The sequence below is a fragment of the Klebsiella sp. EMBS2024 genome (genome assembly GCF_036233805.1).
GTDB lineage: Bacteria > Pseudomonadota > Gammaproteobacteria > Enterobacterales > Enterobacteriaceae > Klebsiella > Klebsiella pneumoniae.
Window position 1 is genome coordinate 4,095,691 of record NZ_JAZARW010000001.1, and the last position, 57,671, is coordinate 4,153,361.

General features: G+C 58.4%; 48 protein-coding genes (2 of these 48 only partly in view). 19 read left to right on the top strand and 29 right to left on the bottom strand.

Going from position 1 to position 57,671, the window contains the following annotated elements; all coding sequences use genetic code 11:
- From nirB to cysG, 3 genes are all read left to right on the top strand, one after another.
- A protein-coding gene (gene nirB / locus VZP09_RS18790) for a nitrite reductase large subunit NirB (protein WP_002920243.1) crosses the window boundary here: on the top strand, positions 1-1,926 show its 3' portion. 618 nt of this gene lie to the left of the window's left edge; the window shows 1,926 of its 2,544 coding nt (coding positions 619-2,544); the start codon falls outside the window, past its left edge; its stop codon occupies positions 1,924-1,926.
- A complete protein-coding gene (nirD, locus tag VZP09_RS18795) occupies positions 1,923-2,249 on the top strand; it encodes a nitrite reductase small subunit NirD (protein WP_002920249.1) in 327 nt (108 codons plus the stop codon). Before nirB ends, nirD begins: the two co-directional genes overlap by 4 nt.
- Positions 2,250-2,402: 153 nt before the next feature.
- Positions 2,403-3,776: a siroheme synthase CysG gene (cysG, locus tag VZP09_RS18800; RefSeq protein ID WP_002920252.1), complete on the top strand. Its 1,374-nt coding sequence runs from the start codon at positions 2,403-2,405 to the stop codon at positions 3,774-3,776.
- Positions 3,777-3,848: 72 nt separating this feature from the next.
- Here the strand turns inward: cysG and trpS are convergent, their stop codons facing one another.
- The 12 genes from trpS to VZP09_RS18860 all read right to left on the bottom strand — a co-directional run bounded on the left by trpS (position 3,849) and on the right by VZP09_RS18860 (position 13,812).
- Positions 3,849-4,853: a tryptophan--tRNA ligase gene (trpS, locus tag VZP09_RS18805; protein WP_102004893.1), complete on the bottom strand. Its 1,005-nt coding sequence runs from the start codon at positions 4,851-4,853 to the stop codon at positions 3,849-3,851.
- The gene (gene gph / locus VZP09_RS18810; protein WP_004188345.1) at positions 4,846-5,607 is read right to left on the bottom strand and encodes a phosphoglycolate phosphatase; all 762 of its coding nucleotides are present in this window, start codon (positions 5,605-5,607) and stop codon (positions 4,846-4,848) included. Before gph ends, trpS begins: the two co-directional genes overlap by 8 nt.
- Positions 5,600-6,277: a ribulose-phosphate 3-epimerase gene (gene rpe / locus VZP09_RS18815; RefSeq protein WP_002920259.1), complete on the bottom strand. Its 678-nt coding sequence runs from the start codon at positions 6,275-6,277 to the stop codon at positions 5,600-5,602. Before rpe ends, gph begins: the two co-directional genes overlap by 8 nt.
- A 17-nt stretch (positions 6,278-6,294) precedes the next feature.
- A complete protein-coding gene (dam, locus tag VZP09_RS18820) occupies positions 6,295-7,122 on the bottom strand; it encodes an adenine-specific DNA-methyltransferase (RefSeq protein WP_002920260.1) in 828 nt (275 codons plus the stop codon).
- Between the two features lie 78 nt (positions 7,123-7,200).
- Entirely contained in the window at positions 7,201-8,487 is a 1,287-nt protein-coding gene (gene damX, locus VZP09_RS18825) for a cell division protein DamX (protein ID WP_015959089.1), read from the bottom strand.
- Between the two features lie 84 nt (positions 8,488-8,571).
- On the bottom strand, positions 8,572-9,666 hold the full coding sequence (gene aroB, locus VZP09_RS18830; RefSeq protein WP_002920264.1) for a 3-dehydroquinate synthase: 1,095 nt from the start codon (positions 9,664-9,666) through the stop codon (positions 8,572-8,574).
- Between the two features lie 55 nt (positions 9,667-9,721).
- Positions 9,722-10,243 carry a shikimate kinase AroK gene (gene aroK, locus VZP09_RS18835; RefSeq protein WP_002920267.1) on the bottom strand — a complete coding sequence of 174 codons (522 nt, stop codon included), beginning with the start codon at positions 10,241-10,243 and terminating at the stop codon, positions 9,722-9,724.
- A gap of 283 nt (positions 10,244-10,526) precedes the next feature.
- Positions 10,527-11,771: a DNA uptake porin HofQ gene (gene hofQ, locus VZP09_RS18840; protein WP_004174030.1), complete on the bottom strand. Its 1,245-nt coding sequence runs from the start codon at positions 11,769-11,771 to the stop codon at positions 10,527-10,529.
- Positions 11,704-12,087: a HofP DNA utilization family protein gene (locus tag VZP09_RS18845; RefSeq protein ID WP_004889465.1), complete on the bottom strand. Its 384-nt coding sequence runs from the start codon at positions 12,085-12,087 to the stop codon at positions 11,704-11,706. Before VZP09_RS18845 ends, hofQ begins: the two co-directional genes overlap by 68 nt.
- Positions 12,077-12,505, bottom strand: coding sequence for a HofO family protein (locus tag VZP09_RS18850; RefSeq protein ID WP_004151403.1), 429 nt, complete (start codon positions 12,503-12,505; stop codon positions 12,077-12,079). Before VZP09_RS18850 ends, VZP09_RS18845 begins: the two co-directional genes overlap by 11 nt.
- Positions 12,495-13,028, bottom strand: a complete 534-nt coding sequence (locus tag VZP09_RS18855) for a PilN domain-containing protein (RefSeq protein WP_032415759.1) — start codon at positions 13,026-13,028, stop codon at positions 12,495-12,497. The genes VZP09_RS18850 and VZP09_RS18855 overlap by 11 nt, the downstream gene beginning before the upstream one ends.
- A complete protein-coding gene (locus tag VZP09_RS18860; RefSeq protein ID WP_032415760.1) occupies positions 13,012-13,812 on the bottom strand; it encodes a hypothetical protein in 801 nt (266 codons plus the stop codon). The genes VZP09_RS18855 and VZP09_RS18860 overlap by 17 nt, the downstream gene beginning before the upstream one ends.
- Positions 13,813-13,930: 118 nt before the next feature.
- Between VZP09_RS18860 and mrcA the strand changes: the two genes are divergently transcribed.
- Positions 13,931-16,489, top strand: a complete 2,559-nt coding sequence (mrcA, locus tag VZP09_RS18865) for a peptidoglycan glycosyltransferase/peptidoglycan DD-transpeptidase MrcA (RefSeq protein ID WP_004185951.1) — start codon at positions 13,931-13,933, stop codon at positions 16,487-16,489.
- Between the two features lie 53 nt (positions 16,490-16,542).
- Here mrcA and nudE read toward each other — a convergent pair whose 3' ends face one another.
- Positions 16,543-17,103: an ADP compounds hydrolase NudE gene (nudE, locus tag VZP09_RS18870; protein WP_002920321.1), complete on the bottom strand. Its 561-nt coding sequence runs from the start codon at positions 17,101-17,103 to the stop codon at positions 16,543-16,545.
- Between the two features lie 320 nt (positions 17,104-17,423).
- Here nudE and VZP09_RS18875 point away from each other — a divergent pair, with 320 nt between their 5' ends.
- From VZP09_RS18875 to pckA, 5 genes are all read left to right on the top strand, one after another.
- Complete coding sequence (locus VZP09_RS18875) at positions 17,424-19,553, top strand: intracellular growth attenuator family protein (protein ID WP_004174025.1); 2,130 nt, start codon at positions 17,424-17,426, stop codon at positions 19,551-19,553.
- A 60-nt stretch (positions 19,554-19,613) separates the two neighbouring features.
- Positions 19,614-20,297, top strand: coding sequence for a GMP/IMP nucleotidase (yrfG, locus tag VZP09_RS18880; RefSeq protein ID WP_032105032.1), 684 nt, complete (start codon positions 19,614-19,616; stop codon positions 20,295-20,297).
- The gene (gene hslR, locus VZP09_RS18885) at positions 20,294-20,695 is read left to right on the top strand and encodes a ribosome-associated heat shock protein Hsp15 (protein WP_002920326.1); all 402 of its coding nucleotides are present in this window, start codon (positions 20,294-20,296) and stop codon (positions 20,693-20,695) included. Before yrfG ends, hslR begins: the two co-directional genes overlap by 4 nt.
- Before the next feature lie 18 nt (positions 20,696-20,713).
- Complete coding sequence (gene hslO / locus VZP09_RS18890) at positions 20,714-21,598, top strand: Hsp33 family molecular chaperone HslO (protein ID WP_004188324.1); 885 nt, start codon at positions 20,714-20,716, stop codon at positions 21,596-21,598.
- A 360-nt stretch (positions 21,599-21,958) separates the two neighbouring features.
- Positions 21,959-23,581, top strand: a complete 1,623-nt coding sequence (gene pckA, locus VZP09_RS18895) for a phosphoenolpyruvate carboxykinase (ATP) (protein WP_004210368.1) — start codon at positions 21,959-21,961, stop codon at positions 23,579-23,581.
- 77 nt (positions 23,582-23,658) lie between these two features.
- On the opposite strand, the gene envZ is transcribed toward pckA, so the two are convergent.
- Together envZ and ompR are read right to left on the bottom strand one after the other, a co-directional pair.
- A complete protein-coding gene (envZ, locus tag VZP09_RS18900; protein ID WP_002920333.1) occupies positions 23,659-25,014 on the bottom strand; it encodes a two-component system sensor histidine kinase EnvZ in 1,356 nt (451 codons plus the stop codon).
- The gene (gene ompR, locus VZP09_RS18905; protein WP_001157751.1) at positions 25,011-25,730 is read right to left on the bottom strand and encodes an osmolarity response regulator transcription factor OmpR; all 720 of its coding nucleotides are present in this window, start codon (positions 25,728-25,730) and stop codon (positions 25,011-25,013) included. Before ompR ends, envZ begins: the two co-directional genes overlap by 4 nt.
- 227 nt (positions 25,731-25,957) lie before the next feature.
- On the opposite strand from ompR, the gene greB reads away from it, so the two are divergent.
- The 5 genes from greB (at position 25,958) to feoC (ending at position 32,098) form a co-directional block, all read left to right on the top strand.
- Complete coding sequence (gene greB / locus VZP09_RS18910; RefSeq protein ID WP_002920503.1) at positions 25,958-26,431, top strand: transcription elongation factor GreB; 474 nt, start codon at positions 25,958-25,960, stop codon at positions 26,429-26,431.
- Positions 26,432-26,531: 100 nt separating this feature from the next.
- Positions 26,532-28,862: a Tex family protein gene (locus VZP09_RS18915; protein ID WP_004150056.1), complete on the top strand. Its 2,331-nt coding sequence runs from the start codon at positions 26,532-26,534 to the stop codon at positions 28,860-28,862.
- Between the two features lie 412 nt (positions 28,863-29,274).
- Positions 29,275-29,502 (top strand): ferrous iron transporter A, encoded by a 228-nt coding sequence (feoA, locus tag VZP09_RS18920; protein WP_002920506.1) that lies wholly within the window; start codon positions 29,275-29,277, stop codon positions 29,500-29,502.
- Positions 29,503-29,530: 28 nt separating this feature from the next.
- Complete coding sequence (gene feoB, locus VZP09_RS18925) at positions 29,531-31,849, top strand: Fe(2+) transporter permease subunit FeoB (RefSeq protein WP_014906839.1); 2,319 nt, start codon at positions 29,531-29,533, stop codon at positions 31,847-31,849.
- Between the two features lie 9 nt (positions 31,850-31,858).
- On the top strand, positions 31,859-32,098 hold the full coding sequence (feoC, locus tag VZP09_RS18930) for a [Fe-S]-dependent transcriptional repressor FeoC (protein ID WP_002920509.1): 240 nt from the start codon (positions 31,859-31,861) through the stop codon (positions 32,096-32,098).
- Between the two features lie 88 nt (positions 32,099-32,186).
- Here feoC and VZP09_RS18935 read toward each other — a convergent pair whose 3' ends face one another.
- Positions 32,187-32,456 (bottom strand): YdgH/BhsA/McbA-like domain containing protein, encoded by a 270-nt coding sequence (locus tag VZP09_RS18935; protein ID WP_002920510.1) that lies wholly within the window; start codon positions 32,454-32,456, stop codon positions 32,187-32,189.
- 120 nt (positions 32,457-32,576) lie between these two features.
- Positions 32,577-33,350 (bottom strand): pimeloyl-ACP methyl ester esterase BioH, encoded by a 774-nt coding sequence (gene bioH, locus VZP09_RS18940; protein ID WP_328795335.1) that lies wholly within the window; start codon positions 33,348-33,350, stop codon positions 32,577-32,579.
- Between the two features lie 38 nt (positions 33,351-33,388).
- Between bioH and gntX the strand changes: the two genes are divergently transcribed.
- The 3 genes from gntX to gntT all read left to right on the top strand — a co-directional run bounded on the left by gntX (position 33,389) and on the right by gntT (position 36,350).
- Positions 33,389-34,063, top strand: coding sequence for a DNA utilization protein GntX (gene gntX, locus VZP09_RS18945; protein WP_048266020.1), 675 nt, complete (start codon positions 33,389-33,391; stop codon positions 34,061-34,063).
- A 58-nt stretch (positions 34,064-34,121) separates the two neighbouring features.
- Positions 34,122-34,697 (top strand): Fe-S biogenesis protein NfuA, encoded by a 576-nt coding sequence (gene nfuA, locus VZP09_RS18950; protein ID WP_002920540.1) that lies wholly within the window; start codon positions 34,122-34,124, stop codon positions 34,695-34,697.
- A 336-nt stretch (positions 34,698-35,033) separates the two neighbouring features.
- A complete protein-coding gene (gene gntT, locus VZP09_RS18955) occupies positions 35,034-36,350 on the top strand; it encodes a gluconate transporter (RefSeq protein ID WP_002920542.1) in 1,317 nt (438 codons plus the stop codon).
- A 102-nt stretch (positions 36,351-36,452) separates the two neighbouring features.
- Here the strand turns inward: gntT and malQ are convergent, their stop codons facing one another.
- Complete coding sequence (malQ, locus tag VZP09_RS18960; protein WP_328795336.1) at positions 36,453-38,546, bottom strand: 4-alpha-glucanotransferase; 2,094 nt, start codon at positions 38,544-38,546, stop codon at positions 36,453-36,455.
- A 10-nt stretch (positions 38,547-38,556) separates the two neighbouring features.
- The gene (gene malP / locus VZP09_RS18965) at positions 38,557-40,947 is read right to left on the bottom strand and encodes a maltodextrin phosphorylase (RefSeq protein WP_004151407.1); all 2,391 of its coding nucleotides are present in this window, start codon (positions 40,945-40,947) and stop codon (positions 38,557-38,559) included.
- A 624-nt stretch (positions 40,948-41,571) separates the two neighbouring features.
- Here malP and malT point away from each other — a divergent pair.
- The gene (gene malT, locus VZP09_RS18970) at positions 41,572-44,277 is read left to right on the top strand and encodes an HTH-type transcriptional regulator MalT (protein WP_002920545.1); all 2,706 of its coding nucleotides are present in this window, start codon (positions 41,572-41,574) and stop codon (positions 44,275-44,277) included.
- A 15-nt stretch (positions 44,278-44,292) separates the two neighbouring features.
- On the opposite strand, the gene VZP09_RS18975 is transcribed toward malT, so the two are convergent.
- Genes VZP09_RS18975 through glpE form a run of 3 tightly spaced genes read right to left on the bottom strand, consistent with a single transcriptional unit; the run spans position 44,293 to position 46,311 of the window.
- On the bottom strand, positions 44,293-45,051 hold the full coding sequence (locus tag VZP09_RS18975) for a DeoR/GlpR family transcriptional regulator (RefSeq protein ID WP_002920548.1): 759 nt from the start codon (positions 45,049-45,051) through the stop codon (positions 44,293-44,295).
- A gap of 49 nt (positions 45,052-45,100) precedes the next feature.
- A complete protein-coding gene (glpG, locus tag VZP09_RS18980; protein ID WP_109139581.1) occupies positions 45,101-45,931 on the bottom strand; it encodes a rhomboid family intramembrane serine protease GlpG in 831 nt (276 codons plus the stop codon).
- A gap of 50 nt (positions 45,932-45,981) precedes the next feature.
- Positions 45,982-46,311 (bottom strand): thiosulfate sulfurtransferase GlpE, encoded by a 330-nt coding sequence (gene glpE, locus VZP09_RS18985; RefSeq protein ID WP_002920552.1) that lies wholly within the window; start codon positions 46,309-46,311, stop codon positions 45,982-45,984.
- Positions 46,312-46,515: 204 nt separating this feature from the next.
- Here glpE and glpD point away from each other — a divergent pair, with 204 nt between their 5' ends.
- Positions 46,516-48,024, top strand: coding sequence for a glycerol-3-phosphate dehydrogenase (gene glpD / locus VZP09_RS18990; protein ID WP_002920554.1), 1,509 nt, complete (start codon positions 46,516-46,518; stop codon positions 48,022-48,024).
- A gap of 62 nt (positions 48,025-48,086) precedes the next feature.
- Here glpD and VZP09_RS18995 read toward each other — a convergent pair whose 3' ends face one another.
- From VZP09_RS18995 to glgB, 7 genes are all read right to left on the bottom strand, one after another.
- Positions 48,087-48,386: a helix-turn-helix domain-containing protein gene (locus VZP09_RS18995; protein ID WP_002920557.1), complete on the bottom strand. Its 300-nt coding sequence runs from the start codon at positions 48,384-48,386 to the stop codon at positions 48,087-48,089.
- Positions 48,386-48,733, bottom strand: coding sequence for a type II toxin-antitoxin system RelE/ParE family toxin (locus tag VZP09_RS19000; protein WP_016529833.1), 348 nt, complete (start codon positions 48,731-48,733; stop codon positions 48,386-48,388). The genes VZP09_RS18995 and VZP09_RS19000 overlap by 1 nt, the downstream gene beginning before the upstream one ends.
- Positions 48,734-48,908: 175 nt before the next feature.
- The gene (gene glgP / locus VZP09_RS19005; protein ID WP_303685098.1) at positions 48,909-51,356 is read right to left on the bottom strand and encodes a glycogen phosphorylase; all 2,448 of its coding nucleotides are present in this window, start codon (positions 51,354-51,356) and stop codon (positions 48,909-48,911) included.
- A gap of 17 nt (positions 51,357-51,373) precedes the next feature.
- Positions 51,374-52,807 carry a glycogen synthase GlgA gene (gene glgA / locus VZP09_RS19010; protein ID WP_002920564.1) on the bottom strand — a complete coding sequence of 478 codons (1,434 nt, stop codon included), beginning with the start codon at positions 52,805-52,807 and terminating at the stop codon, positions 51,374-51,376.
- Positions 52,807-54,102, bottom strand: coding sequence for a glucose-1-phosphate adenylyltransferase (gene glgC / locus VZP09_RS19015; protein ID WP_002920566.1), 1,296 nt, complete (start codon positions 54,100-54,102; stop codon positions 52,807-52,809). The genes glgA and glgC overlap by 1 nt, the downstream gene beginning before the upstream one ends.
- A gap of 80 nt (positions 54,103-54,182) precedes the next feature.
- On the bottom strand, positions 54,183-56,159 hold the full coding sequence (glgX, locus tag VZP09_RS19020; protein ID WP_004181465.1) for a glycogen debranching protein GlgX: 1,977 nt from the start codon (positions 56,157-56,159) through the stop codon (positions 54,183-54,185).
- On the bottom strand, positions 56,156-57,671 hold the 3' portion of the coding sequence (gene glgB / locus VZP09_RS19025) for a 1,4-alpha-glucan branching enzyme (RefSeq protein ID WP_004150069.1). 671 nt of this gene lie beyond the right edge of the window; only the last 1,516 of its 2,187 coding nucleotides appear in the window; its start codon lies off the right edge, out of view; its stop codon occupies positions 56,156-56,158. Before glgB ends, glgX begins: the two co-directional genes overlap by 4 nt.

The window sequence follows — 57,671 nt, forward strand, 5'->3', positions numbered from 1 at the left end:
AGCAAAAACACCAAAGAGATTGTTCAGCAGGGCACCGAGGCGCGCAAAACCATGCACTTCGCCGACGGTAGCGAGCTGCAGGTCGATTTCATCGTCTTCTCAACCGGGATCCGCCCGCGCGATAAGCTGGCCACCCAGTGCGGGCTGGCGGTCGCCCAGCGCGGCGGCATCATGGTCAACGATAGCTGCCAGACCTCCGATCCGGATATCTATGCCATCGGGGAATGCGCCAGCTGGAACAACCGTGTCTACGGTCTGGTCGCCCCCGGCTATAAAATGGCCCAGGTGGCCGTCGACCATCTCCTCGGCAGTGAAAATAGCTTCACCGGCGCCGACCTCAGCGCCAAGCTGAAGCTGTTGGGTGTGGACGTGGGCGGGATCGGCGATGCCCACGGCCGCACGCCGGGCGCCCGTAGCTACGTCTATCTCGACGAAAGCAAAGAAGTTTATAAGCGCCTGATCGTCAGCGCCGACAACAAAACGCTGCTCGGCGCGGTGCTGGTCGGCGATACCAGCGACTACGGCAATCTGCTGCAGCTGGTGCTCAACGCCATCGAGCTGCCGGAAAACCCGGATTCGCTGATCCTCCCGGCCCACGCCGGCAGCGGCAAGCCGTCCATCGGCGTGGATAAACTGCCGGACAGCGCGCAGATCTGTTCCTGCTTCGACGTCAGCAAAGGCGACCTGATCGCCGCTATCAACAAAGGCTGCCACACCGTGGCGGCGCTGAAAGCGGAAACCAAAGCCGGGACCGGCTGCGGGGGCTGTATTCCGCTGGTCACTCAGGTGCTCAACGCCGAGCTGGCGAAACAGGGCATTGAGGTCAACAACAATCTGTGCGAACACTTCGCTTACTCCCGTCAGGAGCTGTTCCACCTGATCCGCGTGGAAGGCATTAAAACCTTCGACGAACTGCTGGAAAAACACGGTCAGGGCTACGGCTGTGAAGTCTGTAAGCCGACCGTCGGTTCCCTGCTGGCCTCCTGCTGGAATGAGTACATCCTCAAGCCGCAGCACACGCCGCTGCAGGACAGCAACGACAATTTCCTCGCCAACATTCAGAAAGATGGTACCTATTCGGTGATCCCGCGCTCAGCTGGCGGCGAAATCACGCCGGAAGGGCTGGTCGCCGTGGGCCGTATCGCGCGTGAATTCAATCTGTACACCAAAATCACCGGCTCTCAGCGCATCGGCCTGTTTGGCGCGCAGAAAGACGACCTGCCGGAGATCTGGCGGCAGCTGATTGAAGCGGGATTCGAAACCGGCCACGCCTACGCCAAAGCGCTGCGAATGGCGAAAACCTGCGTCGGCAGCACCTGGTGCCGCTACGGCGTTGGCGACAGCGTCGGCTTCGGCGTGGAACTGGAAAACCGCTACAAAGGCATCCGCACCCCGCACAAAATGAAGTTCGGCGTCTCCGGCTGCACCCGCGAATGTGCCGAGGCTCAGGGCAAAGACGTCGGGATCATCGCCACCGAGAAAGGCTGGAACCTGTACGTGTGCGGTAACGGCGGGATGAAACCGCGTCACGCCGATCTACTGGCCGCGGACCTCGATCGCGATACGCTCATCAAATATCTCGACCGCTTTATGATGTTCTACATCCGCACCGCCGATAAGCTGACCCGCACTGCCCCGTGGCTGGACAATATGGAAGGCGGTATCGACTATCTGCGCAGCGTCATCATCGATGACAAGCTCGGTCTGAACGACCATCTGGAAGAAGAACTGGCTCGCCTGCGCGCCGCCTTCGCCTGCGAGTGGACCGAGACCGTCAACAACCCGGCGGCGCAGACCCGCTTCAAACACTTTATCAACAGCGACCAGCGCGACCCGAACGTTCAGGTGGTGCCGGAACGTGACCAGCACCGCCCGGCCACGCCGTATGAGCGTATCCCGGTTACTCTGGTGGAGGAAAAAGCATGAGCCAGTGGGTAAATATCTGCAGCATCGACGACATCCTGCCGGCCACCGGCGTCTGCGCCCTGCTCGGTCAGCAGCAGGTGGCGATCTTCCGTCCCTACCATGACGACAGAGTATTCGCCATCAGCAACATTGATCCGTTCTTCAACGCCAGCGTACTGTCTCGCGGGATTATCGCCGAGCATGACGGCGCGCTATGGGTCGCCAGCCCGCTGAAAAAACAGCGCTTCCGTCTAAGCGACGGCCTGTGCATGGAAGATGCCAGCCACTCTATCGCCCGCTTCGACGCTCGCGTGAAAGACGGACACGTTCAGCTTAAAGCGTAAGTCCTTCTCCCTCCCCCCGGCCACGGGGGGAGATATAAGTAACAGTTCTGACCGACAGCGCATGAGTGCGGGATATGTCGCATGTTTTGTATTACCTTTGCTGCTATTCTACGACCACTCGTTTTCTACCCCTTATTTTTATGAGGTTATTCTGTGGATCACTTACCCATATTCTGCCAGTTGCGCCAGCGCGATTGTTTACTGGTTGGCGGCGGGGATGTCGCCGAACGCAAAGCCCGTCTGCTGCTGGATGCTGGCGCTAACGTCACGGTCAATGCGCTCGACTTCACGCCCCAGTTTCAGGTGTGGGCTGATTCACAGATGCTAACTCTGGTGCAGGGGGAGTTTATCCCCTCGCTGCTGGATAACTGCTGGCTGGCCATCGCCGCTACTGATGATGAGACGGTCAACCAGCAGGTTAGCGAGGCGGCCGAAGCGCGGCGTATCTTCTGTAACGTGGTGGATGCCCCGCGCCAGGCCAGCTTTATCATGCCGTCGATCATCGATCGCTCGCCGCTGATGGTCGCCGTCTCCTCGGGCGGGACATCACCGGTTCTGGCGCGCCTGCTGCGCGAGAAACTGGAGTCAATTCTGCCCCTGCATCTCGGCCAGCTGGCCCGCTATGCCGGCCATCTGCGCGCGCGGGTTAAGCAGCAGTTTGCCACCGTAGGCGAGCGTCGCCGCTTCTGGGAGAAGCTGTTTGTTAACGACCGTCTGGCGCAGTCGCTGGCTAATGACGATCGGCAGGCAGTCGCGGATACCACTGAGCAGTTGCTGACGGAGCCGTTGGAGCATCGCGGCGAGGTGGTGCTGGTTGGCGCCGGCCCCGGTGACGCCGGGCTGCTCACGCTCAAAGGCCTGCAGCAGATCCAGCAGGCTGACGTGGTGGTCTATGATCGGCTGGTCTCCGATGACATCATGAATCTGGTGCGCCGCGATGCCGATCGGGTGTTCGTCGGCAAGCGCTCAGGCTACCACTGCGTCCCGCAGGAGGAGATCAACCAGATCCTGCTGCGCGAAGCGCAAAAAGGAAGACGCGTGGTCCGGCTGAAAGGCGGCGATCCCTTTATCTTTGGCCGCGGAGGGGAAGAGCTGGAGACGCTTTGCGAGGCGGGCATCCCCTTCTCCGTTGTGCCTGGCATTACCGCCGCCTCCGGCTGCTCCGCTTATTCGGGGATCCCCCTGACCCACCGCGATTTCGCGCAGGGCGTCCGCCTGGTCACTGGCCACCTGAAAACCGGCGGCGAGCTGGACTGGGCGAACCTGGCGGTGGAGAAGCAAACCCTGGTGTTCTACATGGGTCTGAACCAGGCGCCGGCGATCCGCGAGAAGCTTATCGCTCACGGCATGGCTGAAGATATGCCCGCCGCCATCGTCGAGAACGGCACCGCTGTGACGCAAAAAGTGGTCAGCGGCACCTTAGGACAACTGGATATTCTGGCGCAGCAGATGGCCAGCCCGGCGCTGATCATCGTCGGCCGCGTGGTCGGTCTGCGGGATAAACTGAACTGGTTTTCGAACCATTAACCTTGCCTCCCATAAAGTGACAGGCATAAAAAAGGGCGGGATAGCATCCCGCCCTTTTAGCTGTTGCGTCGCTTACGGCTTGGCGACAAAGCCAATCGCTTCGTATACCGCTTTCAGGGTTTGAGAAGCCCGCGCGCTGGCCTTTTCCGCACCGTCTTTCATCACCTGATTGAGAAACGCTTCGTCGTTACGGAAACGGTGATAGCGCTCCTGCAGGTCAATCAGCATGCCCGATACCGCTTCGGCGACTTCGCCTTTCAGGTGGCCATACATTTTGCCTTCAAAATGCTGTTCCAGCTCAGGAATAGTTTTCCCGGTAACCGCGGAGAGGATATCCAGCAGGTTGGAGACGCCCGCTTTCTCTTTCAGATCGTAACGCACTACCGGCGGCTCGTCGGAGTCGGTGACCGCACGTTTAATCTTCTTGACCACCGATTTCGGATCTTCCAGCAGGCCGATGACGTTGTTGCGGTTGTCGTCGGACTTGGACATCTTTTTCGTCGGCTCCAGCAGCGACATCACGCGCGCGCCGGATTTAGGGATAAACGGCTCAGGCACTTTAAAAATATCGCCGTAGATGGCGTTAAAACGCTGGGCGATATCGCGGCTTAGCTCAAGGTGCTGTTTCTGATCTTCGCCCACCGGAACCAGGTTGGTCTGGTACAGCAGAATGTCAGCGGCCATCAGTACCGGATAATCAAACAGACCGGCGTTGATGTTCTCCGCGTAGCGCGCTGACTTGTCTTTAAACTGAGTCATGCGGCTCAGTTCGCCGAAATAGGTGTAGCAGTTCAGCGCCCAGCCTAGCTGGGCATGTTCCGGCACGTGCGACTGCACGAAGATAGTGCTTTTCTGCGGGTCGATGCCGCAGGCCAGATACAGCGCCAGGGTGTCCAGCGTCGCCTTGCGCAGCTGCTGCGGATCCTGGCGCACGGTGATGGCGTGCTGGTCCACGATGCAATAGATGCAGTGGTAATCGTCCTGCATGTTTACCCACTGACGCAGCGCACCCATATAGTTGCCAATGGTCAGTTCACCTGAGGGCTGTGCGCCACTAAAAACGATGGGCTTAGTCATGTTTCAATTCCTGAGTTTCACTGTGCGGTAACCCGAGAGCGGGTAAGAGTTCGTTAAACTGGTCGAAGAGATAGTCCGGCTCGCTCAGCGCAAGCGGTTCACCATAGTTATAACCGTAGGTCAGACCAACAGAGCAGCAGCCTGCCGCTTTGGCCGCCTGAATATCATTGCGCGAATCGCCGACAAACAGCAGCTCGGCTGGAGCCAGAGAGAGCTTTTCCGCCACCAGCAGCAGCGGTTCCGGATGCGGCTTTTTATTCTGCACGTCATCGCCGCCAATCACCACGGTAAAATATTTCGCAATATCGAGCGCGTCCAACAGCGGGGCGACAAACGGCGTCGGCTTATTGGTAACCAGCGCCAGCGGCAGGCCTTTGGCATGCAGCGCGCCGAGCGTATCGGCCACCGCCGGGAACAGGAAACTGCCCTCTTCCGCCGCTTCGGCGTAATAGCGGTCAAACAGTTTACGCAAAATGCGTAGCTGCTCGTCTTGCGGAATATCATGATCGTCGACGGAAGGCTTGCCCATCGCCGCACGTAACGTTGCTCGCTCCTGACGAGCCCAGGTCAGCGCCCGCTCCATCAGGACATCGGCGCCGTTTCCGATCCAGGTGATAACGCGTTCTTCTCCCGCCACCGGCAGCTCCAGGGCGTAAAGGGCGTTATCAACCGCCGAGGTTAGACCCGGCGCGCTGTCCACCAGCGTGCCGTCGAGATCAAATGCGATGCCGCGGATCGCCTGTAATTTATCCATGACTCACCTTCGCTAATTCACTACGCATTTGATCAATGACTTGCTTGTAGTCCGGCTGACCGAAGATCGCCGAACCGGCAACAAACATATCCGCACCCGCCGCGGCGATTTCGCCGATATTGCTGGCTTTCACGCCGCCATCCACTTCGAGGCGGATGTCGTAGCCGGACGCATCGATGCGCTGGCGCACTTCACGCAGTTTATCCAGCGTCTGGGGAATAAAGGACTGGCCGCCAAAGCCCGGGTTAACCGACATCAGCAGGATCACGTCCAGCTTATCCATCACGTAATCGAGGTAGCTCAGCGGCGTCGCCGGGTTAAACACCAGGCCCGCTTTACAGCCGTGCTCTTTGATAAGCTGCAGGCTGCGATCGACGTGTTCGGAGGCTTCCGGATGGAAGGTGATAATGCTGGCGCCGGCTTCGGCAAAATCAGGAATGATGCGGTCGACCGGCTTCACCATCAGGTGAACGTCGATTGGCGCGGTAATACCGTAATTACGCAGTGACTTCAGCACCATCGGGCCAATCGTCAGGTTTGGCACGTAGTGGTTGTCCATAACGTCGAAGTGCACGACATCCGCACCCGCCGCCAGCGCCTTCGCGGTATCCTCACCCAGACGGGCAAAATCAGCCGACAGAATCGAAGGGGCAATCAAATACTGCTTCATCCGCATCTCCTTGAAATTTATTTGGTCTTAGGCGGACGGTAGAGCGCTAATAGCTCGTCCACCTTTTTACGCGTACCACCGTTGCTGCTGATGCTGCGCCGCACCTTCACAATATGCGTTTCTGCCGCGTTTTTATACCATTCCTGCGTCAGCGGCGTGCGGTGGTTGGAAATCAGCACCGGGATGCGCTTTTTCATCAGCGATTCCGCCTTTTGCGCCAGCAGTACCTGTTGTTCCAGGTTGAAACTGTTGGTGTGGTAGGCGGTAAAGTTCGCCGTCGCCGTTAGCGGCGCATAGGGCGGATCGCAATACACCACTGTGCGGCTATCCGCACGTTGCATGCACTCTTCGTAAGATTCGCAGTAAAACTCGGCGTTTTGCGCCTTCTCGGCGAAATGATAGAGCTCAGCTTCGGGGAAATAGGGCTTTTTATAACGGCCAAACGGCACATTGAACTCGCCGCGCAGATTGTAGCGGCACAGGCCGTTGTAGCCGTGACGGTTCAAATACAGGAACAGCACCGCGCGACGCAGCGGATCCTGGCTTTGGTTAAATTCATCACGATACAGGTAGTAGCGCTCAGCGACGTTATTTTCCGGGGTAAACATCTCACGGGCGGCGGCGACGTATTCGTCGGTGCGCAGTTTGACGATGTTGTACAGGCCGATTAAGTCACTGTTGATATCCGCGAGGATATAACGAGAAAAGTCGGTATTAAGAAATACCGACCCGGCGCCCACAAAGGGCTCGATCAAGCACTCGCCTTCCGGCAAATGCTTTTTAATATCGTCAAGCAGGGGGAACTTTCCCCCTGCCCACTTCAGAAAAGCGCGATTCTTTTTCATGCTGCCTAACTAATTACACGTTCTCCGGCTGTGGAGAAAGCTCCGACAGCATCCTGCGCTTAAGACTACCCCACGGCATTATTTCAGGTCAGCCTGAACCTGATGCAGCGGTTTTGCCCATGGATTTTTCGCCTGCACGTCCGCCGGCAGCGAGGTGACAGCACGTTTCGCTTCATCTTTCGATGCATAGATACCGCTCACCAGCACGTACCATGGTTGGCCGTTACGCGACGTTTCATAGACAACATATTTATCCAGCTTCTCTTTCTTCGCCCAGTTGTTGAGGTTGTCGTAGTTAGAGGAGCTGCTGAGCTGCAAAGTATAGTGACCCGACGGCGCAGTTTTCATTGAGCTGACGTCACCTGCCGTCTTCCCGCTCTTCGCTGCCGGCGCTGCCGCAGCTGCCGTTGCCGCTGGCGCTGCGGTCGTCGTGGTCGGTTTGCTCTGAGCGGTGGCCACCGGTTTGCTTTCGCTGACGGACGTTTTCGCCGGAGCGGTGGTCGCCGTGCTTTCAACATGCTTCGGCTGGACCGGCTTCGATTCTACCGGCGTTTTCGCCACGGCCTGTGGCTTCGACTGCGGCTTCGCTTCGATAACGGTATGCTTACGTTCAGCCGGACGCGGGGTCGCTGCTGTCTGACGCTCGGTCGCCTGGCGCGGCGCCGCGGTGCCATTGGCACCATTCCGGATTGGCGCGACGGTAGCCGGTTCAGTCGGCAGCGTCGAGTTAGCCACGGCGCCGTCCAGTTGGCCCTGCTGCTGGGTCAACGCATTGTTCAGATCGCCCTGAACTTCGATACGCTGCTGGCCCTGCGGCGCAACCGCTGCCTGGCCCTGCGTCGGGTTCGCGGCAATAGGCGGTACCGTTACGTCCTGCTGTGAGGTGCTGTTAGCGGCGGCAGTCTGGTCCTGGCCCGCAGCAGGCATGCTGGCGGACTGGTCGTCAGACAGATTAATGCTCTTCTCGCCGGAAGCGGTCTGCTGGCTGGAAGAGGATGGCGATTTCAGTGCGGAACCGATACCCACGATCAACAGCAGCAGCACCAGAATCCCCACACCCATCATGATGTACTGGCGGGAGGCCGGTTTGGCCGGCGCTTTTTTACGCTTGCGCGGACGACGCTCTACAGGCTGCTCTTCGAGCATCTCCTCGTCTTGCGCATCCAGTTCTTCTTCGAACTCTTCCTCTTCACGCTCGCGACGGGCCTTACCAGCGCGCGTCGGACGGCCTTCATCGGCATCAAGATCAACATCGTCAAAATTGATCTGCGGATCGGCATCACGCTCGGAAGACTGACGGGAACGACCAGCACGACGATCGTTGCGATCGGCTTTCATATCGTCTTCTGGTTTGAAATCATCCATTTAACACCCCACTAAAAGGCTTATGCTCACGATTATTGCACATCACCCGAAATGATAACGCCGCGCGAACGCGGCCAGACCTTCTTATTGTTGCGCCTGCTGAGTATCAGCAATCGCGCCAAGAACCACATCGTGCGGCACTCCGCCGCGCAGCTCGCTGCTTCCTATTGCGAGCGGGAGCACCAGCCGCATTTCGCCAGCCAGTACCTTTTTATCGCGCATCATATGGGGCAAATACGCCTGCGCACTCATTTCCTGCGGGCCGCGTACCGGTAAGCCTGCACGCTTGAGCAGATCGATAATGCGCTGAGTATCCTGCGCGCGGAACTGCCCCAGCCGTTCGGACGTGCGTGCCGCCATCACCATACCTGCCGCCACCGCTTCGCCATGCAGCCAGTTACCGTAGCCCATTTCCGCTTCGATAGCATGGCCGAAGGTATGTCCAAGATTGAGTAAAGCACGTAACCCGGTTTCACGCTCGTCGGCTGCCACAACCTCCGCTTTCAGTTCACAGCAGCGGCGAATGCAGTACGCCATGGCGGTATCGTCCAGCGCCAGCAGCGCATCAATGTTGTTTTCCAGCCAGCTGAAGAATTCACCATCCAGGATCACCCCGTACTTGATGACCTCAGCCAGTCCGGAAGCGAGCTCGCGCTTCGGCAGAGTTTTCAGACAGTTAAGATCAACTACCACGGAAACCGGCTGCCAGAAGGCGCCAATCATGTTTTTGCCGAGAGGGTGGTTCACTGCGGTTTTGCCGCCGACCGACGAGTCGACCTGCGACAACAGGGTGGTAGGGACCTGGATGAAACGCACGCCGCGCTGATAGCTTGCCGCGGCGAAACCGGTTAAATCACCGATCACCCCCCCGCCAAGCGCCACCAGAGTGGTGTCGCGGCCATGTGGTTTTTGCAACAGCGCAGTAAACACGGTATCCATCACCGCCAGGCTTTTGTATTGCTCGCCGTCTGGCAGAATGACGCTGTCAACGTTGACCCCTGACTGCTCCAGCGCAGAGCGGACGGTATCCAGATAAAGCGGCGCCAGCGTTTCGTTGGTGACCAGCATAGCCTGGTCGCCCGACTTGAGTGGCAGGAAGGAAGCTGGATCGTTAAACAAACCAGCCGCGATGGTAATCGGGTAACTACGTTCCCCGAGGGTAACAGTAAGCCTCTCCATAACGCGACATCCACCTCAATGACTATTACTCTGACGCACTTTTATTAAGCCAGAATCAGTTGCTTTCCAGCATATGAATAATCTGGTTCGCGACGACTTTCGCACTCTGATCGTCTGTGCGGATAGTCACATCGGCGATCTCTTCATACAGCGGGTTACGCTCGTCAGCCAGCGCTTCCAGCACTTCACGAGGCGGCGCATCGACTTGTAGCAAAGGACGCTTTTTATCGCGCTGCGTACGGGCCAACTGCTTCTCGATCGTAGTTTCCAGGTAGACCACCACGCCGCGGGCGGAGAGACGGTTACGCGTTTCACGGGATTTTACAGAGCCGCCGCCAGTCGCCAGCACAATCCCCTGTTTTTCCGTCAACTCATTGATAATTTTCTCTTCACGGTCACGGAAGCCTTCTTCGCCTTCAACATCGAAGACCCAGCCCACATCAGCGCCAGTGCGTTTCTCAATCTCTTGATCAGAATCGTAAAATTCCATGTTGAGCTGTTGGGCTAACTGGCGCCCAATAGTGCTTTTGCCGGCACCCATAGGCCCAACCAGAAAGATATTGCGTTTCTCTGCCATTTTTTCGGTACTACTAAGACTATTCGTTAATGATAAACCCGCTTCGCAGACACCCAGCGCCGCAGGGCATGAACTGAAACCTCATATGCAATAGAGCGAGAGTCAGACTAAAAATTATCTCAATACTCCGGCTGGTTTGGCAACTGAATAAAATCGCCGGACAATAAAGNNGGACAATAAAGGGAGGATTGATGTCGTACCCGACTCTCAAATCGGTACCCCTTGTATGCTAAATCCGTCCTCACGTCAAACACCTGAAACGTGTTTAGCATGAAAAACCTGCTTAACGTACTGCCAGAATCCGTGGCGTAATAAAGACAACCAGTTCGCGACGTTCATTATCTTTCCCGTCACGACGAAACAGACGTCCCAGTACCGGGATATCGCCAAGCAGCGGGACGCTGTCGCGGGCGGTTTTGTTTTTCTGCGAAAAGATGCCGCCCAACGCTAAAGTCTCGCCGCTGCGAACTTCCACCAGGGTCTCTATCTCCTGCTTATCGATGGCCAGCGCTTCGCCGTTTTCCTGCTTCAGCACCTGGCCTGGCGTATTCTCGCTTATTCGCAGCTTAAGCCGCACTCTTCCCTGCTGCAGCACCGTCGGCGTGACCTCCATGCCCAGCACCGCCTCTTTGAACTCCACCGAAGTGGCGCCGCTTTCGCCACTGGAAACCTGATAGGGGATCTCGCTTCCCTGCTTGATGCTGGCAGGCTGCATGTGGGAGGCCAATAAACGCGGGCTGGCAATAATTTCGACCTGCTGCTTGCGCTCCAGCGCGGATAGCTCCAGCTCAAGCAAGCGACCGTTGATCTTGCCGATGTTAAACCCTGCGCGGGTGCTGGCATCGTTTACCGATACATCGCTGCTTAGGGTGGTGATTTGCCCGGAGCCTGGCGGGCTTCCGGCTTCCGCAAGCCGCCACTTCACCCCCAGCTCACGAAGGCTGGTTTCGCTCATCGACACGATATGGGCGGCCAGCTCCACCTGGCCGACCGGCAGATCCATCTCCTGCGCCCAGGCCTTCAACGCCGGCAGGTGCCGGGCATCATCGCGGATCAGCAGCCGATTAGTCCGCTTGTCCGCCATCAGGTGTCCCCTGGCGCTGAGCAGCTTTCCGCCGCTTTTAGCCAGCTCCTCAGCGTCGGCAAAGTGCAGGGTCACGCTCTCCGCCTGCAGGGGCAGGTTCTGCAGGCGTTTCTCCTGTTCGGCTTCACGCTGCGCCTGATTTGCCTTTTGCCAGGCCTGAGTGTGCGCGTAGATGACCGTCCCCTGCTGTTGCAAAGAGAGACCCGCGCTATCCGCTACCGCCCGCAGCGCCTGGCTCCAGGGAACCTTCTGCAGACGCAGGGAGAGCGTGCCGCTGACGTCCGGCGCGACGACGAGGTTCTTATGGTTCATTTCGGCCAGAGCTTGCAGCACCTGGGCCACTGGCGCATCGTCAATCACCAGCGAAACCGGTTTATCATTGCGGGCGGCGGGGGCCACCGCCAGCGGCAGCAGCAGAAGCAGCAGGCTTATCCATCGCATCATGTTGTTTCCCTTCACGTTGCCAGCGCCACGCTGGCGGTTCACATCCCGAAGACGTGACGATGTCCAGCTCACCGGCCGTCAGCCGGCTCACCCGCCAGCCCGTGGGCAATTGCTCATCCATGCGTACCCGTCGCCACTTTCCGTTCCCATCCTGCAGAAACCCCGTCCAGCCAGCATCATCCCCAACCGCCCCGCCATAGCGCCATTGCGAAAGCTGCGCCGTGCGGCAGGGATCCTCAACCGGCTGGAAAGGGTCACGCTCGGCCGCCAGCAGCGACAGCGGTAGCCACAGGAAGATCCAGCGTTTACCGCTCATCTTCCGCCTCCAGCAGCAGTCGCAGGCGGAGCGTCTGCGCCTCACGGCCCAGCGAAAACGAACGCGGATTCATCCCGCAGCGCGCCAGCCAGGAAAAAAGCGCGGGTACCGTTGACCAGGACAGGGTCAGCTCCATCTCGCCGCCGCTTCCCTGCGGACGCCAGGCGATAAGCTTCGCTCCGGAGAGCGGAATGGCTATGGGCGAAAATGACTGCGTGTCGATGCGCGCCCCGGGATTTTCCTCGCCGGGGATGCGCAGCGCCATGATCCGCCGCCACTGCGTTTGCAACGCCGCATCACGGGTTACCGCCGCCTGCGGCGGGCGCAGATCGCGCCAGAGCGCCACGCCGCCTCCCGACAGCCCCATTGCGAGCAGGATCGGCAGCCCCGTCCAGGCGCCCCGAAGGTTAATCCGCATCAGCGCGCGCTCCCGTCAGGGTAAAACTGAACTGCCAACGCCCTTCGGCGTCGCGCTGGGTCCCGCCGGCTTTTGCCGGCGCGAATCCCGCGACGCGAGTCAGCGCAGACTCCACGCTGGTTAACGCCTGCAGGTTAAGGGCCAGGCCGTCCAGCGTGAGGAGTACGCCCTGGTACTCCAGCCGCGTCAGCCACGCCTGCGCGGGCAGATCTGCCGCCAGCGCCTGCAGCCTGGGTTGCCAGGCGGCGATCGCCGATCTGCGCTGGTACTGCTGGCGCTGCCGTTGATGCTGCTGCCACGCCTCACGCATCGCCTGCTCGCGCTGCTTAAGCGAAGCGAGCAGCTGCGCGTCGGCCGTCGTGTGAAGCGTCGCCAGGAAGTCGCGCTGCAGACGCGCCGTTCGGCTCACCAGCAGGCCCATCCCGCCCAGCAGCACAATGCCGATGGTTAACAACAGGACGTAGCGCAGGCGCTGGCGGCGACGCAGGTCGCGCCAGGGAAGAAGATTAACGACATGCGTCATGCCGCCCGCCTCCCAGCGCCAGCCCAAGGGCAATGGCGTAACGATCGCCATCGGCTGGCAGCGGGGGCTGCCGACGGTGAATCACTTGCCAGACATCAAAGCGACTGGCCTCATCGCCCGCGTCAATACACAGGCGCAGCGGAACCTGAAGCTGCCCCGCCAGCTGGCTTAAGGACCCGACATCAGCGCAGGCGTCACTGCCCCAGGCCTCACGGGTCGCCCACAGCCAGCGCTTTTCATCCCGCCACGCCAGGCCCTGGTCTGCCGCAGTCATCCAGGGGAAAAAGGCGCCGAGCGCACTGGCATCCGGTACGATGGCCGCCACCCGCAGCCGCAGCCGCCCTGCCAGCTCCCGCAGAACATTGATATCCAGCCGCTGCGCCGCCGTAACCTGCCAGCCGTCATCCCGCGAGGTGGGCGCATAATCAATACATAGCGCGGAGGCAGGCATTGCCAGCTGCTGGCTCATGGCGCTGGCTACCCACATCGCCTGTTCCCGCTCCCGCAGGACGAACTGGGGATACGGAAGACGCTTTTGCAGTGTGCGCACCGCGGGAAAGGCGATACTAACCTGATGCTGCGCCGGTAGCTCCCGCCGCCAGGCGGCCAGCCGCGAACCGAGTGCGCTGACGTCCGCCACCATTCCCTGACGTACCAGCCCCGGCGGCAATGGGATACGCCACCAGCGGCGCAGCGCCCAGTGTGAACGTTCATGCAATAGCGCGACAATGGCAATGCTATCCTGTTGGATATGCATTCCAAGCCGCCAGTTTCTGAAAGCCATGCTTACGATCTCCTTATCCGGCAAAACTGCCCGGCTATATCAATGCACCTGGCTTGCCTTTATACTACCGCGCGTTTGTTTATAAACTGCCCAAATAAAACTAAATGGGAAAACACCGGTGAAGTTCGTAAAGTATCTATTGATCCTTGCAGTCTGTTGCGTACTGCTGGGAGCAGGCTCGATTTTTGGCCTCTACAAATACATAGAGCCGCAACTCCCCGACGTCGCAACCCTGAAGGATGTGCGTTTGCAGATCCCGATGCAGGTCTATAGCGCCGACGGTGAGCTTATTGCGCAGTACGGCGAAAAGCGCCGTATCCCTGTGACGTTGCAGCAAATTCCCCCCGAGCTGGTGAAAGCGTTTATCGCCACCGAAGACAGCCGCTTCTATGAGCACCACGGCGTCGATCCGGTAGGTATTTTCCGCGCCGCCAGCGTGGCGATGTTTTCAGGCCACGCCTCCCAGGGCGCCAGCACCATCACCCAGCAGTTAGCGCGTAACTTCTTTCTCAGCCCCGAGAAGACGTTGATGCGTAAGATTAAAGAGGCCTTTCTGGCCATCCGCATCGAGCAGTTGCTGAATAAAGATGAAATCCTTGAGCTGTATCTGAACAAGATCTACCTCGGCTACCGCGCCTATGGCGTCGGCGCCGCGGCGCAGGTCTATTTTGGCAAACCTATCGACCAGCTGACCCTGAGTGAGATGGCGGTGATTGCCGGTCTGCCGAAAGCGCCTTCCACTTTTAACCCGCTCTATTCGATGGATCGCGCGACCGCCCGTCGCAACGTGGTGCTGTCGCGTATGCTGAGCGAAGGGTACATCACCCAGGCGCAATACGATGAGGCGCGCAGCGAACCCATCGACGCCAGCTATCACGCGCCGAAAATCGCCTTCTCCGCCCCTTACCTGAGTGAAATGGTGCGCCAGGAGATGGTGAATCGCTACGGTGAGCAGGCCTACGAAGATGGTTATCGGGTCTACACCACCATTACCCGTAAAAACCAGCAGGCGGCCCAGCAGGCGGTACGCAATAACGTGCTGGATTACGATATGCGTCACGGCTACCGCGGCCCGGCCAGCGTACTGTGGAAAGTCGGCGAAACGCCGTGGGAGACGAAGAAGATCGTCGATTCGCTGAAGCGTCAGTCTGGCTACGGTCCGCTTTTCCCGGCGGTGGTCACCTCCGCGAATGCCCAGGAGGCTGTCGCGTTGTTGGCTAACGGCGACTCCGTTTCGCTGACGATGGAGGGCGTGCGCTGGGCCCGTCGCTTTATCTCAGATACGCAGCAAGGGGCGACCCCGCGTAAAGTCAACGACGTTGTGCAGGCCGGGCAGCAGATCTGGGTACGCAAGGTGGGTGACAGCTGGTGGCTGTCCCAGCTCCCGGACGTCAACTCAGCGCTGGTCTCCATTAACCCGCAAAACGGCGCGATTATTGCCCTTGTCGGCGGGTTTGACTTTAACCAGAGCAAATTCAACCGCGCCACCCAGGCGCTGCGCCAGGTCGGCTCCAACATTAAACCGTTCCTCTATACCGCCGCGATGGATAAAGGCTTAACGCTGGCAAGTATGCTCAACGATGTGCCGATCTCGCGCTGGGATGCGGGCGCAGGTTCCGACTGGCGGCCGAAGAACTCGCCGCCGCAGTATGCCGGTCCGATTCGTTTACGCCAGGGCCTGGGGCAGTCGAAAAACGTGGTGATGGTGCGCGCTATGCGCGCCATGGGCGTAGACTACGCCGCCGAGTATCTGCAGCGCTTTGGCTTCCCGGCGCAGAACATTGTCCACACGGAATCGTTGGCGCTGGGCTCAGCCTCCTTTACGCCCCTGCAGGTCGCTCGCGGTTATTCGGTGATGGCCAACGGCGGCTTCCTGGTCAATCCTTTCTTTATCAGTAAGATTGAGAACGATCAGGGCGGGGTCCTCTTCGAGGAGCGTCCGAAAATTGCCTGTCCGCAGTGTGATTTACCGGTAATTTACGGCGATACGCCAAAATCCAACGTGCTGGAAAACAAGGATGTGGAAGATGTCGCCACCTCCGCGGAACCGCAGAATGGCAACGTGCCGCCGCAGCCGCAGCTGGAGCAGGCCAACCAGTCGCTGGTCGCGCAGAGCGGCGCACAGGAATACGCGCCGCATGTGATTAACACACCGCTGGCCTTCCTGATCAAGAGCGCGCTGAACAGCAACATCTTTGGCGAGCCGGGCTGGATGGGCACCGGCTGGCGCGCCGGACGCGATCTGCAGCGGCATGACATCGGTGGGAAAACCGGGACCACCAACAGCTCGAAGGACGCCTGGTTCTCAGGCTACGGACCGGGCGTGGTGACCTCGGTTTGGATCGGCTTTGACGATCATCGTCGCGATCTTGGCCGGACCACCGCCTCCGGAGCGATTAAAGATCAGATCTCTGGCTATGAAGGCGGTGCCAAAAGCGCCCAGCCGGCCTGGGACAGCTTTATGAAGAGCGTGCTGGAAGGCGTTCCGGAAGAACCGTTAACTCCGCCGCCGGGTATCGTCACGGTGAATATCGACCGCAGCACTGGTCAGTTGGCGAACGGGGGCAATAGCCGGGCGGAGTACTTTATTGAAGGAACCCAGCCCACCCAGCAGGCAGTCCGTGAGGTGGGCACCACCCTGACTGACGGCGGCGGTGAAACCCACGAATTGTTCTGACAAAAAAAGCGCCTGCGGGCGCTTTTTTATTGCTGCTTAGCGTGGACGCTCGTTCAGAGTCGGCCCTGGGCCTGCAGCCATTCCCGCACTAAAAACAGCGCGCTGACGTTACGGGCCTCGTTAAAATCTTCTTCATCCAGCAGCGACATCAGCTGCGCCAGCGGCCAGCGCACCTGCGGTAGCGGCTCAGGTTCATCGCCCGGCAGTGACTCCGGATAGAGATCTTCCGCCACCATGATATTCATTTTGCTGGAGAAGTAGGAGGGGGCCATACTGAGCTTCTTCAAAAACGTCAGCTTATTGGCGCCATAGCCAACCTCTTCTTTCAGCTCGCGATTGGCCGCTTCATCCACGGTTTCACCTGGATCAATCAGCCCTTTGGAGAAGCCCAGCTCGTAGGACTCCGTCCCCACGGCATACTCACGAATCAAAATAATGTGATCATCCACAATCGGCACAATCATCACCGCTTCACGGGTGGAAGGCCGCATACGTTCATAAACGCGACGCACACCGTTGCTGAACTCCAGATCGACGCTTTCGACATTAAAGAGGCGCGAACGGGCGACAGTTTCAACATTGAGAATGGTGGGTTTTTGTAATGATTTGCTCATTGTCATCGGTCTATGCTGTGATTAAGCAGTCATTGTGCGATACGCAACACGCTTTCGGCAATCCAAATTGCTACTTATTTACAGAGTTGTAACCTTTTCCCTGCAGGGGGAAAAGTAATAAAGATAAAAAAGTCAATAGCTTGAATTCGCTTTGAGAATTTACCGATTTCTGCGCTTTAACGTTTTTGGTAAGCTTGTGCGCTGCTGCATGACATATTCACTACCCTGTAAGCAGGTGCGCCGCTAACACTGCAGCTTGACGTTAGTCTTCACGTTCACCGACGATTTCGTAAGAAAAAAATAACTTTGATGGGATGGGCATGGGCACCTTTCTGATATTCCTTACAGCTCTGCTAATCTGCGTATTGCTCATCGGATGGTGGTATCGCGCTCACGCCAGACGCCGCCGACTCCCCCTACTGCACGCCTTTAGCGACGCTACCACGCGGCAGCTTCCTGCGGATGAGCGCCAGGCTATTGAGAAGTATGTTGCCGAGTTGAGCCACGCCCAGCAGGTGCCGGCGTCCGGTGCGACCAGCGCGCCTGTCGCTCTGGCGCTGAACGAACAGAGTGATACCGTCTATGCGGTGACACGCGCCATCACCCGCTACGGGATCACCACCGACGCGCCGAATAAATGGCGCTATTTCCTCGATTCGGTTGAAGTTCATCTGCCGCCGTTCTGGGAACAGCATATCAACGATGAAAACAGCGTCGAGCTGATCCCCACCGACAGCCTGCCGCTGGTTATCACCCTTAACGGTCATAGCCTGAGCGACTATCGCCAGGAAGCGCAAAGCTACGCCCTGGAACGCGCTTCGGCCACCCAGGCCTCCATTCGCGGCGAAGAGAGCGAGCAGGTAGAGTTGCGGCAGATCCGTCGGGAAACGCCTGAAGAACACGCTCTGAATCGCCCGGACGGGCTGCGCGAAGCGATCCTGATCGTCGCCTCCTTTCTGTTCTTTTATTTCAGCCTGATTGGGCCAGCTGTCTTTACCCCCTGGCTGGTCGCCGCAGGTTTGTTGCTGCTCGCCGCCGGACTGTGGGGGATTTATGCCCCGCCGCGTCGCGCCGCGCTGCGCGAAATCCATTGCCTGCGGGGCGTCCCTAAGCGCTGGGGATTGTTTGGCGAAAACGATCAGGAGCAAATCAATAACATCTCGCTGGGCATTATCGATCTCATCTATCCGCGCCACTGGCAACCCTGGATTGCCCAGGACCTGGGGCAGCAGACCGATATTGATATCTATCTCAACCGCCACGTGGCCCGTCAGGGACGCTACCTGTCGCTTCATGATGAAGTGAAAAACTTCCCGCTGCAGTACTGGCTACGCAGCGCGATTATCGCCGCCGGCGCCCTGGTGGTGGTGATTATGCTGTGGGCCAGCGTACCGTTGAATATGCCGTTTAAGTTCACCCTGTCGTGGCTGAAGGGCGCGCAAACGATTGAAGCCACTACCGTCAGCCAGCTGGAAAAAGCCCATGTGCGCATTGGCGATACGCTGCGCCTGACCGGTACCGGGATGTGTAATATCCGCACGCCGGGCAGTTGGTCCGCCAAAGAGGATTCGCCGTTCCTGCCTTTCGATTGTTCACAGATTGTGTGGAACGACGCCCCTCCTCTGCCGCTGCCGGAGTCTGACATTGTCAGCAAAGCGACCGCCCTGATGCAGTCCGTCCAGCGCCAGCTGCACCCGGAAACCGACGATGATTCCCGCGTCAGCCCTGCCCTACGCTCCGCCATTCAGAAATCAGGCATGGTGCTACTGGATGATTTCGGCGATATCGTGCAGAAAACTAACGATCTCTGCTCGGCAAAGGATGATTGCCTGCGGCTGAAGAATGCGTTGGTCAATCTTGGCAATACCCGTAACTGGGAAACGTTAACCAAGCGCGCCACCGCCGGCAAGCTGGATGGCGTGAACGTGCTGCTGCGGCCGGTCAGCGCCGAGTCGCTGGAGAATCTGGTGACCACCTCAACCGCGCCCTTTGTGATACGCGAAACCTCACGGGCCGCGCAGGCGCTGAACAGCCCGGCTCCCGGCGGTTTTCTTATCGCCAGCGATGAGGGCAGCGTACTGGTCAATCAGCCGTGGCCGGCGGTGAGTCTGTATGATTATCCGGCCCATGAGCAGTGGGGCGAACTGCGGCGGCTGGCCGGTATGCTCATGCATACCCCCTTCCATGCCGAAGGTATCGTTACCAACCTGTTTACTGACGCCAACGGCACGCAGCATATCAACCTGCATCGCATCCCCGACCGCAGCGGCCTGTGGCGTTATCTGGGCATCACCCTGCTGCTGCTGTCAATGGTGGGGTGCATGGCTTACCACGCCGTGCAGGCCCTGCGTCGTTATCAACGCCATCGTCAGCGTATGGAAGAGATTCAGAAATATTACGAAAGCTGCCTTAATCCGGTTTTGCTCCCCTCATCTGACTCGCAAGATTAATTTTCCCGGCGACAGGGTGTGATACCCTGTCGCCCATTTTCCGCTCGCTGGAGAGTCATCATGCACTTTGATATCGCCTGGCAGGAGGTCGATACCGTTCTGCTGGATATGGACGGCACGCTCCTGGACCTCGCCTTCGACAACTACTTCTGGCAAACGCTGGTGCCTGAAACCTGGGGGGCCGCCCGCGGCCTCAATTTGCAGGAGGCGAAAGACGCCATGCGCCAGGAGTATCACGCCGTGCAGCATACGCTAAACTGGTACTGTCTGGATTACTGGAGCGAGCGCCTGGGTTTGGATATTTGTGCGATGACCAGCGAACAAGGTCCGCGCGCCACGCTGCGCGAGGATACCGTGCCGTTCCTTGATGCGCTCAAGGCCTGCGGTAAGCGACGCATTCTGTTGACCAATGCCCATCCCCACAATCTGGCGGTGAAGCTCAAACACACCGGCCTGGACGCGCACCTTGATTTATTACTTTCCACCCACACATTTGGTTATCCGAAAGAGGATCAGCGTCTGTGGCGCGCCGTGGCGGAGGAAACTGGCCTTGAGGCGCACAAAACGCTGTTTGTCGACGACAGCGAGGCGATACTGGATGCCGCGAGGGAGTTTGGCATTCGTTACTGCCTGGGTATTACCAATCCTGACTCCGGACTGGCGGAAAAGCAGTATCTGCGCCATCCGGGGCTGAATGATTACCGACGACTGATCCTTTCGCTTACCCCGAAGGAGAGGCGATGAAAGAGAAGCCCACCGAAACCGTCAGACTGGACAAATGGCTTTGGGCCGCCCGCTTTTACAAAACCCGCGCGCTGGCGCGGGAAATGATTGAAGGCGGCAAGGTGCATTACAACGGACAACGTAGCAAACCCGGAAAAATCGTCGAACTCGACGCCATGCTGACGCTGCGCCAGGGCAACGACGAGCGGACGGTGCGCATTATCGGCATTACCGAACAGCGCCGCCCGGCAAGCGAAGCCGTCAACCTGTATGAAGAGACGGCGGAGAGTATCGAGAAGCGTGAAAAAATGGCCCTGGCGCGCAAAATGAACGCCCTGACCATGCCGCACCCTGACAGACGTCCGGACAAGAAAGAGCGCCGCGACCTGATGAGATTTAAACACGGCGAGAGTGAATAACTCGCGCCAGAAAGAGAGATGATTATGACTCAACACGATCAATTACATCGTTATCTGTTTGAAAACTATGCCGTGCGCGGCGAGCTGGTGACGGTGTCGGAAACCCTGGAACAGATTCTGGCGAATCACACCTATCCCCAACCGGTCAAAACGGTGCTGGCGGAGCTGTTGGTCGCCACCAGTCTGCTGACCGCGACGCTGAAGTTTGCCGGCGACATTACCGTACAGCTGCAGGGGGATGGCCCTTTACAGCTGGCGGTGATCAACGGCAATAACCAGCAGCAGCTGCGCGGCGTCGCGCGCGTGCAGGGCGAGATTGCGGACGATGCGGATCTGAAAACGATGGTCGGCAACGGCTACCTGGTCATTACCATCTCTCCGGAAGAAGGTGAGCGCTATCAGGGCGTGGTCGGTCTGGAAGGCGATACGCTGGCCGCCTGCCTGGAAGATTATTTCCAGCGTTCAGAGCAGCTGCCGACGCGCCTTATCATCCGCACCGGCGATCATGAAGGCCAGCCGATGGCGGGCGGGATGCTGCTGCAGGTGATGCCGGCGCAGGATGCCCAGACTGCCGACTTCGAGCACCTGGCGACGCTTACCGAGACCATTAAGGCGGAAGAGCTGTTCACCCTGCCGGCAAATGATGTGCTGTGGCGCCTGTATCATGAAGAAGAAGTCACGGTCTACGACCCGCAGAGCGTGGAGTTCAAGTGCACCTGCTCCCGCGAACGCTGTGCCGGCGCGCTGAAGACGCTGCCGGATGAAGAGATTGATAGCATCCTCGCCGACGAAGGCGAAATTGACATGCACTGCGACTACTGCGGTAACCACTATATCTTCAATGCCATGGACATCGCCGAGATCCGTAATAACGCCTCTCCGGCCGACCCGCAGGTTCATTAATCCCCGCATCTTTCTCAGGCACAGGGCGGCAATGTTGTTTGTCGCGTTGTGCCTGACTTTTAATTTATTCGCGAGTTGAATCGATTTTCCCTGAAAGAGTTACGTAATTTAATTTCAGGAAAGCGATTACATTCACATTTCGGCAGTTTTTTTAATTACTTTTTAACCATTGAGAAACATCCAACCCCACCATCCACCCATTTCCTGAGATAATCCACTCCACTTCGTGACAGGAGTCACCGTTTTTATCGTCATTCTGAGGAATGTCGAGATACGTAAATCTATGAGCCTGGTCGCGGTCAATACCCGGCAATTAACCCTACAATTTACAGCAGTACATCTTGGCTAAGGAGCAGTGACATGCGCGTTAATCATGGTTTAACCCCGCAGGATCTCAAGGCTTATGGTATCAATGACGTCCAGGATATCGTCCACAACCCCAGCTACGACATGTTGTTTCAGGAAGAGCTCGACCCGAACCTGGAAGGCTACGAACGTGGCGTATTAACCACTCTGGGTGCTATCGCCGTCGACACGGGCATTTTTACCGGTCGTTCTCCGAAAGATAAGTATCTCGTGCGCGACGACACCACCCGCGACACCGTCTGGTGGTCCGATAAAGGCAAAGGTAAAAACGACAACAAGCCGCTTTCGCAGGAAACCTGGCAGCATCTGAAAGGGCTGGTGACCCAGCAACTGTCCGGTAAACGCCTGTTTATCGTCGACGCTTTCTGCGGCGCCAACGCCGATACCCGTCTCAGCGTACGTTTCATTACCGAAGTGGCCTGGCAGGCGCACTTCGTTAAAAACATGTTCATCCGTCCGAGCGATGAAGAGCTGGCTGAATTCGTGCCCGACTTCATCGTGATGAACGGCGCGAAATGCACCAATCCGCAGTGGAAAGAGCAGGGCCTCAATTCGGAAAACTTCGTCGCCTTCAACCTCACCGAGCGCATTCAGCTGATCGGCGGCACCTGGTACGGCGGCGAGATGAAGAAAGGGATGTTCTCGATCATGAACTACCTGCTGCCGCTGAAGGGCATCGCCTCCATGCACTGCTCAGCCAACGTCGGCGAGAAAGGCGATGTCGCCATTTTCTTCGGCCTCTCAGGCACCGGCAAAACCACCCTCTCCACCGACCCGAAACGCCGCCTGATTGGCGATGACGAACATGGCTGGGATGACGACGGCGTGTTTAACTTCGAAGGGGGCTGCTACGCCAAGACCATCAAGCTCTCTGAAGCGGCCGAGCCAGATATCTATCACGCCATCCGCCGCAACGCCCTGCTGGAAAACGTGGTGGTACGCGCCGACGGCACGGTCGATTTCGATGACGGTTCAAAGACCGAAAATACCCGCGTCTCCTACCCCATCGACCACATCGACAACATTGTTAAGCCGGTGTCTAAAGCGGGTCACGCTACCAAAGTGATCTTCCTGACGGCCGATGCGTTCGGCGTCCTGCCGCCGGTCTCCCGCCTGACCGCCGACCAGACGCAGTACCATTTCCTGTCCGGGTTTACCGCCAAACTGGCCGGCACCGAGCGCGGCGTAACCGAACCCACGCCAACCTTCTCCGCCTGCTTCGGCGCCGCCTTCCTGTCGCTGCACCCGACGCAGTACGCCGAAGTGCTGGTCAAACGCATGCAGGCGGCTGGCGCGCAGGCTTATCTGGTCAATACCGGCTGGAACGGCACCGGCAAGCGCATCTCGATTAAAGATACCCGCGCGATCATCGACGCCATCCTCAATGGCTCGCTGGACAACGCGGAGACCTTTACCCTGCCGATGTTTAACCTGCAGATCCCGACGGCGCTCCCGGGCGTGGATACCCACATCCTCGATCCGCGCAGCACCTATGGTTCCCCGGAGCAGTGGCAGGAAAAAGCCGACCAGCTGGCGAAGCTGTTTATTGAGAATTTTGAGAAGTATACCGATACGCCAGCGGGCGCCGCGCTGGTGGCGGCAGGACCGCAGCGCTAACGGGCGCAAAGGTGAAAAAGCCGGGCTTGCCCGGCTTTTTATTGTGCAACATCCTGAGCAGCTAACCGCGGGCGCGATCAGCTCTCCCTGGCGGGTTTCATCGGCGCCAGCATCCGGTGCACCGGCAGCCAGGCGCGGATCAGTAACCCGCCGCGTTCGCTGGAGCCAATCTCCAGCCGGCCGTTGTGATTGTCGATAATACGCTGAACAATCGCCAACCCCAGCCCGGTGCCGCTGGTGCTACGGGCGCTGTCGCCGCGTACAAACGGCTGAAACAGGTGCTCCCGCTGCTCAGGTTTAATCCCCGGTCCGTCATCTTCCACCTGGAACCAGGCCCGGCTCGCTTCGCTGCCGCTGCTGACCTTGATCCAGCCATTGCCATAGCGGGCCGCGTTGACCACCATATTCGCCAGCGCGCGCTTGATAGACAGCGGGTGCATACGTACCGGAATTTCGCCGGCCTGCAGGGCGGTGGCGATTTCCCGCTCATAGCCGCTCTCCGCAGCGATCACTTCCCCCAGCACCGCATTCAGATCCGCCAGCTCCATCGGCATCTCCTGCCCGGTGCGCAGATAGTCGATAAACTGCTCGATGATGGCGTTGCACTCTTCGATATCTTTGTTAATCGACTCCGCGAGATAGCCGTCCTGCTCGCCCATCATTTCGGTGGCCAGACGAATGCGGGTCAGCGGGGTTCGTAAATCATGACTGACCCCGGCCATCAGCAGCGTACGGTCATCAGCCAGCTGCTTCACGCCCGCCGCCATATGGTTAAAGGCGCGCGTCACCGAACGCACTTCGGAGGCGCCATACTCGCGCAGCGGCGGCGGAATAATGCCGCGCCCGACCTGCAGCGCCGCGTGCTCCAGATCCACCAACGGGCGGTTCTGAATACGAATAAACAGCCAGGCGCCGCCTATCGCCAGCAGCATGATCGCCAGGGTATAGCGGAACAGCGGCGAGAAGTCGCCCTGATGGATCTCGGTCAGCGGCACCCGCACCCAGATATTGGGCGACAGCCAGGTCTTCAGCCACACCACAGGGGAGCTTTTATTGACCTCTACCCGCACCTCTGTGGGGCCACCAAGCTGATGGGCCATCTGCTGACTTAAGAATTCATAATGCTGCGCCCAGCGCAGGCCTGCGTCTTCCGCCGCTTCATTGGAATAGAGCGAAATCCCCAGCTCGCGATAAATTTCACGACGAAACGCCGGGGGCACCACCAGCTGGGTGCCATCCTCCAGCTGCAGTTTGTCGGTCATCAGCATACGCACTTCGTAGGCTAACACTTTATTAAACTGCTGGAGACTCGGCAGGATCGCGAAATTCAGTACCACCAGATAGGTCGTCACCAGGCTGACGAACAGCAAGGTGACGATCAGGAGCAGTGTGCGAGCAAAGGAGCTGCGCGGCGAAAAGCGCACGCGTTTCATGCCTTAGAACCGTCCGGGACGAAGACGTAGCCCAGACCCCAGACGGTCTGGATGTAGCGCGGATGCGCCGGGTCCTCTTCCACCATGCGGCGCAGGCGGGAGATCTGTACGTCGATGGAGCGCTCCATCGCAGAGTATTCGCGGCCGCGGGCGAGGTTCATCAGCTTATCGCGCGACAGCGGCTCACGGGGATGGCTCACCAGCGCCTTCAGGACCGCGAATTCGCCGCTGGTCAACGGCATCGGCTCGTCTTCACGGAACATCTCGCGGGTGCCTAAATTCAGTTTGAATTTACCAAAGGCGATAACCGCCTCTTCCTGCGACGGCGCGCCCGGCAGCTCGTTCGCCTGGCGGCGCAGCACCGCCCGGATGCGGGCCAGCAGTTCGCGCGGGTTAAACGGCTTCGGAATATAGTCGTCAGCACCGATCTCCAGGCCCACGATCCGATCGACCTCTTCACCTTTCGCCGTCACCATAATGATCGGCATCGGGTTACTCTGGCTGCGCAGACGACGGCAGATAGAGAGACCATCTTCGCCCGGCAGCATCAGATCCAGCACCATCAGGTGGAAGGATTCACGGGTTAACAGACGATCCATCTGTTCGGCGTTCGCCACGCTACGAACCTGGAAGCCCTGCTCGGTCAGATAACGCTCGAGCAGCGCACGCAGGCGCATGTCGTCATCCACAACCAGAATCTTATAATTCTCTTGCATTGTTTGTACTCCCAAAGGTTCACTGCAATAGTCAGTGCGTATTCTCAAAAAAGCCCGGCGCGCTCACCAGCTAAATCTGGTATATATTCCAGGCTAAATTGTTACAAAGCATATTTAACAGCAGGTTAAGTATACATTTAATCATAAGACACAGTATTTATCCTGTCGGTATTATTACGCGCTACAAATTGTGCGCAACGACAGACAGTCAGAAGGTTGAACTCACGATGAAAACGCCGCTGATCACCCGCGAGGGATATGAAAAACTGAAGCAGGAGATGGACTACCTGTGGCGCCAGGAGCGTCCGGAAGTGACCAAAAAGGTGACCTGGGCCGCCAGCCTCGGCGACCGCAGCGAGAACGCGGACTACCAGTACAACAAAAAGCGCCTGCGGGAGATCGATCGCCGGGTCCGCTATCTGACCAAATGTCTGGAACAGTTGAAAATCGTCGATTACTCGCCGCAACAGGAAGGTAAAGTCTTCTTCGGCGCCTGGGTAGAGATTGAAAACGATGAAGGCGATATCAAGCGCTTTCGCATCGTCGGTTACGATGAAATTTTTGGCCGCAAAGACTATATCTCCATCGACTCGCCGATGGCGCGCGCACTGTTAAAAAAAGAGGTTGGCGATCTGGCCATCGTCAACACGCCGGCGGGCGAAGCCAGCTGGTATGTCAACGAGATCGAATACGTTAAATAGACAAGAACTTTCCGAGAGACGCCCGGCGCGGCTGGTATTTTTAGCCGTCAGTCCGTATAACTAGTCCCTGTTTTTTGACCCTAAAGATGAATTAAAAGCCATGATGAATGATTCGCTCTGCCGCATTATTGCGGGTGAACTTCAGGCCAGAGCCGAACAGGTAGAAGCTGCCGTTCGCCTGCTTGATGAAGGGAACACCGTGCCGTTTATTGCACGTTATCGTAAAGAAGTCACCGGCGGTCTGGATGACACGCAGCTGCGTAATCTGGAAACTCGCCTCGGCTATCTGCGCGAACTCGAAGACCGTCGTCAGGCGATCCTCAAATCCATCGCTGAACAGGGCAAACTGACCGACGCGCTGGAAAAAGCCATCAACACCACGCTCAGCAAAACCGAACTGGAAGATCTCTACCTGCCCTACAAGCCGAAGCGCCGTACACGCGGGCAGATCGCTATCGAAGCCGGGCTCGAACCGCTGGCTGACCTGCTGTGGAACGAACCGGCCCACGATCCGGAAGCGGAGGCCGCAAAATATATTGATGCCGATAAGGGCGTAGCCGACAGCAAAGCGGCCCTGGACGGCGCGCGCTATATTCTGATGGAGCGGTTTGCCGAAGACGCCGCGCTGCTGGCGAAGGTCCGTGACTATCTGTGGAAAAACGCCCACCTGGTCTCCACCGTCGTCAGCGGTAAAGAAGAGGAAGGCGCTAAATTCCGCGACTACTTCGATCACCATGAACCGATCGCCACCGTGCCGTCGCATCGCGCGCTGGCGATGTTCCGCGGTCGCAACGAAGGCGTCCTGCAGCTCTCTTTAAACGCTGACCCGCAGTTTGACGAGCCGCCGAAAGAGAGCCACGGCGAGCAAATTATTATCGACCACCTGGGCCTGCGCCTGAATAACGCCCCGGCGGACAGCTGGCGTAAAGGCGTCGTCAGTTGGACCTGGCGGATCAAAGTCCTGATGCATCTCGAAACCGAGCTGATGGGCACCGTGCGCGAACGCGCGGAGGACGAGGCAATCAACGTCTTCGCCCGCAACCTGCACGATCTGCTGATGGCCGCGCCCGCCGGGCTGCGCGCCACCATGGGACTCGATCCGGGCCTGCGCACCGGGGTGAAAGTGGCCGTCGTCGACGCCACCGGTAAACTGGTCGCTACCGATACCATCTATCCCCACACCGGCCAGGCCGCCAAAGCGGCCGTCGCCGTCGCCGCGCTGTGTGAGAAGTACAACGTTGAGCTGGTGGCCATCGGCAACGGTACCGCCTCGCGTGAAACCGAGCGTTTCTTCCTCGACGTGCAGAAACAGTTCCCGAAGGTCACCGCCCAGAAGGTGATCGTCAGCGAAGCCGGGGCTTCCGTTTACTCCGCCTCCGAGCTGGCGGCGCAGGAGTTTCCGGACCTCGACGTGTCGCTGCGCGGCGCGGTCTCCATCGCCCGCCGTCTGCAGGATCCCCTGGCCGAGCTGGTGAAAATCGACCCGAAATCCATTGGCGTCGGCCAGTATCAGCACGACGTCAGCCAGACCCAGCTGGCGCGTAAGCTGGACGCGGTGGTGGAAGACTGTGTGAACGCCGTCGGCGTTGACCTGAACACCGCCTCCGTTCCGCTGCTGACCCGCGTCGCCGGCCTGACCCGCATGATGGCGCAGAACATCGTCGCCTGGCGCGACGAGAATGGTCAGTTCCAGAATCGCCAGCAGCTGCTGAAAGTCAGCCGTCTGGGGCCGAAAGCCTTTGAACAGTGCGCGGGCTTCCTGCGTATCAACCACGGCGACAACCCGCTGGATGCCTCCACCGTTCACCCGGAAGCTTACCCGGTGGTCGAACGTATTCTGGCCGCCACCCAGCAGGCGCTAAAAGATCTGATGGGCAATAGCAGTGCGCTGCGCCACCTGAAGGCAGTGGACTTCACCGATGAGAAGTTTGGCGTCCCGACGGTCACCGACATTATCAAAGAGCTGGAAAAACCGGGCCGCGATCCGCGTCCGGAGTTTAAGACCGCGAAGTTCGCCGATGGTGTGGAGACCATGAATGACCTGCTGCCGGGAATGATTCTGGAAGGTGCCGTCACCAACGTCACCAACTTCGGCGCGTTTGTTGATATCGGCGTTCATCAGGACGGACTGGTACACATTTCGTCGCTTTCTGACCGGTTTGTTGAGGATCCGCACACCGTGGTGAAAGCGGGCGACATCGTCAAGGTCAAAGTGATGGAAGTCGATCTGCCGCGTAAGCGTATCGCCCTGACCATGCGTCTCGACGAGCAGCCGGGCGACAGCAACGCCCGCCGCGGCGGTGGTCAGGAGCGCCCGCAGGGAAATCGCCCGGCTGCGAAAGCCGCCAAACCCCGCGGTCGCGAGGCGCAGCCTGCCGGCAACAGCGCGATGATGGATGCCCTCGCCGCAGCGATGGGTAAAAAACGCTAAACTCTCCCTGCCCCTTTTTCAGGGGCAGCTTTTTTTCATGACCAGGCCATCGCCATCACGCGCAAAACAGCTTCAGTTGTTTCTGATAACCTGCTTTTATTCCACNCCTGAAAGGCAGCGAAATTAATATTTTCATTTCGTTAACTTCAGAAACCTTAATTAAACATTAGATCGCCGAAATAATATTTCGCGCATTTTTGATTACAGGCTGACTTTGCGGCATATCAATAAAAAGGTGATTTTCACTTTAAAAATAGCCTGCAGCGCATCATATGTATTGATGATAAAAACCATTCTCATTATCATCGATTACAGAACGTTTTTTCTTTTTTCGTTGGCTACGGTCCCCGGCGCAACTGCCTCCAGGCGTCCGGAAAATTCTTCTTCGGTTAGCGATAGACAAGTAGGCCCTATGCAATTCACACCTGATAGTGCGTGGAAAATTACCGGTTTTTCTCGCGATATTAGCCCAGCATACCGTCAGAAACTGCTCTCCCTCGGCATGCTGCCCGGTTCCTCTTTTCATGTGGTTCGCGTGGCGCCGCTCGGCGATCCTGTTCATATTGAAACCCGACGCGTCAGTCTGGTATTACGCAAAAAAGATCTCGCCTTAATCGAACTGGAAGCGGTTGCACAATAACGGCTGGCCCGGCACAAGAGTCTGAAATATGCAAAAATTAACCGTTGGTTTAATTGGTAATCCTAATTCCGGCAAGACCACCTTATTTAATCAGCTGACCGGCGCTCGCCAGCGCGTGGGCAACTGGGCTGGGGTGACCGTTGAGCGTAAAGAGGGGATTTTCGCCACCACTGACCACCAGGTCACGCTGGTCGACCTCCCGGGAACCTACTCCCTGACCACCATCTCCTCGCAGACCTCGCTGGACGAGCAGATTGCCTGCCACTACATCCTGAGCGGCGACGCCGACATGCTGATTAACGTGGTCGATGCCTCCAACCTCGAGCGCAACCTCTATCTGACGCTGCAGCTGCTCGAGCTGGGGATCCCCTGCGTCGTCGCGCTGAACATGCTGGATATCGCCGAAAAGCAGCAGGTGCGGATCGATATCGACGCCCTCGCCGCCCGTCTCGGTTGCCCGGTCATTCCGCTGGTATCGACTCGCGGACGGGGGATCGAAGCGCTGAAGATCGCCCTCGACCGTCATCAGGCGAACAGCGATCTTGAGCTGGTCCACTATCCGCAGCCGCTGCTGCGCGAAGCTGACCTGCTGGCGCAGCAGATGTCAGCGCAGATCCCGCCCCGGCAGCGGCGCTGGCTGGGTCTGCAGATGCTGGAGGGCGATATCTACAGCCGGGCCTATGCCGGCGACGCCGCCGATAAACTGGATATCGCTCTGGCGAATCTCAGCGACGAGATCGACGACCCGGCGCTGCACATCGCTGACGCGCGCTATCAGACCATCGCCGCCATTTGCGACGCCGTCAGCAATACCCTGACCGCCGAACCAAGCCGCTTCACCGCCGCGATGGACAAAGTGATCCTCAACCGCTTCCTCGGGTTGCCGATTTTTCTCTTTGTCATGTACTTGATGTTCCTGCTGGCGATCAACATCGGCGGCGCGCTGCAGCCGATTTTCGATGCCGGCTCGGTCGCGATCTTTGTGCATGGCATTCAATGGCTGGGTTACACCCTGCACTTCCCGGACTGGCTGACCGTGTTCCTCGCCCAGGGGATCGGCGGCGGTATCAACACCGTGCTGCCGCTGGTGCCGCAGATCGGCATGATGTATCTGTTTCTCTCCTTCCTTGAGGACTCCGGCTACATGGCGCGCGCCGCCTTTGTGATGGATCGCCTGATGCAAGCCCTCGGCCTGCCGGGGAAATCCTTCGTCCCGCTGATTGTCGGTTTTGGCTGCAACGTGCCGTCGGTGATGGGCGCCCGCACCCTTGACGCGCCGCGCGAGCGTCTGATGACCATTATGATGGCGCCGTTTATGTCCTGCGGCGCGCGGCTGGCGATCTTCGCCGTCTTCGCGGCCGCCTTCTTTGGGCAGAACGGCGCGCTGGCGGTCTTCTCGCTCTATGTGCTGGGCATTGTGATGGCCATCCTCACCGGCCTGATGCTGAAGCACACCATTATGCGCGGCGAAGCCTCGCCGTTCGTGATGGAGCTGCCGGTGTACCACGTCCCGCATATCAAGAGCCTGATTATCCAGACCTGGCAGCGCCTGAAAGGCTTTGTGCTGCGCGCCGGGAAGGTGATCGTCATCGTCAGCATCTTCCTCAGCGCGCTGAACAGCTTCTCACTGAGCGGTAAGGTCGTCGACAACATCAACGACTCCGCGCTGGCCTCGGTGAGCCGGGTCATTACGCCGGTGTTTAAACCGATCGGCGTGCATGAAGATAACTGGCAGGCCACCGTCGGCCTGTTTACCGGCGCGATGGCGAAAGAGGTGGTAGTGGGTACGCTGAACACCCTCTATACCGCCGAAGATATCCAGAATGAGGAATTCAATCCGCAGACCTTCAGTCTCGGCGAAGAACTGCTCGCCGCCGTCGATGAGACATGGCAGGGACTGAAAGACACCTTCAGCCTCAGCGTCCTGGCCAACCCCATCGAAGCCAGCAAAGGCGATGGCGAAATGGCCACCGGCGCCATGGGGGTGATGGGCAGTAAATTTGGCAGCGCGGCGGCGGCATACAGCTACCTGATCTTCGTCCTGCTCTATATTCCCTGCATCTCGGTGATGGGCGCCATCGCCCGCGAATCAAGCCGCGGCTGGATGACCTTCTCCATCCTGTGGGGGCTGAATATCGCCTATTCGCTCTCGACGCTCTATTACCAGACCGTTAGCTTTAGCGATCACCCGCGCTACAGTCTGGTATGTATCCTGGCGGTAGTGTTGTTCAACGTGGTGCTCTTCGGCCTGTTGCGCCGGGCGCGCAGCCGGGTGGACGTCTCGCTGCTGGCCACGCGAAAAACGCCGGCCTCCTGCTGTTCCAGCCCGGCTGGCGATTGCCACTAAGGAGGGACTGTGGCGTCGTTAATGGAAGTCCGCGATATGCTGGCCCTGCAGGGCCGCATGGAGGCGAAACAGCTCAGTGCTCGCCTGCAGACGCCTCAGCCGCTGATTGACGCCATGCTTGAGCGAATGGAAGCCATGGGTAAGGTGGTCCGGATCAGCGAAACGAGCGAGGGCTGCCTCTCCGGCAGCTGTAAAAGTTGCCCTGAAGGGAAAGCGGCGTGCCGGCAGGAGTGGTGGGCGCTGCGATGAAAGGAGTCAGGCCAGGTCGCGCAACGAGGTAAAACGATTAAGACAGCTATGAAAAACGGGCCAGCAGGCCCGTTTTCTTATGACTGGATTATTTATAAACGTCAGCGTTCGCGTGTACGGTTTTTTCGTTTTTCTGCCCGGCAATCACCACAAAGTATTTCCCACCCAGTTCATCGGCTTTTTTCGACAGATCGCGTCGGGCATCCATCGGCGACGTCGTCCTGGAGGTCGTAATGCTACCGACCTTGGTCAGATTCATCTTCGCCACGTCTTCTTTTTGGATCTCTTTCGCGGCGAATGCGCCGAAAGAGAGGGTGCCTATCACCAGAGATGCAACCATTCCTGTAACAAGTTTCATAGCCTCTACTCTCCATAAGGTTGTTATTGTAGGTCACGGTGGCGGATTGAAATAATCAACCACCGTAACAACCTAAGTATTGCTAGGAATGGCCCTTTTACCATGGCGCGGCAAAAAAAATTACCCCAGCCGCGTCTTCAGCGCCAGCAGCGGCTCGCAGAAGGCCGCGGGATGGGAAACAAACGGCGCATGCGCGGCCTTATCGAAGAGGATTGACTCGCTTTCCGGCCACAGGTCATCCAGCAACGGGACGATCTTGCGCGGCACCAGTCCATCCAGCCGGCCATACAGCCGCAGAAACGGCATCGGCAGCCTGACCAGCGCCTGACGCAGATCGACGGTTCTGAGGATCTCCAGTCCGCCATTCAGCGCCTCGGCGGAAGGCATCGGCAGCGAGAGCACCGCCTGCTTTAACGCCCGCGCATCCTGACGCGCGCTCTCTGTGCCCATGGTTTGCAGGGCGAGGAATCGCTCGACGGTGCGCTGGAAATCGTCGCTCAGCTGCTGCTGAAATCCGGCCAGCACCTCGGGCTTGATGCCGGGCCAGTCGTCACGAGCCGCGAAACAGGGGGAAGAGGCAACCGTCACCAGCGCCTGCACGCGTTCCGGACGCATAATCGCGACCTGGCTGGCCACCAGCCCGCCCAGGCTCCAGCCCAGCCACACCGCCTGTGGAGGGGCCTGCTCCAGCACCCGCTGCGCCATCGCCTCCAGCGACATCACCCCAAACCCGCCGCTGCGGCCATAGCCCGGCAGATCCACCAGGTGGAGGGTAAAATGCGAAGCCAGCTGCGGCGTGATGCAATCCCATACCTGAGCGTTCAGCCCCCAGCCGTGCAGCAGCACAAGATGACAATCTCCTTCGCCGATTGTTTGCCACCAGATGTCGTTCATCCGTTACCGTTCTCTTTTTACTGGACAGAAGGCCAAATATGCTAACAGCACACAGCTTATGCTGGCTATGCCAAATGCCGCTGGCAGTCGCCCGCTGGGGGATCTGCTCCCGCTGCAGCCGCGCCCTGCTCGCCTGTCCCCCGCTCTGCCCGCAGTGCGGCCTGCCGGCGGCGGCATCCCGTCACCCCTGCGGCCGCTGCCTGCAAAAGCCGCCTCCCTGGCATCGGCTGGTGGCGGTCAATGACTATCGCCCGCCGCTGAGCGGTCTGGTGCAGCAGCTGAAGTTTCACCATCGCCCGGAGCTGGGCCCCGCCCTCGCGCGTCTGCTGCTGCAGCGCCTTCTGCAGCGTGACGATTTGCCGCCAGTAGACGCTCTGGTCGGCGTGCCGCTATGGCATCGCCGTCGCTGGTGCCGGGGTTATAATCAGTGCGACGAACTGTGCCGACCGTTAGCCCGCTGGCGAGGATGCGTCTGGCATCGCGAAGGCCTGACTCGCCAGCGAGCCGGCGCCGTCCAACATTCGCTCAATGCCCGCCAGCGCAGGCAGAACCTGAAAAATGCCTTTCAGCTTGAATTTGCCGTGCAGGGACTCCATATCGCTCTGGTGGATGATGTCGTCACGACCGGCAGCACCGTCGCTGAGATATCCCGCCTGCTTTTGCGAAACGGCGCCGCGACGGTTCAGGTATGGTGTTTGTGCCGTACCTTGTAGACCCCCGCTGATGGGCGTATTATAACCCAGTAAAATAGTCAACTATTAGGCCAACGCTATGATCCGTATTTCCGATGCTGCACAAGCGCACTTTGCCAAACTGCTGGCAAATCAGGAAGAAGGGACGCAAATTCGCGTATTTGTGATTAATCCCGGCACCCCAAACGCTGAGTGCGGCGTATCTTACTGCCCACCGGATGCGGTGGAAGACACCGACACGGCGCTGAAATTTGAACAGCTGACCGCCTATGTCGATGAGCTCAGCGCGCCCTATCTGGAAGACGCTGAAATTGATTTCGTCACTGACCAGCTCGGCTCGCAGCTGACGCTGAAAGCGCCGAACGCCAAAATGCGCAAAGTCTCTGACGATGCCCCGCTGATGGAGCGCGTCGAGTACCTGCTGCAGTCGCAGATTAACCCGCAGCTGGCAGGCCACGGCGGCCGCGTATCGCTGATGGAGATCACCGACGACGGTCTGGCTATCCTGCAGTTCGGCGGCGGATGCAACGGCTGCTCGATGGTCGACGTGACCCTGAAAGAAGGTATTGAAAAACAGCTGCTGAACGAGTTTCCGGAGCTGAAAGGGGTTCGCGATCTGACCGAGCACCAGCGCGGCGAGCACTCCTACTACTAAACCCTTCCTCCGGCGGCAGCCTGCCGCCGGATCGCCGTGATCCATTCTGTGTTACCGCGCAACATCTCTCGCTAAACGACCGGCAAAAACCGGGGAAAGAGTATGACTTAAGTCTCATATTTAACATTTTCCCCCGTCAGGTGATTCTCAACCCTCACATGTTACCCGTATCATCCATTTCAGGCGCCACCGGCAAAAAAATAGCCAGCTATCCTTTCTCTGGGTAAGGATAATGCAAGCGTTTACGGTGCCAGACTATTTTGCTCCCTGACGGAGCGGATGCTCTACAGGTTCGAACTTTGACGTTACCCATAACAAATTAAGGCCAGGTAAATCATGCCATTAGTCATCGTTGCTATCGGGGTTGCCCTGTTGTTGCTGTTAATGATCCGTTTCAAAATGAACGGCTTCATTGCGCTGGTTCTGGTGGCGCTCGCCGTCGGATTAATGCAGGGTATGCCACTGGATAAAGTGATCGTCTCCATCAAAAACGGCGTTGGCGGCACCCTTGGCAGCCTCGCGCTGATCATGGGCTTCGGCGCTATGCTCGGTAAGCTGCTGGCAGACTGCGGCGGCGCCCAGCGTATCGCCACCACGCTTATCAATAAGTTCGGTAAGAAGCATATTCAGTGGGCGGTGGTCCTGACCGGCTTCACCGTTGGCTTCGCCCTGTTCTATGAAGTGGGCTTCGTGCTGATGCTGCCGCTGGTGTTCACCATCGCCGCCTCGGCCCGTATTCCGTTGCTGTACGTCGGCGTACCGATGGCAGCCGCGCTCTCCGTCACCCACGGCTTCCTGCCGCCGCATCCGGGTCCGACCGCGATCGCCACCATCTTCCATGCCGATATGGGCAAAACGCTGCTCTACGGCACCATTCTGGCTATCCCGACGGTTATCCTGGCGGGACCGGTGTTTGCGCGCTTCCTGAAAGGGATAGATAAGCCGATCCCGGAAGGCCTGCATAACCCGAAAGTGTTCACTGAAGAAGAGATGCCAGGCTTTGGCGTCAGCGTCTGGACCTCGCTGGTTCCGGTGATCCTGATGGCGATGCGCGCCGTGGCTGAGATGATCCTGCCGAAAGGCCACGCCTTCCTGCCAATTGCCGAGTTCTTCGGCGACCCGGTGATGGCCACCCTGATTGCGGTACTGATTGCCCTGTTCACCTTCGGTTTGAACCGCGGCCGCTCCATGGAGCAGATCAACGATACCCTGACCTCTTCGATCAAAATCATCGCCATGATGCTGTTGATCATCGGCGGCGGCGGCGCCTTCAAGCAGGTGCTGGTGGATAGCGGCATGGATAAATACATCGCCTCTATCATGCACGAATCGAACATGTCTCCGCTGTTTATGGCGTGGTCTATCGCCGCGGTGCTGCGTATCGCGCTGGGTTCGGCGACCGTAGCCGCCATCACCGCGGGCGGGATTGCCGCGCCGCTGATCGCCACCACCGGCGTCAGCCCGGAGCTGATGGTTATCGCCGTTGGCTCCGGCAGCGTTATCTTCTCCCACGTCAACGATCCGGGCTTCTGGCTGTTCAAAGAGTACTTTAACCTGACCATCGGCGAGACCATCAAGTCCTGGTCGGTGCTGGAAACCATTATCTCAGTCTGCGGCCTGGTGGGCTGTCTGCTGCTGGGGATGGTGGTGTAAGGTCACTCCCGCCACAGAAAAAGGCCGGTCCGCGTGAAGCGGGCCGGCCTTTTTTATCGGACATGCTCTTCGCCGCGCAGAGGAGCGCGCGGCAGGAAGTTATCAGGAGGCGGCTTTCTTGCTCGCCGCCTTGCGCCGTTTATCCAGATCCTTAATCAGCTTATTGACCCGTTCATCGGCAAACATCTGCTCCAGGGTGACGGACAGCTTCCGGCGCCAGTTCGGGTACTCGGTGCTGGTGCCCGGAATGTTAACCGGCGTCGCCATCTCCAGCCAGTCTTCCGGCTGCAGGCCCAGCAGGGCGCTGTTGCTGTCGGCAATATAACGCTGCATCCCCCGGTTGAGGATCCCCGTCATGCTCGTCAGCGAGGCCTTATGGCCGGCGCGCTTGGGCAGACAGCCGTACTTATGCAGTGCGTCCAGCAGCCCTTGTTTCGCCAGCTCGCGGTCCTGGTACAGTCCGCGCAGCACCACCTCATCAGGATAGAGGCCCAGCGCTTTACCTAACGTCAGATCGCCGCTTTCCCAGTAGCCGCGGAGAGTGGGCAGGTCGTGCGTCGTCGCCACAGCCATTGATTGCTCCGGGTACAGCGCCGGCGCGCGGAACGTTTTCTCTGCATCACTCTCAAAATAGAGCACCTTATAAGAATAGACGCCGCTGTTGCGTAACTTGCTGACGATCTCCACCGGTACCGTGCCCAGATCTTCACCGATCACCATGCAGCGATGACGCTGGCTTTCCAGCGCCAGAAGCGACAGCAGATCGTCGACCGGATACTGAACGTAAGCGCCATGGTCGGCGGTTTCACCATACGGGATCCACCACAGACGCAGCACAGACATCACGTGATCGATGCGCAACGCGCCGCAGTTCTGCATATTAGCGCGCAGCAGGTCGATAAACGGCTCATAGGCGCGGGCGGCAATGATATGCGGATCCATCGGCGGCAGGCCCCAGTTCTGGCCCAGCGGGCCCAGAATATCCGGCGGCGCGCCTACGGATGCTTTCAGGCAGTACAGTTCACGATCGCACCAGGTTTCCGACCCGCCCTCGGCGACGCCCACCGCCAGGTCGCGGTAGAGGCCGATCGGCATGCCGTCACGCTGGCTGGTTTCCCAGCAGGCAGCAAACTGACTCCAGGCCAGCCACTGCAGCCAAAGATAGAAACTGACGTCATCCTCATGCTCAACGCAGAAGGCTTTCACCTCCGGGCTGTCGATATCCTGAAAGGCCTTCGGCCAGGCCGGCCAGCCCCAGCGCAGCGGGTCCTGTTGTACCTGCCAGGCGTGCAGCGCATCGAAAGCCGCCTGCCAGTAGAGGCTTTCCCCTTCGCGCAGAACAAACTCGCGGAACGCTGTCATCTGCTCATCTTCACGACGAGAGAATTGTTTCCATGCCATACGCAGCGCGGTCATTTTCAGCGTAGTGACGGCGGTATAATCCACATCGTCCGTTTCCCGCGCCGCCTGCAGTGCCTGCTGCGTTGCCGGAGACTGCCACCACGCCTGCGCCTCTTCGCTACGCTGGAAATCTTCAACCGCGTTGACGTCGATATAAATAACGTTCAGCCAGCGACGTGAAGACGGGCTATAGGGGCTGGCGCTCTCCGGGTTCGCCGGATAGAGGGCATGAATCGGGTTAAGGCCAATAAACGACCCGCCGCGGCGGGCGATTTCCGGCAGCATGGCCCGCAGATCGCCAAAATCGCCGATCCCCCAGTTTTTCTCTGAGCGCAGGGTATACAGCTGCACGCAGGTGCCCCACAGCTTTTTCCCCTCTTTCAGCGGCTGCGGCTCATAGCAGCGGGCTGGCGCGACGATAGTCCGGCAGTGCCAGCGCTCCCCCTCCTGGGTGAGGGTCAGGGAGTGGTACCCCTCCGGCAGTTTGGCCGGCAGCGGCAGCGTCTCGCCGCCGCGGGTTTTCCCTTGATACTGCTTACCGTCCTCAGTAGTCAGGATCCACTGATACTCACCGCGTCCTGCCACCGGCAGCGACATTTTTTTGCCGTGAGTGAAAATTTTCACGTTCGGCAGCGGGTTAACCGCCACTTTCGTGGCGGCGGTAGAGCGATGCATCGCATCCAGCAGGCGCTGTTTGGTGACAGCCGCGATAGACTGCGGCTTGCCGTGCGCGTTGATATAGCTGGGGCTGATGCCCGCCGCCAGCGCGGCATTATCGAGGCGTTTACTCTCCATAGGCCTTCCTTTAGCGTTTCGCCTGCCAGATACGTTGCTGATAATCGCGGATCGAGCGGTCGGAGCTGAACATGCCGCAGCGCGCGGTGTTGAGGATAGCCGCGCGGGTCCAGGCCTCCTCGTCGCGATACAGCTCATCTACCCGTTTTTGCGCCGCTACGTAGGCTTCGAAATCGGCCAGCACCAGGTACGGATCGCCGCCCTGCAGCAGGCTGTGCAGCATCTGATCGAAGGCATGCTTGTCGCCGTTGCTGTAGGTGCCGTTCTCCAGCTCCTTAAGCACCGCATCGAGCAGCTTGTCTTTTTTACGCCATTTCAGCGGATCGTAGCCTTTCGCTTTCAGGGCTTTCACCTCTTCAACCGTGTGGCCGAAGATAAAGATGTTCTCCTCGCCCACCTGCTCAGCGATTTCCACGTTAGCGCCATCCAGCGTCCCGACGGTCAGCGCGCCGTTCAGCGCCAGCTTCATGTTGCCGGTGCCAGAGGCTTCTTTACCCGCGGTGGAGATCTGCTCGGAGATATCCGCCGCCGGGATCAGTTTTTCTGCTGCCGATACACAATAGTCCGGCAGGAAGACCACCTTCAGCTTATCGCCGACTTTCGGGTCGTTGTTGATCGCTTCCGCTACCTTATTGATGGCAAAAATAATGTTTTTCGCCAGATAGTAGCCCGGCGCCGCTTTCGCGCCGAACAGGAAGACGCGCGGTACGCGGTCGGACTGCGGGTTTTCGCGGATCTCTTTGTACAGCGCAAGGATATGCAGCAGGTTAAGGTGCTGACGCTTATACTCGTGCAGACGTTTGATCTGGATATCGAAGATCGCCTGCGGGTTGATCTCAATCCCGGTACGCTGCTTCACAAACTCAGCCAGATGAACTTTGTTGGCCTGCTTGATATCGCGATAAGTCTGACGGAACGCCGCATCGTCAGCATATTTTTCCAGGTTGATCAGCTGGTCGAGGTCATTGGCCCACTCTTTTTTCAGCGTCTCATCCAGCAGCGAGGCCAGCGCCGGGTTGCACTGCTTGATCCAGCGGCGCGGCGTGATGCCGTTGGTCACGTTATGGAATTTGTTCGGCCACAGCTGGTTATATTCCGGGAACAGATCTTTTACCACCAGATCCGAGTGCAGCGCCGCCACGCCGTTGACAGCAAAGCCGCCCACCACGCACATGTTGGCCATCCGAACCTGTTTGTCATGCACCACCGCCAGCTTCGCCCAGACCTGCTTATCGCCCGGCCAGGTTTTGTCCACCAGCTGTTTAAAGCGGTCGTTGATCTCTTTAATGATCTGCATATGGCGCGGCAGCAGCGCTTTTACCAGCTTCTCATCCCAGCATTCCAACGCTTCCGGCATCAGGGTGTGGTTGGTGTAAGCAAAGGTTTTGCTGGTGATCGCCCAGGCGTCGTCCCAGCTCAGCTGGTGCTCGTCGATCAGCACGCGCAGCAGCTCCGGGATGGCGATGGTCGGGTGCGTATCGTTCAGCTGGATCACTTCGTAATCCGCCAGTTCGGCCAGCTTGCGGCCTGCCAGATGATGACGGCGCAGGATATCGGCCACTGAGCAGGCGCACTGGAAGTACTGCTGCATCAGGCGCAGTTTTTTACCGGCCTGATGGTTGTCGTTCGGGTACAGCACCTTGGTCAGTTTTTCCGCGTCGATGCCCTGCTGCTCGGCGCGCAGGAAATCGCCATCGTTGAATTTGGTCAGGTTGAACGGATGAGCGTGTTTGGCCTGCCACAGACGCAGCGGCTGGGCGACGTTGTTGCGATAGCCAAGCACCGGCAGGTCCCAGGCTTCGCCGGTAATGACGAACGCCGGCTGCCATTCGCCGTTTTTGCTGACTTTCCCGCCGATACCTACCTGGACATCCAGCGCTTCGTTATGACGGAACCACGGGTAGCTGCTGCGCCCCCAGTCGTCAGGGGCTTCCATCTGCTGGCCATCGTCAAAAGACTGGCGGAACAGGCCATACTGGTAGTTGAGACCGTAACCGGTCGCCGACTGCCCCACCGTCGCCATGGAGTCGAGGAAGCAGGCTGCCAGACGTCCCAGGCCACCGTTACCCAGCGCCGGGTCAGTCTCTTCTTCCAGCAGATCGGTGAGGTTGACATCGTAGCCTTTCAGCGCGTCGCTGACGCCCTCGTACCAGCCCAGGTTGAGCAGGTTGTTGCCGGTCAGACGACCAATCAGAAACTCCATTGAGATGTAGTTAACGTGACGCTGTCCTTGCGCCGGTTTCGCTACCGGCTGCGCCGCCAGGAGTTCCGCCAACGCTCCGCTGACTGCGCGCCACCATTGACGCTGTGTCATCTCGGAAGCGGACTGTAAACCAAAATGCTGCCACTGACGCGTCAGTGCAGCCTGAAACTGAGCTTTGTTAAATGTAGTCTGTGACATAATGAGATCCGGGTCCTTTACTAAAACGATGGCGCTAGTGTGCCGACCTCCCGATTCATCGTCCTCATCCTGACGGGGATTAGACAGGGAGGAGTGGCGGGGATGAGCGAAAAGTGTGATCCTGAACACTATAGTGTGGGCGAGAAGGCAAAAATATGCTGTAAAAATCACCGCGATATGACAATTGAGAGGTTACCTCCGGTAGCTAAAAATTTGTTACAGGCCAATACGTGTAAAAAATCTTCCAGTTCCTCGCCACGTTATTAACAAAATAAATAGAGGCCCCTGAAGAAATAAGCACCTTTCATCGCATTGACCCGCAAAAAAGATTACTTCTAAGAAATCGCTGACAATAATTTAATAAAAACAAACAACTACTCTTAGCGTAAAATAAATCCACCCACACTCCGCCAGCTACCGCCTGAAAACCGCGGCCGACCAGTCCTGCCTGCGATTTTTTCCCATTCTCAGCCAATGTCAAAATTTGTGACATAGAGCAAATTCAAGAGCATAAACTTCGGACATAACTTGCAATAAATTTCATAATCACCGACCTTATTAGATATTAATTACGAAGCGCAAAAAAAATCGCAACCTCTCTCTTGCACAGCGAAATGTAGAACTATGTTGATTCCGTCCAAATTAAGTCGTCCGGTCCGCCTTGAACACACTGTGGTTCGTGAGCGCTTACTGGCGAAACTTTCCGGCGCGAACAATTATCGTCTCGTGCTGATCACCAGTCCTGCCGGGTACGGTAAGACAACGCTCATTTCTCAGTGGGCCGCGGGTAAAAACGATCTTGGGTGGTTTTCGCTGGACGAAGGCGACAACCAGCAGGAGCGTTTTGCCAGCTATCTGATCGCGGCGATTCAGCAGGCTACCGGCAACCACTGCGCGGCCAGTGAAGCGATGGTGCAAAAACGCCAGTACGCCAGTCTCTCCTCTCTTTTTGCGCAGCTGTTTATTGAACTTGCCGACTGGCAGCGCCCGCTGTATCTCGTCATTGATGATTACCATCTGATCAATAATCCGGTGATCCATGACGCGATGCGCTTTTTCCTGCGCCATCAGCCGGAGAATATGACCCTGGTGGTCCTGTCGCGTAACCTGCCGCAGCTGGGCATTGCCAATCTGCGCGTCCGCGATCAGCTTCTGGAGATTGGCAGTCAGCAGCTGGCCTTTACCCACCAGGAGGCGAAACAATTTTTCGACTGTCGTCTGACATCGCCTATCGAAGCCGACGACAGTAGCCGGCTGTGCGACGATGTCGCCGGGTGGGCCACCGCGCTACAACTCATCGCCCTCTCCGCCCGCCAGAATAACTCCTCCGCCCAACACTCCGCCCGCCGCCTCGCCGGGATTAACGCCAGCCATCTGTCGGATTATCTGGTGGATGAAGTGCTGGATAACGTTGACGCCCGCACGCGCAACTTTTTGCTGAAGAGTTCTCTGCTGCGCTCAATGAACGACGCGTTAATCGTGCGCGTCACCGGCGAAGAGAATGGCCAGATGCAGCTGGAGGAGATCGAACGCCAGGGGCTGTTCCTGCAGCGGATGGATGATTCCGGCGAATGGTTCCGCTATCACCCGCTGTTTGGCAGCTTCCTGCGCCAGCGCTGTCAGTGGGAGCTGGCGGTTGAACTACCGGAGATCCACCGCGCCGCGGCGGAAAGCTGGATGGCGCAAGGTTTCCCCAGCGAGGCCATCCACCATGCGCTGGCGGCCGGCGATGCCAAAATGCTGCGCGATATCTTGCTCAATCATGCCTGGGGCATGTTTAACCATAGCGAGCTGGGGCTACTGGAGCAGTCGCTGGCGGCGCTGCCATGGTCCAATCTGCTGGAAAATCCGCGCCTGATCCTGCTCCAGGCCTGGCTGATGCAGAGCCAGCATCGCTACAGCGAAGTCAATACCCTGCTGGCGCGCGCCGAGCAGGAGATGAGTGTGGAAATGGACACCGCGATGCATGGCGACTTCAACGCGCTGCGCGCGCAGGTGGCGATTAACGATGGCGACCAGGACGAGGCGGAACGTCTGTCAATGGTGGCCCTGGAAGAGCTGCCGCTGGCCAACTATTACAGCCGCATCGTCGCCACATCGGTGCATGGCGAAGTTCTCCATTGTAAGGGGAAGCTGACCAAATCCCTCGCCGTGATGCAGCAGACCGAACAGATGGCCCGCCGTCACGACGTATGGCATTACGCCCTGTGGAGCATCATTCAGCAAAGCGAAATCCTCTTCGCCCAGGGCTTCCTGCAGGCCGCCTGGGAGAGCCAGGAGAAAGCCTTCCAGCTGGTACGCGAACAGCATCTTGAGCAGTTGCCGATGCATGAGTTCCTGCTGCGCATCCGTTCTCAGCTGCTGTGGGCATGGGCGCGCCTCGACGAGGCTGAAGCTTGCGCCCGCCAGGGGATGGACGTGCTCTCCACCTATCAGCCGCAGCAGCAGCTGCAGTGCCTGGCGCTGATGGTCCAGTGCTCACTGGCGCGCGGCGATCTGGATAATGCCCGCAGCCACCTGAACCGGCTGGAAAACCTGCTCGGTAATGGTCACTATCACAGCGACTGGGTCTCCAACGCCGATAAGGTGCGAGTGATCTACTGGCAGATGACCGGTGATAAAACCGCGGCGGCCAACTGGCTGCGCCAGACGCCAAAGCCGGAGTTCGCCAACAACCACTTCCTGCAGAGCCAGTGGCGCAACATTGCCCGGGCACAGATCCTGCTGGGCGACTTCGAACCGGCGGAAATGGTGCTGGAAGAGCTGAACGAAAATGCGCGTTCGCTGCGTTTGATGAGCGATCTCAACCGCAACCTGCTGCTGCTCAACCAGCTGTACTGGCAGTCAGGACGCAAGAGCGAAGCGCAGAAAGCCCTGCTGGAAGCCCTGACGCTCGCCAACCGCACCGGTTTTATCAACCACTTTGTGATTGAAGGCGAGGCGATGGCCCAGCAGCTGCGCCAGCTGATCCAGTTGAACACGTTGCCGGAGCTGGAGCAGCATCGCGCCCAGCGTATTCTGCGCGACATCAACCAGCATCATCGCCACAAATTCGCCCACTTTGACGAAGGGTTCGTCGAGCGACTGCTGAATCATCCGGAGGTGCCGGAGCTTATCCGCACCAGCCCGCTGACCCAGCGCGAGTGGCAGGTGCTTGGCTTAATCTATTCCGGTTACAGCAACGAGCAGATTGCCGGCGAGCTTGACGTGGCGGCCACCACCATCAAGACCCACATTCGCAACCTGTATCAGAAACTGGGCGTCGCCCACCGGCAGGACGCGGTACAGCATGCCCAGCAGTTACTTAAGATGATGGGATACGGCGTCTGACGACGCCGTTGCCGTTTAGCACAGCTCCAGCTGAAGGTTGTTATCAGTGATCACCTTCAGCACGCCGGCCGGCGGCAGCACGTCGGTATAGACCGCATCGACCATACTGATGCTGCCCATGTTGACCATCGCATTGCGGCCAAACTTGGTATGGTCCACCACCAGCATCACGTGGCGTGAATTCTCAATGATCGCCCGCTTGGTGCGCACTTCATGATAATCAAACTCCAGCAGCGAGCCATCGCTGTCTACGCCGCTGATGCCGAGAATGCCGAAGTCGAGGCGGAACTGCGAGATAAAGTCCAGCGTCGCTTCCCCAATAATCCCGCCGTCCCGGCTACGCAGTTCGCCGCCGGCGAGAATAATGCGGAAGTCCTCTTTCACCATCAGCGTGTTGGCGACGTTAAGGTTATTGGTCACAATCCGCAGATCGTTGTGATCGAGCAGGGCGTGCGCCACCGCTTCCGGCGTGGTGCCGATATCAATAAACAGCGTCGCCCCGTCCGGGATCTCGCTGGCCACCCGCCGGGCGATACGCTCTTTCTCCGCCGTCTGGGTCGCTTTGCGATCGTGCCAGGAGGTGTTCACCGAGCTGGAGGGCAGCGCCGCGCCGCCGTGATGGCGGAGGATCATTTTCTGTTCGGCTAAATCGTTCAGGTCGCGGCGGATGGTCTGCGGGCTTACCGCGAACTGCTCAACCAGCTCTTCCGTGCTGACGTAACCCTGTTTTTTTACCAGCTCGATAATGGCGTCATGACGTTGTGTTTGTTTCATGAAATATCCCTGGAAAAATGTCGCCTACCCGACCCCTGTCGGTAAGTCTTTATGCGCGTTTTCGCCCATGTAAGGTATCAACAAACGCCATCGCCAGGCCGGTCGCCAGACCAGCCACGTGCGCGCCGTTGGCGATCGCCATGCCGAAAACATCAAACCAGCCAGCAATTAACCACACTAAAGAGAAGAGTATCAACCCGCGCTGCAGATAAATACCGCTCTGCGGATCGCGCTCGCCCCGCAGCCAGACGTAGCCCATCAGCGCGTAGACCACGCCCGACAAGCCACCAAACCACGGGCCGCTAAACTGGTGCTGCACGAAGCCGCTTAGCAGAGCGCTGATGACGGTGATCACCACCAGCTTGCCGCTGCCGATGCGCTTTTCCACCGCGCCGCCAAGATACCACCACCATAGCAGGTTGAAGAGAATATGCATCAGCGAGAAATGCATGAAAGCATGGCTGAAATAGCGCCAGGCTTCGAACTGCAGCGAAGGATCGTAGGGCCAGGCCAGCCAAATCATCACCGGCTGATCGCCCAGCAGATTTTGCAGGATGAACACCGCGATGCAGATCAGCAGAATCGCCCAGGTGAACGGACCGGCGTTATGCCGCAGCGTGGCAAAGAAAGGAAAGCGCTGATAGCGCAACCCGCTATTGGTCTGTCCGGACTGCCAGCTCGCCGCCAGATAGCGCGGGTCCGCCGGGTTTTCGAGAAAACGCGCCAGCTCAGCCCTGACGCACCCGGCCTGACTCTCATCAGCCAGCCAGACGTCGCTCTGGGTATGCTGCTGGATGGTCAGGATAATCCCCTGCGTCGCCATATAATCGACAAACGCCTGGGCCACCCGCGGGTTGGCAAAAGAGGTAATCATTAACATGCAGCGAATCGCTTATTCCACACAAAGGGGGATAGTATACCTGCCAGTCGTTAAAACGTCCCGCGCGCCACTTCCGCCGGGAAATGGCGATGCCAGGCGTCGAACCCGCCGTCAACGCTATAGACCTTATCAAACCCCTGCTGCAGCAGATACTGCGCGGCGCCCTTGCTGCTGTTGCCGTGATAGCACATCACCATCACCGCCGTGTCAAAGTCGTTGTCACGCATAAACGCGCCCAGCGTATCGTTGGTCAGATGAAACGCGCCCGGCGTATGACCCATCGCATAGCTTTGCGGATCGCGGATATCGACCAGTACCGCCGTCTGCTGATGCAGTTTCTGGTGCGCTTCTTCAACATTGATGCATTCAAACTGTTCCATGATTCTCTTCTCTTTCTCGTCATGACGGGCGATGGCCGGCCCAATTTTACCCTGTAGTGTACCGTCAGGCGGTAAAGAAACGCCAATATGTTACACCCATCACTTCAAAATGTTTTTTTGATGTTACCAAAAGCGCGTTTGTTTGCTATAGTGAGCGATATCGAGCATTTATGAGCTTAAACGAAAGTGTGAGAGGGTAAGAACGTGGAAACCAAAGATCTGATTGTGATAGGCGGAGGCATCAACGGTGCCGGTATCGCGGCAGATGCCGCCGGGCGTGGTTTATCCGTACTGATGCTGGAAGCGCGCGATCTCGCCTGCGCCACCTCCAGCGCCAGTTCCAAACTGATCCACGGCGGGCTACGCTACCTCGAACACTATGAGTTCCGTCTGGTCAGCGAAGCGCTGGCCGAGCGTGAAGTGCTGTTAAAAATGGCCCCGCATATCGCCTTCCCGATGCGCTTTCGCCTACCGCATCGCCCGCATCTGCGCCCGGCATGGATGATCCGTATCGGCTTGTTTATGTACGATCATCTGGGCAAACGCACCAGCCTCCCGGGATCCACCGGGTTGCGTTTTGGCGCAGAATCGGTACTTAAACCGGAAATTGTGCGCGGTTTCGAATATTCCGACTGCTGGGTCGACGATGCCCGCCTGGTGCTGGCCAACGCGCAGATGGTCGTCCGCAAAGGCGGCGAAGTGCGTACCCGCACCCGCGCTATCTCGGCGAAACGTGAGAATGGCCTGTGGGTGGTGGAAGCGGAAGATATTGATAGCGGTGAGAAGTTTACCTGGAAGGCGCGCGGCCTGGTCAATGCCACCGGCCCATGGGTCAAACAGTTCTTCGACGAAGGGATGCATCTGCGCTCGCCTTACGGCATCCGTCTGATCAAGGGCAGCCACATCGTGGTGCCGCGGGTGCATACCCAGAAACAGGCTTATATTCTGCAGAACGAAGATAAACGCATAGTGTTTGTTATTCCGTGGATGGATGAGTTCTCTATCATCGGCACGACGGACGTCGAGTATAAGGGCGATCCGAAAGCGGTGGCCATTGATGATAAAGAGATCAACTATCTGCTGAACGTCTATAACGCGCACTTTAAAAAGACCCTCAGCCGGGACGATATCGTCTGGACCTACTCCGGCGTCCGTCCGCTGTGCGACGACGAGTCGGATTCGCCGCAGGCCATTACCCGCGACTATACCCTGGATATTCACGATGAGAACGGTCAGGCGCCGCTGCTGTCCGTCTTCGGCGGCAAGCTGACCACCTATCGCAAACTGGCCGAGCATGCACTGGAAAAACTGACCCCCTATTACAAAGGGATCGGCCCGGCATGGACCAAAACCGCGGTGCTCCCCGGCGGCGATATCGGCGGCGACCGCGACGACTACGCGGCAAAACTGCGCCGTCGCTTCCCGTTCATCAGTGAATCACTGGCCCGCCATTATGCCCGCACCTACGGGAGCAACAGCGAGTGGATCCTGAAGGAAGCCAGCGCCCTGAGCGATCTCGGGGAAGATTTCGGCCACGAGTTTTATGAAGCCGAGCTGAAATATCTGGTGGAGCACGAGTGGGTGCGCAGCCTGGATGACGCCATCTGGCGTCGAACCAAACAGGGTATGTGGCTGACTGCCGAGCAGCAGGCGCGCATCAGCGAATGGCTGGCGCAGCATGCGGGAAAGTCTGAACTGTCGTTAGCGTCCTGACATCGCGTGGCGCCAGGAGAGAAATACCCGGGCTATGGCTTGCGCTTGGCCCGGATACCTGTTCACAAATTAAACGAGACTTTTTTTCCAGTCGGCAATGTGACATTTATACTGAGTTCTCCCCCCAATGCCGCAATGTAGCGTTTTAGGGTCGAAAGCCGAGGGTCGTTATCTGCCTGTTCCATTTTAGCGATCGTTGGCTGCTTTACCCCCATAGCCGCAGCCATCTCTGTTTGCGACATTTGCAACTCTTCTCGAAGCAAGTTTAAAGCGACAGACTGGCGTATCTCTGCCGCTTTCGCTGCAATACGCTGCTGGCTATCAGGACTCTGTTTCGCCATGAGTTCTTTTAGCGTGGCCATTATCGCTCCTTAGTCAGGTGTTGGCTGAATTCTCTGTCAGCCAGAGTAATCATCTCTTTGTAAAAACGTTTCTCATTCATGCCATCCTTATCGCCCGCACATAAAACGATAGCTTTCCGCAGAGGATCAAAAGCAAAAAAGGCGCGGATGGGGAGCCCATGATGCTGAACCCGCAGTTCTTTCATATTCTGAAACGTTGAATCTTTCACCGTATCAACATACGGGCGCCCAAGCTGCGGAGCAAACTCAGACAGGATGAGCATCGTGGCCAACATATCCTCTTTTAAAGCTCTACTTTGTAATTCGAACCAGGTATCAAACGTATCCGTCGTTTCTACATCCCACATAGGCTATGAACGTAAACTTATTGAGCATTTATCGTACTGCTGGCGAATTCACGTCAATAGTATATTCCCGCAATAGCCTGAATCCTCCCCGGCACTTTTCCGAATAAAACGTTCGCCACACAACACAACGGGGCCAAATGGCCCCGTTGTGTTGTGTGGCGTTGCATTGACTGGCTTACAGCCTTACCGGGTCGATATGCCAGATATATTTCGCGTACTCCTGGATCGTCCGGTCAGAAGAGAAGTAGCCCATGTTGGCAATATTCAACATCGCCTTATAGGCCCACTCTTCCGGGTTTTGATACAGCTCGTCGACGCGATCCTGGCAGTCCACATAGCTACGATAGTCCGCCAGAACCTGGTAGTGGTCGCCAAAGTTAATCAGCGAATCCAGCAGGTCGCGGTAGCGCCCCGGTTCTGCCGGGCTGAAGACGCCGGCACCGATCTGCGTCAGCGCCTGGTGGAGCTCTTCATCCTGCTCGTAATATTCGCGTGGTTTATAGCCGCTGCGACGTAGCTCCTCCACCTCTTCCGCGGTGTTGCCGAAGATAAAGATATTCTCTTCGCCCACGTGCTCCTGCATCTCCACGTTTGCCCCATCAAGGGTGCCGATAGTCAGCGCGCCGTTAAGGGCAAACTTCATATTACTGGTGCCGGAAGCTTCAGTGCCTGCGAGGGAGATCTGTTCCGACAGGTCTGCCGCCGGAATGATCAGCTGCGCCAGGCTAACGCTGTAGTTGGGGATAAAGACGACCTTCAGCTTGTCGCCAATCTGCGGATCGTTATTGATCACCGCCGCCACATCGTTGATCAGGTGAATAATGTGCTTGGCCATATAGTAGGCCGAGGCCGCCTTACCGGCGAAAATATTCACCCGCGGCACCCACTCGGCCTGCGGATCGGCCTTGATCCGGTTATAGCGGGTGATGACGTGCAGCACATTCATTAGCTGCCGTTTGTATTCATGGATACGTTTGATCTGCACATCAAACAGCGCCTTCGGATTGACCACCACATTGAGCTGTTGAGCAATATAGCTGGCCAGCCGCTGTTTGTTCTCAAACTTGGCCTGACGCACCGCCTGATTGACCATCGGGTAGTCGATATGCTGTTTCAGCTCATCAAGCTGACTCAGATCGGTCCGCCAGGTGCGGCCGATATGCTCATCCAGCACTTTCGACAGCGGCGGGTTGGCCAGCGCCAGCCAGCGGCGCGGCGTCACACCGTTGGTCACGTTGATAAAGCGCATTGGGAAGATTTTGGCGAATTCGGCAAACAGTGACTCCACCATCAGTCGGGAATGCAGCTCGGACACCCCGTTGACCTTGTGGCTGACCACTACCGCCAGCCAGGCCATCCGCACACGGCGGCCGTTAGACTCGTCGATAATCGAGGTGCGGCTGAGGAGGTCGGTATCGTTCGGATACTGCTCCTGCAAAGTCTTGAGGAAATAGTCGTTAATCTCGAAGATAATCTGCAGATGGCGCGGCAGAATTTTACCCAGCATATCCACCGGCCAGGTCTCGAGCGCTTCGCTCATCAGGGTGTGGTTGGTATAGGAGAAGACCTGACAGGTCACCTCGAACGCCTCGTCCCAGCTGAACTTATGTTCGTCGATAAGCAGACGCATCAGCTCCGGTATCGACAGCACCGGGTGGGTGTCATTCAGGTGGATGGCAATCTTGTCCGCCAGGTTGTCATAGGTCTTATGCAACATGTAATGGCGACTCAGGATATCCTGCACCGTGGCCGACACGAGGAAATACTCCTGGCGTAGGCGCAGCTCGCGGCCGGAGTAGGTCGAGTCGTCCGGATAGAGCACGCGGGAGACGTTTTCGGAGTGGTTTTTATCCTCTACCGCGGCGAAGTAGTCGCCCTGGTTGAATTTACCGAGGTTAATTTCGCTACTGGCCTGCGCGCTCCACAGACGCAGTGTGTTGGTGGCGTCGGTGTCAAAGCCGGGGATGATCTGGTCGTAGGCTTCCGCAATGATCTCCTCCGTCTCAATCCAGCGGGTTTTCTTTCCTTCCTGCTGAATGCGGCCGCCGAAGCGCACTTTATAGCGGGTGTTGTGGCGCTCAAACTCCCACGGGTTACCGTACTCCAGCCAGTAGTCAGGAGACTCTTTTTGTCGGCCATCGACAATATTCTGTTTAAACATCCCGTAGTCGTAGCGGATGCCGTAACCGCGTCCCGGCAGACCCAGCGCCGCCAGGGAGTCAAGGAAGCAAGCCGCCAGGCGGCCCAGACCGCCGTTGCCAAGCCCGGGGTCATTCTCTTCATCGATCAGCTCTTCGAGATCGAGCCCCATCTCCGCCAGCGCGCTGCTCACATCGTCATAAATGCCCAGCGACAGCAGCGCATTCGAGAGGGTGCGGCCGATCAGAAACTCCATCGACAGATAGTACACCTGGCGCACTTCCTGGGAGAGCTGCGCGCGGTTGGAGCGCAGCCAGCGCTCCACCATGCGATCGCGAACGGCAAACAGCGTGGCGTTAAGCCATTCATGCTTGTTGGCGATGGCCGGATCTTTACCGATGATAAACATCAGTTTATAGGCAATAGAATGCTTTAACGCCTCAACGCTCAGCGTCGGTGATGCATAGCTAAAGGGTACATTCATAACAATGACTCCAGTGGTTACATCAAGCGTTGATAAAGTTCGCGATAGGAGTTCGCGGCAACCTGCCAGCTAAAATCCATATTCATCGCCTGACGCTGCACGTAGCGCCAGAGCGACGGGCGCGACCAGAGGACAAAGGCGCGGCGGATAGCGCGCAGCAATGACAGCGCATTGCTGTCCTCAAAGACAAACCCTGTCGCCAGACCATCGGCCAGATTCTCCAGCGAACTGTCAGCGACGGTGTCCGCCAGACCGCCGGTGCGGCGCACCAGCGGCAGCGTCCCGTATTTCAGACCATACAGCTGAGTCAGGCCGCAGGGTTCAAAGCGGCTCGGGACCAGAATGACGTCGGCGCCGCCCATAATGCGGTGGGAGAAGGCCTCATGGTAGCCAATCTGCACACCCACTTTGCCCGGGTGTTCGGCGGCGGCGGCGAGGAAACCTTCCTGCAGCACCGGATCGCCGGCGCCCAGTAGCGCCAGCTGGCCGCCCTGCTCAAGCAGACCCGGCAGCGCTTCAAGCACCAGGTCCAGCCCTTTCTGGCTGGTAAGACGGCTGACGACGGCAAACAACGGCGCTTTATCATCGACCTTCAGGCCCATGGCAATCTGCAGCTGACGCTTGTTCTCCGCCTTCTCCTCCAGAGTGTCGCGATCGTAGCGCATCGGCAGCAGCAGATCGTTTTGCGGGCTCCAGATACCGTCGTCAACGCCGTTGAGAATTCCCGACAGCCGACCTTCATGATGGCGCTGGCGCAGCAGCCCCTCCATGCCGTAGGCGTACTGCGGCTCGGTGATCTCGCGCGCGTAGGTCGGGCTCACCGCCGTAATATGGTCGGCGTAGTAGAGGCCGGCCTTGAGAAACGAGATCTGCCCGTTAAACTCGAGGCCATGCATGTTATAGAACGACCACGGCAGCTCAATGTCATTCATATGCCAGGAGTAAAACATCCCCTGGTACGCCAGGTTGTGCACGGTAAACACCGATTTAGCCGGGCGTCCGCGCGCCGCCAGGTAGGCCGGCGTCAGGCCGGCGTGCCAGTCATGGGCATGCACCACATCCGGGCGCCAGAACGGATCCAGTCCGCTGGCCATTTCACTTCCCACCCAGCCCAGCAGCGCAAAGCGCAGGACGTTGTCGGGATAAGCGTGCTGGTTGGTATCGTGGTAAGGGCTCCCCGGACGGTCATAGAGATGCGGGGCGTCTATCAGGTAGATCCCCACGCCGTTAAAGTGGCCGTACAGCAGCGTGATCCGCCCGGCGAAGGTATCCCGGCGGGTCACCACCTGGGCATCCACCACGCCGCGACGGATATCGGGAAACGCCGGCAACAGTACGCGCGTATCGATACCCTCCGCGATTTGCGCCGCCGGCAGTGCGCCGATGACGTCCGCCAGACCGCCCGTCTTTAACAGCGGGAACATCTCAGAACATACATGTAAGACCTGCATTAGCGCTCCTGTTTGTGCCCTAATTTCCGCAGCATGTCGCGGGTCACCAGCACGATACCTTCCTCTGAGCGATAGAAGCGGCGTGCATCCTCTTCCGCATTCTCACCAATCACCATTCCTTCCGGGATAACACAGGCGCGGTCAATCACGCAGCGACGCAGGCGGCATGAGCGCCCCACCCAGACATCTGGCAACAAGACTGCCGAATCAATGTTACAGAACGAATTCACCCGCACGCGCGGGAACAGCACCGACTGCACCACCACCGACCCGGAGATAATGCACCCCCCGGAAACCAGCGAGTTCAAGGTCATGCCGTGGCTACCGGAGCGGTCCTGCACGAACTTCGCCGGCGGCAGCGATTCCATATGGGTGCGGATCGGCCAGTTCTGGTCGTACATATCCAGCTCCGGCGTGACTGACGCCAGATCGAGGTTAGCCTTCCAGTAGGCTTCCAGCGTCCCCACGTCGCGCCAGTAAGGTTCGGCGTTCGGGTCGGACTGCACGCAGGAGAGCGGGAAAGGATGTGCATAAGCCATGCCAGCTTCGGTGATCTTCGGAATGATGTCTTTACCGAAATCGTGGCTGGAGTTCTCGTTGCGATCGTCTTCTTCCAGCAGCTCATAAAGATAGGCGGCGTCAAAGACATAAATGCCCATGCTGGCCAGCGATTTGGTCGGGTCGGTCGGCATCGCCGGCGGGTTGGCGGGTTTCTCGACAAACTCAATGATTTTTTCGTTTTCGTCGACCGCCATGACGCCGAAGGCGGATGCCTCTTCAATGGGCACCGGCATGCAGGCCACGGTGCAACGCGCCCCTTTTTCGACATGGTCGATCAGCATGCGCGAGTAGTCCTGCTTATAAATATGGTCGCCCGCGAGGATCACCACGTACTCGGCCTTGTAGCGGCTGATGATATCCAGGTTCTGCGTCACCGCATCCGCCGTGCCGCGATACCAATTTTCGCCATGCACGCGCTGCTGAGCCGGCAGCAGATCGACAAACTCGTTCATCTCTTCGCTGAAGAACGACCAGCCGCGCTGGATGTGCTGCACCAGCGTGTGCGACTGATACTGGGTAATAACGCCGATGCGGCGGATCCCTGAGTTAATGCAGTTAGATAATGCGAAATCGATAATACGGAACTTGCCGCCAAAGTGAACGGCAGGTTTCGCACGCTTAATGGTGAGATCCTTCAGCCGGGTGCCACGCCCGCCCGCGAGGATCAACGCCACGGATTTGATGGGTAATTGACGCGCCAGCATCAGCGGATCGTTTTTTTCAAGCCTAACCATGATTAACTCCTTTTTACACCCCCGCTTTCCAGCTCATCCCGCCGCGCCGCCGCCACGGGTCCAACCGAAAGCTTCAGGGCTTACGACCTTTGAAATACGCACACTCCGTGCGCGGGCCCATGCCAGACAGCCATGATGACCGGATTATCCTCTCCGGCGAATGGAGGAACGGCGCGCCATTCCCCCTCGGGTAAAACCATATCCACCACCTCTGCGGTGGCGTTCAGCGTGAGCAGCCAGCGATCCGACAACTGGATCTGCATACACGCGGCCCCCTGCTGCCACTCCGCGGCAGTCAGGGGCTGGGCGTTGCGATTAAGCCAGCGGACGTTGCCATCCCCCTCCTGCCACCAGCGGTTGCGGGTGAGCGCCGGAATACGGCGCCGCAGGTGGATCAGCGCCGCGGTAAAGGCGGTTAATCCCGGGTTCGCCTGGCGCCAGTCCAGCCACGTCAAGGCGTTGTCCTGGCAGTAAGCATTATTGTTGCCGTGCTGGCTGTGGCCCTGTTCATCGCCCGCCAGCAGCATTGGCGTCCCCTGAGCCAGCAGCAGCGTCGTCAGCAGCGCATGCGCGCTGGCNCGCCGCCGTTCAATCACCGCAAAATTCGCTTCTAATCCTTCTATACCATGATTGTTGCTGTAGTTATTGTTAGTCCCATCGCGATTCTCCTCCCCGTTTGCCTCATTGTGTTTCTGATTGAAACAAACGCAGTCGCGCAGCGTGAAGCCATCGTGGGCCGTCACCAGGTTGACCGTCGCCGATGGCGGCTTGCCATCGCGGGCAAAGAGATCGCTGGAGGCCGCGAAACGTTGCGCAAAATCCCCCAGGGAGACATTTTGCTGTAGCCAGAAGCGTCGGGCGCTATCGCGAAAATGGTCATTCCATTCAGCGAACAGCGGTGGGAAATTACCCACCTGATAGCCGCCCGGGCCGATATCCCAGGGTTCCGCAATCAGTTTCACCTGCGACAGCACGCTGTCGCGGCGGATAGCCTCGAACAGCGGCGCATCCTGGCGGAATTCCGGCGTCCGCCCCATCACTGAGGCGAGGTCGAAGCGAAAGCCGTCGACATGGCACTCATCCACCCAAAAGCGCAAACACTGGCGCGCCCACTCCACCACGCCGGGGTGGCTAAGATTGAGCGTATTACCGCACCCGGTCCAGTTGTGATAATCGCCATCCTCCCTTACCCAATAATAGCTACGGTTGTCGATTCCGCGCAGGGAGACGGTGGGCCCTTCGAGATCGATTTCCGCACTATGGTTGAGCACGATATCCAGAATCACTTCGATACCGGCGGCATGCAGCGCCTTAACCGCATCGCGAAACTCATCCAGGGCGCGATCCGGGTCGCTGGCGTAGCGCGGATCCAGCGCGAACCACGCCAACGGGTTGTAGCCCCAGTAGTTGCTTAACCCCATCCGCTGCAGTCGCGGCTCGCTGGCGAACTGCGCCACCGGCAACAGCTCAAGGGCGCTGATGCCCAGCGATTTGAAGTAAGCGATCATCGCCGGGTGGCCCAGCGCTTTATAGGTTCCGCGAATGGCTTCCGGTAGCTGCCGATTAAGCAAGGTGAGCCCTTTCACGTGCGCTTCATAAATCACCGTTTCCCCCCATGGGGTACGCGGCGGTTTATCGCCACGCCAGTCATAGCGCAGATCCACCACCTGCGATTTTGGCGCGACCGCGGCGCTGTCGCGGCGATCGGGCTGCCACATGCCGCCGTGCAGGCGCTCATCGTCAGGCAAATCGCCCTCGACCCGGTGGGCGCTGGGATCGATCAACAGCTTGGCCGGGTTAAAGCGGTGCCCCTGCGCCGGGTCCCAGGGACCATGTACCCGATAGCCGTAGCGCAGGCCCGGCCCGGCGGCGGCCAGCCAGCCGTGCCAGATGTCGCCGCTGCGCGCCGGGAGATCGAAGCGTTGCTCGTTGCCCTGCTCGTCGAATACGCACAGCTCCACCCGCTCCGCATGGGCGGAGAAGAGGGCGAAATTCACCCCCTTGCCGTCATAGCTGGCGCCCAATGGCGCAGGTTTGCCTGCCGCGAGTGAGGTCATTGCGCCTCCCGGACCAGCCAGATCGTCGCCAGCGGGGGCAGGGTCAGCGACAGCGAATGCTCGCGGCCATGACTGGCGATAGCGTCGCTTTCCACCACGCCGCCATTGCCCTGATTGCTGCCGTGATAGTGCATGGAGTCGGTATTTAGCGCCTCGCGCCAGCGGCCCGGCTGGTTAATGCCGAAGCGGTAGTCGTGGCGCGGCACCGGCGTGAAGTTGCTGGCGACGATAATCTCGTTGCCCGCCCGGTCACGGCGTACAAAGACAAACACCGAGCGCTCATGGTCGTCGACCACCAGCCATTCGAAGCCGTAGGGGTCAAAATCCAGCTCGTGCAGCGCTTTATGATGCCGGTAGGTATGGTTCAGGTCGCGCACCAGCCGCTGGACGCCGTGGTGCCAGTTGTCGCCGCCCTCCAGCAGATGCCAGTCGAGGCTAACGTCATGGTTCCACTCGCGGCCCTGAGCGAACTCATTGCCCATAAACAGCAGCTTTTTCCCCGGGAAGGCGAACAGCCAGCCGTAGTAGGCGCGCAGGTTGGCGAACTTCTGCCAGGCATCGCCCGGCATGCGGTCGAGAATCGATTTTTTGCCGTGCACCACTTCATCGTGGGAGAGCGGCAGCACAAAATTCTCGGTGTAGTTGTAGAGCATGCCGAAGGTCATTTTGTCATGATGGTAGCGGCGATGCACCGGATCGAGCTTCATGTAATCCAGGGTGTCGTGCATCCAGCCGAGGTTCCATTTGAACCAGAAACCGAGGCCGCCGCCGGCTGGCGGACGGGTCACCCCGGCAAAATCGGTGGACTCTTCCGCCATGGTGACCGCGCCCGGCGTCTGTTCGCCAAGGATGCGGTTGGTGTTGCGCAGAAACTCAATGGCTTCCAGATTCTCCCGACCGCCGTATTCGTTGGGGATCCACTCTCCCGCCTTGCGGCTGTAATCGCGATAGATCATCGAGGCCACCGCGTCGACCCGCAGCGCATCGATGCCGAAGCGTTCGATCCAGTACAGCGCGTTACCCACCAGGTAGTTGCTGACTTCCCGACGTCCGTAGTTGTAGATCAGGGTATTCCAGTCCTGGTGATACCCCTCGCGCGGATCGCTGTGCTCATACAGCGAAGTGCCGTCAAACGAGGCAAGGGCAAAATCATCCGCCGGGAAGTGGCCGGGCACCCAGTCAAGAATGACGTTCAGCCCGGCGGCGTGCGCAGCATTGATAAAGTAACGGAAATCGTCGCGGGTGCCGAAGCGGCGGGTCGGCGCATAGAGCCCGGTGGGTTGATAGCCCCAGCTGCCGTCGAACGGGTGCTCGTTAACCGGCAATAGTTCGAGATGGGTGAAGCCCATCCATTTCGCATAGGGCACCAGCTGGTCGGCCAGCTCGCGGTAGCTCAGCCAGAAATTATTATCGGTATGACGGCGCCAGGAGCCGAGATGCACTTCATAGATAGAGATCGGGGCATCAAACTGGTTCGCCGCTCTGCGGTCCGCTGGCTGTTCCACTTTGGGC

Excerpts from the sequence above, each read along its gene's own strand:
- nirD (WP_002920249.1), top strand. The coding sequence starts at position 1,923 with ATGAGCCAGTGGGTAAATATCTGCAGCATCGACGACATCCTGCCGGCC.
- trpS (WP_102004893.1), bottom strand. The coding sequence starts at position 4,853 with ATGACTAAGCCCATCGTTTTTAGTGGCGCACAGCCCTCAGGTGAACTG.
- gph (WP_004188345.1), bottom strand. The coding sequence starts at position 5,607 with ATGGATAAATTACAGGCGATCCGCGGCATCGCATTTGATCTCGACGGC.
- rpe (WP_002920259.1), bottom strand. The coding sequence starts at position 6,277 with ATGAAGCAGTATTTGATTGCCCCTTCGATTCTGTCGGCTGATTTTGCC.
- dam (WP_002920260.1), bottom strand. The coding sequence starts at position 7,122 with ATGAAAAAGAATCGCGCTTTTCTGAAGTGGGCAGGGGGAAAGTTCCCC.
- damX (WP_015959089.1), bottom strand. The coding sequence starts at position 8,487 with ATGGATGATTTCAAACCAGAAGACGATATGAAAGCCGATCGCAACGAT.
- aroB (WP_002920264.1), bottom strand. The coding sequence starts at position 9,666 with ATGGAGAGGCTTACTGTTACCCTCGGGGAACGTAGTTACCCGATTACC.
- aroK (WP_002920267.1), bottom strand. The coding sequence starts at position 10,243 with ATGGCAGAGAAACGCAATATCTTTCTGGTTGGGCCTATGGGTGCCGGC.
- hofQ (WP_004174030.1), bottom strand. The coding sequence starts at position 11,771 with ATGATGCGATGGATAAGCCTGCTGCTTCTGCTGCTGCCGCTGGCGGTG.
- VZP09_RS18845 (WP_004889465.1), bottom strand. The coding sequence starts at position 12,087 with ATGAGCGGTAAACGCTGGATCTTCCTGTGGCTACCGCTGTCGCTGCTG.
- VZP09_RS18850 (WP_004151403.1), bottom strand. The coding sequence starts at position 12,505 with ATGCGGATTAACCTTCGGGGCGCCTGGACGGGGCTGCCGATCCTGCTC.
- VZP09_RS18855 (WP_032415759.1), bottom strand. The coding sequence starts at position 13,028 with ATGACGCATGTCGTTAATCTTCTTCCCTGGCGCGACCTGCGTCGCCGC.
- VZP09_RS18860 (WP_032415760.1), bottom strand. The coding sequence starts at position 13,812 with ATGGCTTTCAGAAACTGGCGGCTTGGAATGCATATCCAACAGGATAGC.
- nudE (WP_002920321.1), bottom strand. The coding sequence starts at position 17,103 with ATGAGCAAATCATTACAAAAACCCACCATTCTCAATGTTGAAACTGTC.
- VZP09_RS18875 (WP_004174025.1), top strand. The coding sequence starts at position 17,424 with ATGGGCACCTTTCTGATATTCCTTACAGCTCTGCTAATCTGCGTATTG.
- yrfG (WP_032105032.1), top strand. The coding sequence starts at position 19,614 with ATGCACTTTGATATCGCCTGGCAGGAGGTCGATACCGTTCTGCTGGAT.
- hslR (WP_002920326.1), top strand. The coding sequence starts at position 20,294 with ATGAAAGAGAAGCCCACCGAAACCGTCAGACTGGACAAATGGCTTTGG.
- hslO (WP_004188324.1), top strand. The coding sequence starts at position 20,714 with ATGATTATGACTCAACACGATCAATTACATCGTTATCTGTTTGAAAAC.
- pckA (WP_004210368.1), top strand. The coding sequence starts at position 21,959 with ATGCGCGTTAATCATGGTTTAACCCCGCAGGATCTCAAGGCTTATGGT.
- envZ (WP_002920333.1), bottom strand. The coding sequence starts at position 25,014 with ATGAAACGCGTGCGCTTTTCGCCGCGCAGCTCCTTTGCTCGCACACTG.
- ompR (WP_001157751.1), bottom strand. The coding sequence starts at position 25,730 with ATGCAAGAGAATTATAAGATTCTGGTTGTGGATGACGACATGCGCCTG.
- greB (WP_002920503.1), top strand. The coding sequence starts at position 25,958 with ATGAAAACGCCGCTGATCACCCGCGAGGGATATGAAAAACTGAAGCAG.
- VZP09_RS18915 (WP_004150056.1), top strand. The coding sequence starts at position 26,532 with ATGATGAATGATTCGCTCTGCCGCATTATTGCGGGTGAACTTCAGGCC.
- feoA (WP_002920506.1), top strand. The coding sequence starts at position 29,275 with ATGCAATTCACACCTGATAGTGCGTGGAAAATTACCGGTTTTTCTCGC.
- feoB (WP_014906839.1), top strand. The coding sequence starts at position 29,531 with ATGCAAAAATTAACCGTTGGTTTAATTGGTAATCCTAATTCCGGCAAG.
- VZP09_RS18935 (WP_002920510.1), bottom strand. The coding sequence starts at position 32,456 with ATGAAACTTGTTACAGGAATGGTTGCATCTCTGGTGATAGGCACCCTC.
- bioH (WP_328795335.1), bottom strand. The coding sequence starts at position 33,350 with ATGAACGACATCTGGTGGCAAACAATCGGCGAAGGAGATTGTCATCTT.
- gntX (WP_048266020.1), top strand. The coding sequence starts at position 33,389 with ATGCTAACAGCACACAGCTTATGCTGGCTATGCCAAATGCCGCTGGCA.
- nfuA (WP_002920540.1), top strand. The coding sequence starts at position 34,122 with ATGATCCGTATTTCCGATGCTGCACAAGCGCACTTTGCCAAACTGCTG.
- gntT (WP_002920542.1), top strand. The coding sequence starts at position 35,034 with ATGCCATTAGTCATCGTTGCTATCGGGGTTGCCCTGTTGTTGCTGTTA.
- malQ (WP_328795336.1), bottom strand. The coding sequence starts at position 38,546 with ATGGAGAGTAAACGCCTCGATAATGCCGCGCTGGCGGCGGGCATCAGC.
- malP (WP_004151407.1), bottom strand. The coding sequence starts at position 40,947 with ATGTCACAGACTACATTTAACAAAGCTCAGTTTCAGGCTGCACTGACG.
- malT (WP_002920545.1), top strand. The coding sequence starts at position 41,572 with ATGTTGATTCCGTCCAAATTAAGTCGTCCGGTCCGCCTTGAACACACT.
- VZP09_RS18975 (WP_002920548.1), bottom strand. The coding sequence starts at position 45,051 with ATGAAACAAACACAACGTCATGACGCCATTATCGAGCTGGTAAAAAAA.
- glpG (WP_109139581.1), bottom strand. The coding sequence starts at position 45,931 with ATGTTAATGATTACCTCTTTTGCCAACCCGCGGGTGGCCCAGGCGTTT.
- glpE (WP_002920552.1), bottom strand. The coding sequence starts at position 46,311 with ATGGAACAGTTTGAATGCATCAATGTTGAAGAAGCGCACCAGAAACTG.
- VZP09_RS18995 (WP_002920557.1), bottom strand. The coding sequence starts at position 48,386 with ATGGCCACGCTAAAAGAACTCATGGCGAAACAGAGTCCTGATAGCCAG.
- VZP09_RS19000 (WP_016529833.1), bottom strand. The coding sequence starts at position 48,733 with ATGTGGGATGTAGAAACGACGGATACGTTTGATACCTGGTTCGAATTA.
- glgP (WP_303685098.1), bottom strand. The coding sequence starts at position 51,356 with ATGAATGTACCCTTTAGCTATGCATCACCGACGCTGAGCGTTGAGGCG.
- glgA (WP_002920564.1), bottom strand. The coding sequence starts at position 52,807 with ATGCAGGTCTTACATGTATGTTCTGAGATGTTCCCGCTGTTAAAGACG.
- glgC (WP_002920566.1), bottom strand. The coding sequence starts at position 54,102 with ATGGTTAGGCTTGAAAAAAACGATCCGCTGATGCTGGCGCGTCAATTA.